Genomic DNA, 56,571 nt, shown 5'->3' on the forward strand with positions numbered 1-56,571 from the left:
GCGAGGCAGGGGCGTTGAAGAAGCCCGATCCGGGCGAGGTGATCGAGCTCGCGGAAATCGTCATCGAGAACACCGGTCGGAACCCGATGACCGTATACGAGATTGGGTTCCGGTGGTTCGGCAAGAAGAAGAGAGACCAGTGGTGGCAGCGGCGAGTTCGCCATTCGAGTGTCCCGACCCCAATCCGTCCACCGAATCAAGAGGGACCGTTCTACGCCGATGGTGACCAGTTTCGGCTGGAGCCCAACGATGTTGTATCTGTCCTGGTGAACTACTGGGACCTCGTTCGCTCGCACCGGCCGAGCCCAATGGGGGTCATCGAACTCCGAGCAGCCGTGCGGGTAGCTGGGCGGCGTCGAGTCAAGCTGTCCACACGGAAGACGCGGTGGCGCATCACTGACGATGCCGTCACATCAGTCGGCACGAGCAAGACGCTGCCCTTGCGCTCCGTCATAACGAAGTCCGTCGGGCTATCGCTGCTGTACTCCAAGAGTAAAACGCTGGGGGACGTCTACTTCCTCTCGCGGTCGCTCGAGGCGGCGCTTGAGGGCACATGGTCTGACGATTGGAAGACGAACCACGAACGCCTTCGCCACTTCCAGAAGGACTCCAACGTACACTTCATGGTCTACGAGCAGGATCAGATGACCGCATCGATGCTCATGTTCGCGCTCCACGGCGCTATCGACGACTACAAGGACGTCATCGACTGGGCCGACATCGCCCAGCCAGGCGTGCACAAGATGTTCTTCGCGGAGGCGCGAGCGGAGGAAATGACGAAGGCTATCGCGGTCGAAGCACGGGACCTCAAGGCGACCTCAGAGGGGTCGGCTGAGCCCGTTGACGAGGGCTGAGATCCCGCGGTTCTTCCCCATCCAGAAATTCCCCGGTGGAAAGAGGCACAACTGCAGGTTGCGCGAACGCAACCCAGCTCTCATCCGAAGCAAGGCCGACGGAAAGTTTGCTCGTCGAGCACGCGTGGACATCCTCTACTAGCCGCACCGCGACGGGACACGGTCACGTTGACTAGGGATTCCACTAGATCCTGATTCGGTCGTCCTGCACCTCCGAGAGGAGCAAACTGTGGTCGGCGATATGGTGACACGTACAGTTCACAAAGGAGACCCATTTGACAACCCGCGAGGAAATAGACGCGTTCAAACAGCATCGCCTATGGGCTCTGACTGCGCAAACTATCCGTGGCTTAGGCGACGCGAAGGGTCGATCGAGCACGGACCGCGAAACGATCGCTCGAACGCTCGCGATTACTAAATACGTCAATGGCTGCCGCTCGATCGAGGCATATCTGTTCCCAGCCGACCGCGAAGCCCAGGCCAACAACATCGCGGGGCAAGTTGACGTCATCGCGAGCCAGCTTGCGGGCTGGGATCAAGACGCTGCGATGCTTCCACCCACGGTGGCCAGTCTCGATAGCGCGAGCGATCAAATCCTCGCATACATCACCCAATACACTTGGCCAACTGTGCTCGGGCGTAGCGCTAACGTCCGGGTGCTCGCTGAGATCGCAGAAAGTTACCGGGAAGCGGCCGAACAGTCATTGCAGGCGGTCGAGGACGGCGCCGCGACAGTTCAAGGGCGATTTACAGAAATTGAGGCCGAGGCCTCAGCGCTTATTGCTGAGGCGGAAACTCGCGGGAAGGAAGCAGCAGCGTCGTTGGCCTCGATCGCAGAGACCCAAGCAGCTCAAGCAGAGAACGCTCAGGGGCAACTCCAGCAGGTTTTGAAGAAGGTGCAAGGTGCAGCGGAGGGCGCTCAGACCGATATCAGAGCCGTCGCTGAGAACGACCGTGAACACATGAAAGCCGAAGCAGAAAATCTTCTTGCCGGTCTTCGCGAGAACCATGAAACGGGCAATGAACTGGTGAGGAAAGTCGCAGACCAATCCGTTGGTGGCGGGTATCTGGAATTCGCGAAATCCGAGAAGATGGCATCGACCCGATGGAATGTCATAGGGATCGTTGCCGTTGTCGCCGCATTCATCTACCTCGCGCTCGTCTTTTGGTCCCAACAAGCAACTACCGTTGAGTCATCAATACTGAAACTCGGTATTTCGTTATCTGTCGTTGGTTTTTCGGCATACGCGTTCCGAGAAGGTGGCAAACGTCAACGCCAATCACTCGAAGCTCGCTACCGAGCCCTTGATGTTCTCGCGATGCCTCCGTTCAGCAAGGACCTTACCGAAGAACAACAACAGCGGCTTCGGTTCATCATGGGGGAGCGGCTATTCGCTTCTTCGGCCGAAAGAGCCTTGTCCGGAAAATCTCATGTTCGGGATACTGCGACTCCGGGAATTGCTGGATTCGATGAGGCGACAATCGCATCGGCAATTGAACTAGTCCGAGCAGCAGCCAAACCGAGCACCTGACGATCAGATCTCAGACGCGTCGCCGATCCCGCACTGTCCGCAGTCGGTTTACGCTGCCTCTGGCATGCCCTCCGGTTTGGTTACCGACCGCGCGACCATGTGCGCTGTCGGTGCCGAACGATAAAGTTTGCTCATGATTTGGTTTGACCAGTTCTGGGCGGCAAACGGCGACACAGTCATCGCCGGGATCCTGATCGCGATCGGCAGTTCCGTCGCAGCATGGTTGCTCGTGCGCGCCTGGCGGGCCGTGGCGACCATTCTGGGCGCGATTTTCCGCCTTCTTTACTGGTTACTTATCGGCTGGTGGATGTCCAAGCTCCGCCGATGGGTGACGGGATCACCGTGGTAGCGAGCCCGAAGGTAAAAGCCGACGACGATGGTTCAGAGGAGTTCCATCGCCTTCGTCGCAGCGTGCTTCTACCCGACACCTCTGCATATCCGCTTGGACGGGCATACATAGCGGACCATTGTGCGAACTGCTTGAACCCGCTGCCCGACGGGAATGAAGGCCTCTACTGCTCAGACTGGTGCAAAGAGACTGCCGGCACAGTCCGCTATCTGCGCGGCGCAAACCGTGACGGCCGTATCGACCAGCCTGACGTCAAAGAGGCCATCGGCATTCGCCTGGCCTTCATCATGGCTGGAAGCTACAGCGCTCTCGGGCGAAACCTGAGTCCAACCACGCGCGCCAAAGTCAAAGATCGAGACGGTGGAATGTGCCAGTCCTGTGGAAAACCGGGGTCCGAGATCGACCATATCTCGGGCAGCTCAGATGAACCGACGAACCTGCAGCTGCTTTGCAACGAATGCCACCGGGCGAAGACGATGAAGAACATGATTCCCGCGCCCGACGAGGAGAAGGCATTGATAGCGGCGCTGTTCATCGAGCGCATCGTCCCTGACGTCCCCGTGCTCCTTGCCGATGACGAGGCGGAGTGGCAACGCGCTTGGAGCGCGCTCAAGAAGGAACGTCGACAGCGTCTTAGGGACGAAATCGAGTCGATGGGGATCAACCTGGCGGGGCTGAAGACTCGGGCAGAGTGGATCGTGAAACGGGACGCCGTCCTAAGCGAGCGTGCCCAAGGTCAGCCAGCACCTTCAGAGAGCCTCAGCGCGTCGGACGGGTTCAACTGGGACATCGGTAAGGACACGTTTCTCGAACACCTGTTAAACAGGTCAACGCGCTAGCAAGATTCTCCGCCGCTCGTTCTGCGAGGGCCAGCAGATCGCAGTAACGCTCGAGAATGCGCTGCGCTCGTTAGGCGGCGATCAAGGCAGCGCTCGCCTCCAATTCGACAGCGCGCTGAAGATGTCTTCATCGCCTCTAAAGCGAACTCACGATTAAACGCAACAGGCCGGATCTTTCGATCCGGCCTGTTCACTGTCTCAACCAGTGTGTCCGAAGGGGGACTTGAACCCCCACGCCCTATACGGGCACTAGCACCTCAAGCTAGCGCGTCTGCCATTTCCGCCATCCGGACAAGGTGCATGGCTGCTGACGAATCAGCCGCCGACGTAAGACCTTAGCACGAAAATCGACCCCACTTTGTGGCCCGCCGCCGCCCGCTTGGACGACCGGCATCGCGCGGGTAGCGTTGAGCGCATGAGCCTCGCATCCGACAGCGCCGAAGAAGAAAAAACCGGCGGGCTCGAGGCGACGGCGGCGATAGCGCGCGACCTGATTCGCTTCGACACGAGCAATTACGGCGAGGGCAAGGCCAACGGCGAGACGGATGCCGCCGAGTACGTCGCGACGCACCTTCAGCGCCTCGGCCTCACCACCCAGCTCTTCGACTCCGATCCCGGCCGCACGAGCGTCGTCACGCGCGTCGAGGGCGCCGACAGCTCCAAGCCCGCGCTCGTCGTGCACGGGCATTTGGACGTAGTACCGGCCGACCCGCGCAACTGGAGCGTCGACCCCTTCGCCGGTGAGATCAAAGACGGCATGCTCTGGGGTCGTGGCGCCGTTGACATGAAGAACATGGACGCCATGATTCTTACCGCGCTTGGCGACATTCTCGGTGCGGGCAAGCAGCCCGCGCGCGACCTTGTCGTCGCCTTCTTCGCCGACGAGGAAGACGGCGGCCGGCGCGGCTCGCACCACCTCGTGAAGAACCACCCCGAGCTGTTCACCGGCGCCACCGAGGCCATCAGCGAGGTGGGCGGCTACTCGATAGATCTCGACGGCAAACGCGCCTACCTCGTGCAGACGGGGGAGAAGGCCCTCGTCTGGATCAAGCTCATCGCCCGCGGCAACGCCGCGCACGGCTCGAGACTCATCCGCGACAACGCGATCACCCGGCTCGCCGAGGCCGTCGCCGCGATCGGCCGCCGCGAGTGGCCCGTGCAGCTCACCGACACCACGACGCAGTTGCTCGCCGAACTCGCACGCCTGCTCGACGTTGACCCGCAGCGCGTGGGGCCAGACGAGCTGGTGCTGAAGACGGGCACGGCATCCGGATTCATTCTGGCTACGCTGCACACCACGACGAACCCCACCATGCTCACGGCCGGGTACAAGCACAACGTGATTCCGGATACCGCCGAGGCTCTCATTGACATTCGCACGCTGCCCGGCGAAGAGGATGCGGTGCTCGCCGAGGTGCGCTCCATCGTGGGCGACGACATCGAAATCGAGATCATGCACCGCGATATCGGCCTCGAATCCGCGTTCTCCGGCCCGCTGATCGAGACGATCATTTCGACGCTCGGCACGCACGACCCCGGCGCGCCCGTGCTTCCGTACCTCATGTCTGGTGGCACCGACAACAAGGCTCTGAGCCTGCTCGACATCACCGGCTACGGATTCGCCCCGCTCAAGCTTGCGCCCGAGCTCGACTTTCCCGGAATGTTCCATGGCGTTGACGAGCGCGTGCCCCTGGAAGCGTTAGTCTTTGGCAGGAAAGTTCTGGGCGATCTGCTTCTGAACTACTGACCGCTGAGCTCCTGAAAATCGGGCGCGCACGGTCCGAGAGGGAACCATGGACTTCGTTAACGCGCTCATCCTCGGCCTCGTGCAGGGGCTCACCGAGTTTCTCCCCGTCTCCTCGAGCGCGCACATCCGCATCGTGGGAGAGCTGCTCGGTCTGGGCGGCGACCCGGGCGCACGCTTCACCGCCATCATCCAGCTCGGCACCGAGGCCGCCGTGGTCGTGTTCTTCTGGCGTGACATCGTGCGCATCGTCAAGGCGTGGTTTCTCGCCCTCTTCGGTCGTATTCCCCGCAACGATCCGGATGCCCGCATGGGCTGGCTGATCATCATCGGCAGCATTCCCATCGTTGTGCTGGGCCTGCTGTTCCAGACCGCCATCGAGACGACCTTCCGCTCGCTGTGGATCATCGCGGCAACGCTCATCATCTTCGGCATCATCCTGGGGCTGGCGGATGCCCTCGGCAGCAGTAAGCGCCAGCTGAAAGACCTCACGTGGGGCCACGGCATCATCTATGGCATCGCACAGGCCTTCGCGCTCATTCCCGGAGTTTCCCGCTCGGGCGGCACCATCACCGCCGGGCGCATCCTGGGCTACGACCGGGCCACCGCCGCGCGATACTCCTTTCTGCTGGCCATTCCTGCGGTGTTCGGCAGTGGACTCTACGAGCTGTACAAGTCGATCAAGTCGCCGGCACCCGAGATCTTCAACCCCATCGAGATTGTCGCGGCAACAATCGTGGCCTTCGTGGTCGGGCTCGTGGTGATAGGCCTGTTCCTGCGGTACATCTCGCACCGCAGCTTCCTGCCGTTCGTGCTGTACCGCATCGCACTCGGCATCGTCATCATCGTGCTGATCCTGACGGGTGTTCTCAACGCCTAAGCTGAAGAGGTGAGAGCGTGGATTCGACCCGAGATACCAGCGTTACCGGGCCACTCGAATCCGCCCCGCATCTTCGACACGGCATCGCAGCAACTCGTCGAGGCAGCGCCCGACGACGTCGCGCGCCTGTACGTGTGTGGAATCACGCCGTATGACGCGACCCACCTCGGCCACGCGAACACGTATCTGACATACGACCTGCTGCAGCGCGTGTGGCTGGATGCCGGCTATCGCGTGCACTACGCGCAGAACATCACCGACATCGACGACCCGCTGCTCGAGCGTGCCATCGCGACGGGCGTTGACTGGCGTGAGCTGGCCGACGAGCAGATCGAGCTGTTCCGCCAGGACATGGCCTGCCTGTCGATTCTGCCTCCCGACGACTACGTCGCCGTCACCGAAATGATCACCGAGATCGCCGAGGCCGTGTGCATTCTGCTCGATCGCGGCATCGCCTATCGGGTGCCCACCCCGGATGCGGCAGGCGACGACATCTACTTCGACAACCGGGCAGCCGAGCGCGCCGCGCCCTGGCGCCTCGGAGAGGAGAGCAATCTCGATTCCGCGACGATGCTGCAGTTCTTCGCCGAGCGCGGGGGAGACCCCGACCGCGAGGGCAAGCGCGACGCGCTCGACCCGCTGCTGTGGCGCGCATCGCGCGACGGCGAGCCGTTCTGGCCATCACGCGTAGGCGAGGGACGGCCGGGCTGGCACATCGAATGCTCGGTCATCGCCCTCAAACACCTGGGACTGGATTTCACGGTGCAGGGGGGCGGCTCCGATCTGGTGTTTCCGCACCATGAACTCAGCGCGGGGCACGCTGCCGCGCTGAGCGGGCATCCGCTGGCACGCGTATACAGCCACGCGGGAATGATCGCCTACCAGGGCGAAAAGATGAGCAAATCGCTCGGCAATCTCGTGAAGGTCTCCGAGCTGCGCGCGGCGGGGGTCGACCCGCGCGTCATCAGACTTGCCCTGCTCGGTCACCACTACCGTTCGGACTGGGAGTGGACGGATGCCGACCTCGCCGCGGCGACCGCGCGCCTCGCCGCCTGGCAGGACCCCGCTGCCCTCACCCCCGCGGATGCCTCACACGCCCTCTCTGCCGCCGGAGTGCTCGCCGAGCTGCGTGACGCCCTGGCCGACGATCTCGATGCCCCGACCGCGCTGGCGGTCGTCGACAATGCTCTCTCACACGGCGTGGATGATCCCGCCCTCGCGGTTGCGGCGGTGGACGCCCTGCTCGGCGTGCGCCTGCGAAACTGACCTCCGTTTGGGTGCGGAAAAAAGCAAGCAGGATCAGAGAAGTACGCTTCTGTGGCTCCGCTTACAGTGGGTGCCATAGAGCACATCGCAAGCCACAGGGAGCAGACCATGAGCACCACGTTCAGCACAGAGGAGAAGGCCGCAATGCGGGCCGCCGCCGCCGAGGCAAAGGCCGCGAAGGCTGGCGCAGACCTGGAGGCGGCCTGCCTCGCCGCAATCGCCGCGATGACCGGCACAGACAAGGAGTTGGCCGAGACCCTGCACCAGCTGGTGGCGAAGCACACGAGTCTGGGGTCGAAGACCTGGTACGGCATGCCGGCCTACACCAACGCCGACGGCAAGGTGGTGGTGTTCTTCCAGAGCGCCGCCAAGTTCAAGGTGCGCTACGCCACCATCGGCTTTCAGCCCGACGCGAAGCTCGACGACGGCAACCTCTGGCCGAATGCCTATGCCGTGACCAAGCTGGGCGCCAACGAGCAGAAGCAGCTGGTGGCGCTGCTGAAGAAGGCGGTCGGCTAGTCCCGGCCGCGCCAGGGCTCGTCGGGGCGGCCGTCCCCACGGCCGTCGTTTCGGCCGTCGCCGCGGCGACGCAGGTAGCGCTCGAATTCCTGGGCGATGGCCTCGCCGCTGGCCTCGGGGGAGTCGACGGTGTCCCTGGCCTGCTCGAGTTGGGCGATGTAGCTCGCCATGTCCTCGTCCTCGGCGGCGAGCGCGTCGATGCCGGCCTCCCAGGCCGCGGCCTCTTCCACGAGCTCTCCGCGAGGAATCGTGACGTCGATCATCTCCTCGAGCTTGTCGATGAGCGCGAGCATCGCCTTCGGTGAGGGGGCATTGTGCACATAGTGCGGCACGGATGCCCAGATCGAGACGGTGGGAATGCCGACGGTTTCGGCGGCATCCGCAACGACACTGAGAATGCCGACGGGGCCCTCATAGCTGCTGCGTTCCAGCATGAGCTCACCGCGCACCTTCGCGTTGTCGCTCGAGGCGAAGACGGAAATCGGTCGGGTATGAGGCACATCGGCGAGCATGGAGCCCAGAAAGACGATGCCCTCCACGTCTGCCGCGAGCGCGACATCCATCAGCTCGGCCGTGAAGTTCTTCCAGCTGCGTGAGGGCTCGGTGCCCAGCAGCAGGTAGATGTTGCCCACGTTGTTCCCGCTCACGCGCAGTTCGGCGTCTGAGGCGAGCTGCGGCGCGGCAACCCCTGGCAGCGTCGGGCCGTAGATGACCGCCGACGGCCAGTCGAGCGTGCGGTGGCCCTCCTCGTCAATGGAGACGGTGGGGCGATTGAACTGGTAGTCGAAATACACCTCGGGGTCGACCTCGGCGATGGGCACAACGTCGAGCACGTCCTTCAGGGTGCGCACCGCCCCGCTGGCAGCCTCACCGGCATCATTCCAGCCCTCGAATGCCACGACCATGAGCTTGCCGGAAAGGAAGCGGCCCTCGTGTGCGCTCGTCTTCTCTGCCACTGTCTGGATACCCCGTTCGTTCGGGCGGCGTTCACCCGCCCATCGCTCCAGAATAGGCCAGCGGATGCCGTGGGCGCTGGGCATACGGCCGTCACGGCTGCGCCCAGAGAGAACGCCTAGACTTGTGCCCCGTGACCACAACGCCTGCCGCCGCCTCCGGCATCCGCCAAGACCAGCTTCCCGCCGCCGTGCTCTTCGACATGGATGGCACCCTCGTCGACACCGAACCGTACTGGATGCAGGCGGAGACCGATCTGGTCGCCGAATTCGGCGGTGTCTGGACCCAGGAAGACTGTCTGAGCGTCGTGGGCGCCGGGCTGTGGACCTCGGCAGAGGCCCTGCGGGCACGCGGCGTCGCGCTGGAGGCGGACGAGATCGTCGACAGACTCACCAATCGCGTGCAGGAGCAGATTGAGACGTTCGGCGCCCCGTGGCGTCCCGGTGCCGTCGAGCTGTTGCGCGAAGTACGTGAACGGGGCATCAAGACCGCCCTGGTGACGATGTCGGTGCGCCGCATGGCCTCCCAGATCGCCGACGCGCTGCCGTTCACGGGCTTCGACCTGCTCGTGACGGGAGACAGCGTCGAGAACCCGAAGCCGCATCCGGAGGCATACCTCACCGCCGCCCGCCTGCTGGGCGTGGAACCGGAGTGCACCGTCGCCATCGAAGACTCCATTCCCGGACTGGCCGCGGCCGTCGCCGCTGGCACCACCGCCATTGCCGTACCGCATATCCTTCAGATTCCTGCCAGTGACGACCATGTGCTCTGGCAGAGCCTCGCAGGGCGCACCGTCGACGACCTGATCGCCGTCTATGCCCAGAGAAACCCGGCCGAGCGCAACCCAGCCGAAAGCACCGCACGATGAGCGATCTGACACGCCCCGTGACGCACCCCGCAATCCCGGCGAACAGCGGGCCGTTCCGCATCGGCGACCGCGTACAGCTCACCGGGCCGAAGGGCAAACTCAACACGATCACGCTCGAGGCGGGCAAGGTCTTCCACACCCACCGCGGTGTGCTCGAACATGACGCGATCATCGGCCTGCCCGACGGCTCCGTCGTGACCAACAATGTGGGTGTCGAGCACCTGGTGCTGCGCCCGCTGCTGCGCGATTTCGTCATGTCGATGCCGCGCGGTGCCGCCATCGTGTATCCGAAGGATGCCGCGCAGATTCTCGCACTGGCCGACGTCTTTCCCGGGGCGACCGTCGTGGAGGCGGGCGTCGGAAGCGGCGCGCTGTCGCTCTGGCTGCTGCGGGCGATAGGTCCGAGCGGAAGGCTGGCCTCTTTCGAGCGGCGGGACGAGTTCGCCGACGTCGCGCGCGCGAACGTGGTCACATTTCTCGGTCACGAGCCGGAGAACTGGAGCGTCACCGTCGGTGACCTCTCCGAGGCGCTTCCCGAGACGGTCGCCGACGGCACGGTCGACCGCGTCGTGCTCGACATGCTCGCCCCCTGGGAGTGCCTCGACGCCTGCATCGGCGCCCTCAAGGCTGGCGGCGTTCTGCTCTGTTATGTGGCCACCGTCACGCAGCTCTCCCGGGTGGCTGAGGCCATCCGGGGCACCGGGCGCTTCACCGAGCCGGCGTCGAACGAGACGATGGTGCGCGGCTGGCACGTCGAAGGACTCGCCGTGCGGCCCGACCATCGCATGATCGGGCACACCGGCTTTCTCATCACCGCGCGCCTGCTCGCGCCGAACACCGTGCTGCCCGAACTCAAACGTCGGCCCTCCAAGAGCGACTACAGCGACGCGGATGTCGAGGCCTGGACCCCGGGCGCCCTCGGCGAGCGCTCCGCAAGTCCCAAGAGCCTGCGCAAACGCGTGCGTGCTGCCCAGGCCGGCGCCGAGCTCTCCCGCGACGCCGAGCTTGCCCGAAACGGCGATGCGCCTGACATCAACTAACATGGATTGCCGGAAGGCTCACCTGCTTTTTATGCATCACACTTCATCGCTTTCGAAAGAGGACCCGTGCGCAGAACTCCAGCACTGTTCGTCGCAGCCGGACTGCTGCTCGTCACCCTCTCGGCGTGCAGCTCGGCCCCGAGTGCCAACTGCGACGACGCAGCGGCGACGGGCGCGGCATCCGATCTGATCTCGGTCAGCGGCAAGGTGGGCGCCACACCGGATGTCTCGTTCCCGACCCCGTTGAAGACCACGAAGACCGACCGCAGCATCCTCACGAAGGGCACGGGCGATCTGCTGCAGACGGGGCAGGCCGTTCGGGCGGACGTCACCATCTACAACGGAGCGACAGGCGAGCTGATGCCGCGCTCCCAGTACGGTGCGCCGGAGGGGACGCTGCCGATCACCATCGGGCAGACCGTAGCGGGCATCTCGAAGGGGCTCGTGTGCGCCCGGGAGGGCTCGCGCATAGCCGTCGCCGTCTCGCCGAAGGACGGCATCAACGACGGCGCCACCTCACTGGTCATCGTGCTCGATGTGCGCAAGGCCTTCCTGCCTCGCGCCGACGGTGCACCGCAGCCGCACCAGGCCGGCATGCCGCAGGTCGTCTTCGCGCCGAACGGCGCGCCCGGCATCACGGTGCCCAAGACAACACCCCCCACGAAGCTGAAGATCGCCGACCTCAAGAAGGGTGACGGCACCGTCGTCAAACGCGGCGACGCGGTGGTGGTGCAGTACACGGGGGTGCTGTGGAAGAACGGAACCGTATTCGATTCCTCGTGGACGAAGAACGGATCCACCACGATGGTCGCCAATGACGCGTCGTCGGGTGCAAGCTCTGGTGGCGTCATCACGGGCTTCGCGGATGCCCTCATCGGGCAGAAGGTCGGCTCCCAGGTCATCGCGGTCATTCCACCCGACAAGGGCTATGGCAAGGAGGGCTCCGGCGCGATTCCGCCGAACGCCACTCTGGTCTTCGTCGCGGACATCCTGGGCATCCAGTAACCGTTCGCACAGACGGCCCGGCAGCCTAGGATTGTGGTCGTGCCTCCAGTCTCCAAGCCCGCCCGAATTCCGGTCGAAGAGCGCCTGTTCAGCCTCGTGCTTGCGTTGCTCGCCACCGAGAGCGGATTGACGAAGAACGAGGTGCTGTCGACCGTTCAGGGATACCGGCAGCGGTATTCGAGCGCCGGTGACAACGCCAGCCTCGAGCGGCAGTTCGAACGCGACAAAGATGACATCCGTGAGCTCGGCGTGCCTTTGGAGACCGTGGAATCGCCGGGCGATCCCGGCAACAACCAGAACCTGCGGTATCGCATCCCCAAGGGCTCGTATGATCTTCCCTCCGACATCGTGTTCTCGGCCGAGGAGATCACCCTGCTCGGCTTGGCCGCCGCCGTCTGGCGGGAAGGTTCGCTCTCGGGTGAGTCCCGTCGCGCCATCATGAAGCTGCGCTCCCTCGGGGTCGAGTCGAACGAACCGGTTCTCGGCTACGCGCCGCGGCTGCGAGTGCGCGAGAGCGCGTTCGAGCCGCTCAGTCTTGCCCTCGAACGCAAGGCGATAGTGACGTTCTCCTATCTCAAGCCGGGGGAGAGCGCATCACGGCGGCGCACGGTCGCCCCTCTCGCACTCGTGCAGCACCTCGGTCGCTGGCACCTGCAGGGCATCGACCAGGACGCGCAGGGCTCGCGAACATTCCTGCTGTCACGCATCGTCGACACCGTCACGCTCACGAACCGCACATTCGAACCGGATGGCGCGGACTTCGCCGCGCGCGCCCTCGATGAGCTCGAGCGTATCTGGCAGCAGAATGTCGCGGAGATCGAGGTGGTTCCCGGCAGCGACGCCGCGGTGCGCCTGCGCCGCCGGTACACCGGTGAGCCCACGAGCGAGACGGCGATCTCGGCGCACTACACCGACATCAACGTTCTCGCCGACGAGCTGGCCGGCTACGGACCCGAGGTGCTCGTAATCTCACCGGATGCCCTGCGTACGGCCGTGCAAACCCGCCTGGCGGCCACAGAGAAGGCTCACCGTGACTGAACCTCGTACACCGTTGCACGCCCAGGACAAACTGCTGCTGCTGCTCGCATTGGTGCCGTATCTCATGGACCACGATCGGGTCAGCGTCTCCGATGCCGCCGAGCAGTTCGGGGTCACCGAGACGCAGATTCGCGAGGCCGTTCGTCTCATCGCCGTCTCCGGCGTGCCGGGGGAGACCCGGCAGTACCTGCCAGGCGATCTCTTCGACATCGCCTGGGACGACTTCGAGCAGAATGACCAGATAGCCCTGACACACCTGGTCGCCATTGACGATTCGCCGCGGTTCTCGGCACGCGAGGCCGCCGCGCTCATCGCCGGCCTGCAATACCTTTCGGCGCTGCCCGAGAACGCCGACCGTGACGTCATCGGCGTGCTCATGGCCAAGCTGGCGCGCGGAGCCTCGGGCGAGCCGAGCCAGGTGGCCGTCGCGGGCAGCGCATCCGACGAGTCGCTGCGTGTGATTCGCGATGCCGTCGCATCCGGTACGCAGGTGGAGTTCGACTATCTCAACTCCCGCGGCGAGCAGGAGCGCCGCCGCGTTGACCCCCTGCGCATCGAGTCGGACGACCAGGACTGGTATCTGCGCGGCTGGTGCCACCTGCGCGAGGCGGTACGCACCTTTCGCCTGGACCGCATGAGCGAGCTCCGCGCGACTGATGAAACCATCACGTATCACCCCACCGACGTAAGCCTGCCGGAGACGCTCTTCGAAGGCTCAGACGACGACCTCAGTGTCGACGTGGAGATCACCGCATCGGCGCTGCCGCTCGTCGCCGACTACATTCGCGAGGGAACGCCGCGTCTTCAGGAGGACGGATACGTGCGCACGAGCGTGCGCGTCGCCCACTACCACGGGCTCAAGCGCCTCGCCGCACGGCTTTCGGGCGTGCTCACGGTGACGGGGCCCGAGGAGGCCAGGAACGTGGTGGCCGAGTGGGCGGCGGCGGGTGCGGCACGCTATGACGCCGCTGGCAACGAGGAGGCAGACACGCACCCGTCGAACACGCCCGAGTCGGGCGCGTAGGCTGCTCCCATGCCCTGGTGGTCCTGGCTCGTGATCTGGGTAGTGCTCATCGCAGCGCTGCTGGCGCTTCTGGTGTGGCAGGGCATCCGGCTGTTCAGAAAGGCTCTCGGTGTCGTCACCGATCTCGGCGAGCTCGCCGACAAGACCTCGCTGCTCGAACAGCGTGCGGAGCAACTGGCCGAGCGCCGCTTCGAGCCCGCCGTTTTCGCGGATGCCTCCCAGCTCTCCCAGGATCGCCAGCGCAACAAGGCGAGACGGGCAGAAGAACGAGCGATTCATCGCGACGCGCGGGTACAACGAGGTAGACTTCTGACGAAGGCTGACTACAACCAGTTTTCGCCACCCACCAAAAGGACCTGACTTATGTTCGGAAACGCATTCGGCTGGCCACACCTGCTCATCATTCTGGCCATCGTGCTGCTGCTCTTCGGTGCGCCCAAACTTCCCGCGCTCGCGCGAAGCGTGGGTCAGTCGATGCGCATCTTCCGCGGCGAGATGAAGACCATGAAGGGCGACGAGCCGGCCAAGCCGGACGACACGACCACGACGACGCACAACGAAGACGTTGCCGTCACGCACTCCGTGGGCAACGACAAGCCCGAGTCGCAGCAAAAGCTCTAGCACGGTGGCCATCTCCGCCGAGAAACGGGGCCGCACTCGCGAACGGCGGATGACGCTCGGTCAACACCTCGTTGAGCTGCGCAAACGGCTGTTTAAGGCCGCCATTGGCTTCGTGCTGGGCGGCGTGGCCGGGTGGTTTCTGGCCGACTTCGTTCTGGACGCACTGCGGTCGCCCGTGCAGGCAATCGTCGAGAGCCAACATCGCACGGCCGCCCTGAACTTCGCCACCATCACGGGCTCGTTTGACCTGAAGTTGCAGATCGCCATTACCGTGGGCGCGATCATCTCCAGCCCTGTTTGGCTCTACCAGATCTTCGCCTTCCTCGTGCCCGGGCTGACCGGCAAGGAGAAGCGGTATACATTCGGCTTCTTCTTCAGCGCCGTGCCGTTGTTCTTCGCCGGCTGCGCTGCCGGCTGGTTCGTGTTGCCTCACATCGTCGGACTGCTGACCGGCTTTGCGGGCAGGCAGGACAGCGCGTACATCGACGCACAGTCCTACTACGACTTCGTACTCAAGCTCGTCATCGTCGTCGGAGTCGCATTTGTGCTGCCGGTGTTCCTGGTGCTGCTCAACTTCATGGGGGTACTGAGCGCGAAGTCCATCCTGAAGTCGTGGCGCGTCGCGATGCTCGTCATCGTGCTGTTCACCGCTGTCACCACTCCCGCCGCCGATGTCATCTCTATGCTGCTTCTGGCCGTGCCGATGGTCGGCCTGTACTTCGCTGCGGCAGGCGTCGCCTGGCTGCACGACAGGCGCGCGGCGAAGAACGCTCTGCGCATGGAGGCGGATCTCGCGGGCTGAGCCACGCATCCGTCGTTCGGCGCCTAAGCTGAAGACGTGACCGATCAGCTCTCGCCGGCCGAGCGATACTCCGCCTCCCGGTCGCAGAGGGCGCAGCCGCGACTCGACTCCTTTCGACAGGGTCTGCGCTTCGATCTCGATCCGTTTCAGCGCGAAGCGTGCGCCCGCCTCGAAGACGGGCGCAGCGTTCTTGTTGCGGCACCGACGGGTGCCGGCAAGACCATCGTGGCCGAGTTCGCCGTCTATCTGGCCATGCAGCAGTCCCGTGCCAAGGTGTTCTACACCACACCCATGAAGGCGCTCAGCAACCAGAAGTTCCAGGAGCTCGTAAACGAATACGGGCCGGATGCCGTCGGCCTGCTCACCGGGGACACCAACGTCAACGCGCGGGCGCGCATCGTGGTGATGACCACCGAGGTGCTGCGCAACATGCTCTACGCCGACTCCGACCTGCTCACCGACCTGGCCTGGGTGGTCATGGACGAGGTGCACTACCTGGCCGACCGCTTTCGCGGCGCAGTGTGGGAGGAGGTCATCATTCACCTGCCCGACGCGGTGCGTATGGTCTCCCTCAGCGCCACGGTCTCGAACGCGGAGGAATTCGGTGACTGGCTTCAGGCGGTGCGCGGCGACACCGATGTCATCGTCTCAGAGGAACGCCCGGTGCCGCTCGAACAGCACATTCTCATGCGCGGCAAGCTCGTGGATCTCTTCGATTCCTCCGGTCTCGCGGCGACGAACCGGGTGAACCCGGAACTCGTGCAGATGGCCCGCTACGGCGGGCGCACCCTGAGCGCTCGCCAGATGAAGGATGTCGGGCGCTACCACTCGCGAGGAGGCCGACCGCAGGCCGTGCGCGTTGATCGCGCCGACATCGTTGACCTGCTCGAGGATCACCACCTGCTGCCCGCGATCTTCTTCATCTTCAGCAGGGTCGGCTGCGACCAGGCGGTGCGGCAGACGCTGCGCTCGGGCGTGCGGCTCACCGAGGCGCACGAGCGCGACGAGATTCGAGCGATTGTGGAGGAGCGCTGCCGAACCCTGCTCGACGAGGATCTCGCCGTGCTGGGCTACTGGGAGTGGCTTGACGGTCTCGAACGCGGAGTTGCCGCCCACCACGCGGGCATGTTGCCTGCCTTCAAGGAGGTCGTCGAGGAGCTGTTCCGACGCAAACTCGTCAAGGTGGTCTTCGCGACGGAAACGCTCGCGCTGGGCATCAACATGCCGGCTCGAACGGTGGTTCTGGAGAAGCTGGAGAAGTTCAACGGTGAGGCACGCGTGCCCATCACGCCGGGGGAGTACACCCAGCTCACCGGGCGTGCCGGCCGGCGCGGCATCGACGTCGAGGGGCATTCCGTCATCCACTGGCAGGAGGGCCTCGACCCGCAGGCCGTGGCCTCGCTCGCCTCCCGGCGCACGTACCCGCTCAATTCCAGCTTTCGACCGACGTACAACATGGCCGCGAACCTCATCGACCAGTTCGGTCGCGAGCGCACCCGCGAGATTCTCGAATCGTCTTTCGCCCAGTTCCAGGCCGACCGGGCCGTTGTCGATCTGGCGCAAAAGGTGCGCAAACAGGAGGAGTCCCTCGCGGGCTACTCCGAGGCGATGACCTGCCACCTGGGGGACTTCGCCGAGTATGCGGCCCTGCGTCGGCGCCTCAGCGATCTGGAGCGCCAGGGCGCTCACGGGGCGCCACAGAGCCGGGGCGCACGGGAGAAGAGGCAGCACGAGCTCACGGCGCTGCGCAAGCGGATGCGCGCGCATCCGTGCCACGGCTGTTCAGACCGGGAGAAGCACGCGCGCTGGGCCGAACGCTGGTGGCGCCTGAAAAGAGAGACGGATGCCCTCAGCGCGCAGATTCGCTCGCGCACCGGCGCCGTCGCCAAGGTCTTTGACCGTGTCACCGACATCCTGCTCAGTTGCGGCTACCTGCAGACGGATGCCGCGGGCACGGCAACCCTGACCGCCCACGGCCGCACGCTCAAACGTATCTACGGCGAACGCGATCTGCTCATTGCCGAGTGCCTGCGACGCAACGTCTGGACAGGACTCGATGCACCGAGCCTGGCCGCGATGGCCACGTCGCTCGTCTATGAGCCGCGCCGCGAAGAGGGTGAGATCGCCGAGCGCTATCTGCCGAAGGGAGCCTTCCGCCCCGCCCTCCAGAAGACCCAGGAGCTCTGGAGTCGCCTCGACGACCTCGAACGAGAGAATCGGCTGGCCGGCAGCCAGCCCGTCTCGACCGGACTCTGCCTGGCCATGCACGGCTGGGCGCGCGGAGTGGCGCTCGGCACCGTGCTGCAGGAGGCAGACATGGCGGCGGGGGACTTCGTGCGCTGGACCAAGCAGACCATCGATCTGCTGGATCAGCTCTCCGTGGTTGCGGATGGTCCGGTCGGGCGCACCGCGAGGCTGGCGCTGGATGCTATTCGTCGCGGCATCGTCGCCTATTCCTCGGTGGACTGAGCGGTGCACGAAGCACCGACCACGCACCGTGCCTCCGCGCGTCGCACACAGCGTGCACATACGCCCGATCGCCTAAGCTCTGAAATCGTGACAGTGCCCACCCGCGCCCCCTTGCCGCTTTGGCTTGCGCTGGTGCTGGCGGCCGCCGCCGGTCCGGTCTACAGCGCGGCCTTTCCCGGTATCGGCTGGTGGCCTCTGGCTTTCGTCGGCATCGGCATGTATCTCGTCTCGGTAATGGGCAGGCGGGCGGGGAGCGCATTCCTCGTAGGCTTCATCGGCGGACTCTCGTTTTATCTCACCCACGTGGCCTGGACGTCGCTGTACCTCGGTGATCTGCCATGGATCGCACTCTCCACGCTCGAGTCGCTATTCTTCGCGGCCGGCGCGGTGCTCATCTGTCTGGCTTATCGCTGGATTCCTTGCGCCTGGCCCTCCCGACTCGGGCGCCTCGGCATGCTGCCGCTCGTCGTCGCGGGCCTGTGGACCGCGCGCGAGGGTATAGCGAATGTGTGGCCGTACGGCGGATTCGCCTGGGGCCGTGCGGCGCTATCCCAGTCGCAGAGCCCCTTCGCTCCGCTCGTGGCCTGGTTCGGTGTTGCGGGCCTCACCTTCGTCATGGTGCTGGTGACCGCCGTCATCGTCGAGTGCATCAGAACGCCACGTGCACAGGAAATCTCGCGCTTTGCCCGATTCGCCACGGCGCTCGGCTCCGTTGCCTTGGTACTGGCGATTCCCGCGTGGCCGGCCACCACATCCGGAACCGTGACCATCGCCGCCGTGCAGGGCAACGGCAAGGCGGGCTACTTCGACAAACGCAACCCCGGCGACATCCTGAACAGCCAGATCAGTGCCACACTGCCGATCCTCGATCAGCACGTCGACATGGTTGTCTGGCCGGAGGGCGGAACGGACATCGACCCGACCCGCGATGCTGAGGCCGCGGCCGCCCTCGACTACATCAGCGCGCACATGAATGCGCCGCTGGTCACCGGCGCCATCACGCAGGAGGGTGACAAGATATACAACTCTTCGCTGGTCTGGGAGGCCGGCAGGGGAGTGGTGGCCTCGTACGACAAACGACACCCGGTTCCGTTCGGGGAATATATTCCGGATCGGGCATTCTGGCGGCCTTTCGCCCCGAGCCTCATCGACCTCGTGCAGCGCGACTACACGCCGGGCACCAAGCCGAATGTCGTGGATGTCGGCGGTATCCGCGCCGGACTGTCGATCTGCTTCGATATCGTCGACGACCAACTGATCACCGACATGACGAACAACGGTGCACAGGTGATTCTGGCGCAGACCAACAACGCCGACTTCGGTCACACCGATGAGAACGCGCAGCAGTTGGCGATAGCACGGTTGCGCGCCATCGAATCCGGGCGGTCGCTCGTGAACATCTCGACGGTCGGCACCAGTTCGGCGATAGCGCCGGATGGTTCCACGCTCGACACGATCCCGGCGTACCGGCCGGGAGCCATGGTGACTGCCGTTCCCCTGGGTACAGCAACGACCCCCGCCTCACTACTGAGTCGGGGGATCGAATTGCTGGTGTGCGGTCTCGGTCTCGGCGGCCTCATCATCGGTGCGAGCGCAATAGCCGCCCGCCTCCGCGAGGAAAAATCGAGTCGACGCCACCGGAGTCGGAGCTAAGCGCCGATCTTGTGGTTCTCGCCGCGGCGCGAACGCAGATAGCTGAGCCGCTCGGCCAGAAGCTCCTCGAGCTCGTCGCGAGTGCGACGTTCGAGCAACATGTCCCAGTGCGTGCGCGGAATCTTCGCATCCGAGCGGTCAATCACGACGGGCTCATCGCCGACGAGCAGAATCGCCTCGTGGCTGCAGTGCTTGCACTCCCACGTTTCGGGAGCCTCGGCTTCGGCCGAGAACACGGTGTCGGTCTCCTTGCCGCACGCCGGGCACAGGTACGTGTAGTGGGTTCGCGGTGAGTAAACGACGCCTTCTTCGCTCTGTAGGCTTTGGGCGCCAAGTCTCATTCCGCGCAAACTGCGATCTGCCATTTTGTGGTCTCCTTCTCGCGATGCGACCTCTATTTATAGCGGGTCAAGCTGGAGATTGGCTCACCACGGCGCGTCTACCATCAGCAGACTCTCAGGAACGCGAGCGGATCACCTCGACTGCCAGATCACAGCGATCCGTAACGAGCCCGTCGACGCCCCAATCGAGCAGGCGGCCCATGTCCAGGGGATCATTCACCGTCCACACGTGCACCTCGACACCGGCGGCATGCATGGCACGCACGGTGCGGGGGGAGACGATGCGGAACGCACCGCGACGCTCCGGAACCTGCACGGCATCCAACCCGCGAAGGGCGCGTCGCACGAGGGGGGAGAGGCCCATCTTCGCGGCAAGAACGGCCGGCAGAAATCGAACGACGGATGCCGAGGTGGCGACCCCGGTCAGGGCATCCGCGGTGCGCCGGCGTCGAGCCTCCGAGAAGGAGGTGATGAGCACCCGGTCGGTGGCGGCAGCTGCGGCTATCGCGACCGCGGTCGGGCGTTCGGCACGCTCGGTTTTCACATCGATGTTGAACAGGGCGTCCGGAAGGGCTTCCAGCGCCTCCTCGAGCGAACAGAACGGCTGATCGAAACCCAGATCTATCGCGCGTAATTCGGCCATGCTGAGGTCTTCGACGCGCGCATCGTGGCCGACCAGGCGGCTGAGGTCCGGATCGTGGCTGATGACGGCAATGCCATCACGCGAAGCGTGCACATCCGTCTCCAGGTGCGTCGCGCCGGCAGCAATCGCCCGGCGAAAGGCGAGCAGCGTGTTCTCGGGCGCGTCGATCGCCAGACCCCGATGCGCGAAGACACGCGGCCCACCGGGAGCAAAGAACCTCCCGGGGCGTGGGGCAGGGGGAGTGCGGCTAATCCTTCGCCTCCGGGGCGATTCCTCCCGCACGCGGACCGAACGCGGCGCCGAAGCCTTTGAGCGCCTCGGTCAGTTCGCTCGGAATGACCCACAGCTTGTTGGCGCTGCCCTCGGCGATCTTCGGCAGGGTGAGCAGGTACTGGTAGGCCAGCAGCTTCGGGTCGGGGTCGCCCTCGTGAATGGCATTGAAGACCGTGGTGATGGCCTTGGCCTCACCCTCGGCTCGCAGCACGGCAGCCTTCGCATCGCCCTCGGCCTTGAGGATCGCCCCTTGGCGCATGCCCTCGGCGTTGAGAATTTCCGACTGCTTATTACCCTCGGCCGTCAGGATCACGGCCCGGCGGTCACGCTCGGCGCGCATCTGCTTCTCCATGGAATCCTGGATGGAGAGGGGCGGGTCGATGGCTTTGAGCTCGACGCGTCCAACGCGGATGCCCCACTTGCCGGTGGCCTCATCGAGCACGATGCGCAGCTTGCTGTTGATCTCGTCACGACTGGTGAGTGCCTCTTCGAGGTTCAGCCCGCCCACGACGTTACGCAGCGTTGTGGTGGTCAGCTGCTCGACGGCGCCGAGGTAGTTGGCGATCTCGTACGTCGCGGCGCGTGCATCCGTCACCTGAAAATAGACGACGGTGTCGATGGAGACGACCAGGTTGTCCTCGGTGATCACCGGCTGCGGGGGAAACGACACGACCTGTTCACGCAGATCGATGAGCGGGCGCACCCGGTCAATGATGGGCACGAGCACGTTCAGGCCAGGAAGCAGGGTCTTGTGATACTTGCCGAGCCGCTCCACGACGCCGGCGGTCGCCTGCGGAATGATACGAATCGCCCGCGACAGCGTGACAAGAACGAAGATCACGACAATCGCAACAATGACCCACACGACTATCGCCGTGACAAGCGAAGCGGAATCGTTCATGGAAGCTTCCTTTCTGCGGGAACGACCATGGCGGTCGCTCCGTCGATCGAGACGACGAGAATCTCCTCACCGGGAGCAAGATCACGGTGGTCGACGCCCGGCGCGGTGCGCGCCGTCCACGTCTCACCGTTGTCGAGACGGGCCTGGCCGTCGGTCTTCGTGATGGTCTGCACGACGTGACCGCGCGTGCCGAGAAGCGCATCCACATTGCTGCGCGCCGGATCCCCGCCGCGTCGCAACAGTCGCAGAAGCGGCGGACGGATGGTGAACAGCAGCAACACGGCGACGATGGCAGCGATGAGCAGCTGCAGCCACCACGGTGCCCCGAGCAGGCCGGAGAGCAGACCGACAAGACTGCCGACGGCGATCATGAGAAAGGTGAACTCGAGCGTGAGCATCTCGACAATGATGAAGATCAGGATCAACGCAAGCCAGACGATCCACGCAAACGAGGTGATGGTGTCCACCGGTGGGCTCCCTTCGCCTTCTCATGACGCTATCAGTTCGCCGCGTGCCGCGACGGGGGAAGTTGGTAGTCTCGAGACGCCTTTACATTCCGCACAGCCCTGAGGAGCCGAAGACCGTGACCAGCCCACTCACCCCCGGAAGTCTCGACGGAAAGCGCGTACTGGTCACCGGTTCCTCGCGCGGCGTTGGCGCAGACACGATTCGATACTTCGCCGAGGCTGGCGCCCAGGTCGCCATCAACTTTCGCAACAAGGAGGCGCGCGCGCTCAAACTGGCCGACGCGATCCGCGCTGACGGTGGTACGGCGATCACCGTGGGAGCAGATCTGACGGACGGGGCATCCGTCTCACAGCTGTTCCAGGGCGTTCAGGATGCCTTCGGCGGGCTCGACATCCTGGTGCTGAATGCCTCGGGCGGCATGGAAGGCGGCATGGCCGCGGACTACGCGATGCAACTCAACAGGGACGCCCAGGTGATGGCGCTCACCGCAGCGATTCCGTTGATGGGGGAGGGTTCCCGCGTGGTCTTCGTGACGAGCCACCAGGCGCACTTCATTCGCACGGCGCCCACCATGCCCGAATACGAGCCCGTCGCCCTCAGCAAACGAGCCGGCGAGGATGCGTTGCGCGAACTGATTCCCGAACTCGCCTCACATGGCATCGGGTTCGTCGTCGTCTCCGGCGACATGATCGAGGGCACCATCACGGCGACGCTGCTCGAGCGAATGAACCCAGGAGCGATAGGTGCACGCCGCGAGGCCGCCGGCAGGCTGTACAACGTGGCCGAGTTCGCGGCGGAGGTTGCCCTGGCCGCCGTCGAGGCGATTCCCGAGGACCACACGCGCCTCGTCGGCGACACGCACGATTTCGGCGCCTGAACGGCGAATTTATTTCAGTTGGTCGAGTTCTCGGCGGCGCGCCCGAACGTGAAGGCGCGCACGATCTGAACGACGCTCAGAATGACCAGGGCGATTCCGCCGTAGAAGACCATCACGGCGATCGATGCGACGGGAAGAACCAGCAGCACCAGGCCGGCAATCACGCTGAGAATGCCCAGGGTGACCGTCAGAGCCCTGGACTGTGATCGCCCGCCCTCGACGAGCGCGACGATTCCCTCGATGATCCAGCCGATGCCGACCACCGCGGTCAGCAGCACAAGGGTGAGCGCGATGTTCTTCAGTGCGACGACCCCGCCGACGATCAGGAGCAGCCCGAGAATGATGTCCAGCGCACGCAGACCCGCGCTGAGCCCATGGGCGAAGATGCCGACACCTGCACGAATGACGCCGGAGATCACGAAGTAGAGGCCGAAGAGTATGCCGATCCCCACCAGGGTCGAGCCGGGCCAGACCAGAACCATCACTCCGAGAATCAAACCGATGACGCCGGTGATTCCCAGCGCGGAACGAACCGCGTTGACCGCCGACGTCGTGAGGTTTCTCGCATCGAGGGAAAGATCGAAGGCCGAGTGCGGGCCAGACTGCTGTTCGGACATGATGTGAAGCCTTTCTGTCGAGACAATGCTCTTGAGAGGTACTGCAGGCCGGTGAGCCGGCAGGGAACACAACGGATGACGTGAGCGTCAGGTTAGCGCTCCGCGAGGCGGGGGCTCCGAACGACACCCGCCGCGCCGATATTGTCGCCAGCGGCTCAGTGCTTTTCTCGGCGAATGTCGTCTTCAGCTGCGCTGCGGATGCTCGGGAACAGCACGGCCGCCGCCCGGGCATAGCCCAGGGGAGAGGGGTGCACGTGGTCCACGGAGAACATACTGCGATAACGGTGCGAGAACACCGCGCCGAGGGTCGTGCCCAGCGGCACCGGTCGGCCACCGGCTTGCAGCACGACAATGGTCTGAGCCCGCGCGAGCCGCCTGCTTGCGCCGCGAGCCAGCATTCGCAGCGGCTGGAACAGTGCGCGCACGGTCCCGAGATCCGGGCAGGTGGCGACGACCACACGCGCACCCATACGCCGCAGATCGACGACGGCACGGAAGATCTGACGCGCGGAACGATCTACTCGCACCAGGTGCAGTACATCGTTGCTGCCGATCACGATGAGGGCCACCTCGGGGTCAGCATCGATCTGGGAGAGCGCGACGATCTGCGCACGAAGATCGCTGCTCACGGCGCCCACGGCGGCCGTGTTATGCACGGCGACGGGTCGGGCGAGCTCACTGGCCAGTCGCCGAGAGAGAATCGCGCCGACGGTCTCAGAACCGTTCTCCGCGCCCAGTCCGACCGCCAGCGAGTCACCGAGCACGGCGAAATGCAAAGCCTCGCCGGGGTGTTCATCGCCGTAGCGCACGGCGTGTTCGGGTATCGTCAGGCCGCTGCCCGCCCGGGCGGACGAGCGTGCGCGAAGAGCTCCGAGCCCAATGTACGACAGCAACGCGATAACCGCGCTCACACCAAAGCCGGCGGCGCCGATGACCATCCCGGCGAACGGACGCCGGGCTTGTGTATGCATGGCGCCGCGCCTCCTCGTTACCGTTCCAGTATGCTCCCGGCCATCGAAGAGTGAGGGAACTCTCACCCCACTTCCCGCAGTGGTTCCGCTTTGCTGATAATGTACATTATGTCAAGTCATCTGTTGGCAACCAGCGAGAACCACGTAACCCGCCCCTCCCTCGGCCGACATCCCGGGTTCTCGTTATGCGGCCAACGCCAGAAGTCCGTAAACCGTTCGGCGAGGGCTCAGAGCGAGCCGCTCCACATCAGCGCGACGATCCGGATGCGGACGTCTCCGGGCGGTGCGGCAGTTTCCAGTCGGGTCGCACGTAGTGGCAGGTGTACCCGGCCGGATACTTCTCGAGGTAGTCCTGGTGCTCTTCCTCCGCCTCCCAGAACGGCCCGGCCGCGGCGACCTCGGTCACGACGGCGCCCGGCCAGAGACCGGATGCGTCGACATCGGCGATAGTCTCCTCTGCCACTCGTTTCTGCTCATCGCTCGTATAGAAGATCGCCGAACGATAGCTCCTGCCAATGTCGTTGCCCTGACGATCCTTCGTCGACGGGTCGTGTATCTGGAAGAAGAACTCCAACACCTCTCGAAATGAGATCTGCTCAGGGTCAAAGACGATTTCCACCGATTCGGCGTGGTCTCCGTGGTTGCGATACGTCGCGTTCGGCGTATCGCCGCCGGAGTATCCCGCGCGCGTCGAGATCACGCCCGGCCGCCTGCGCAACAGCTGCTGCGCCCCCCAGAAACATCCGGAAGCGAGGATCGCGGTCTCTGTTTTTCCTGTCATCGTGCTCTCCTCTTCGTGTCGCTTGCTTCGACGGCCACGGTGACTCTCAGTCTGCCGCATCGGCTCGTCTCCGCATCCAGAGAATAGAACACCATGACCGTCCGGGATGTTCCGCATGGGCAGGCCGATGTGGATCGACGCCTCAGCCACACCATGTCCAGTTCAGGGCTTACTGTGCAATGGTGGGTTTCTCGCGCAGTGAACTGGATTCGTTTCGCGGCAAAATGTTGCCCGATCTGCTCGGCACCGACATCCGGCTTCTGTTCGTCGGCATCAACCCGGGCCTGCGCACGATAGCGGTGCAGGCGCACTTCGGTGGCGGAAGCAACCGTTTCTATCCGGCGCTCTACCGCGCCGGCATCGTCGACAGGCGCATCAATGCCTCGTCAGGATTCGCCGCGGATGATGTCGCCCATCTCCGGGAGCGCGGCATCGGCATCACCAATCTTGTTCGGGGCGCGTCCGCGCGTGCCGACGAACTCACAGGCCCCGCGTTGCGGGGTAGTCCCGATTCACTGCGCACGTTCGCAACTCAGAATTGGATGTCGGCGGCTTCGCGCACAAGGCCGCCGAAGACGGCGACCGCGCGCTCGACATCCGTGGCAATGTCACGGGCTGGCCGCTCGGTGTCATAGGTGACGTGGGCTCCCGAGGCGAGCACCGTTGTGAAGCCCGCATCGATGGCGGCCAGGCTCGTGGCCGAGACGCAGAACTCGCTCTGCATGCCGGCGACGACGACGGTGTCGACGCCCTGCTCGCGCAGCCAGCCCGCGAGATCCGGATTCGATGCGAAGGTGTTCGGCTGGTCCTTGCGAACCACGCGTTCACCGGTTTGCACCGCGCAGACCAGCTCCCACCCGGGCGTTCCCGGCTCGTCCGGGTCGCCCGCTCCCCCGTCGTTCTGCACGTGCACGATGGGTGAGCCGGCGGCACGTGCTCGCTTGAGCAGCGACGAGAGCTCGCGGCTCACCGATGGCACGTCCGGCACCGCGGTATCCCCTTCGAGCATGTTCTTCTGCACGTCCACGCAGATCAGTGCCGTCACCATTCTCAACGTTCCCTCGCGCCGGCGGGGTTCTCGTCGCCACTGAGATAGGTGCCATGGCCCTCGACGACGAGGCCGTCGTCAAAGATGAGAACCTCGTTGACGAGATTGCCCTTCTGGTTGCGGTAGTTGATCACGATCGCATCCAGCCCCGCGTAGACGTTCTCGACGGTGAAGTGCAGATCGGGAATCAGCGCGAGGCCTTCGACCCAGTAGTGTCGAAGCTCGGTCTTGCCGCGCAGCGTGCCGCGGCTTGCCTCGATCAACTGCGCCGCAACGGGCGAGGTGAAGACCACGTCGTCGTGGAAGTGGCTCAACACCGCTTCAACATCGTGCGCATTCCAGGCCTTCACCCAGGCTGCGCTGAATTCGGCAGGGTTGGGCACGGTCATGCTCAGATCCTTTCACTCCACGTCGGGCGCGGCCAGCCGCTGCGTCACAAACAGTGCACACGACGTGTTGTAGTACGCGTCAGTCAGTCCAACATCCACCATGCCGATTCGCAGACAGACCTTCTGCGAGGCGTGGTTTGCGGGCGAGGTGACGGCAACGCGGCAAGGCGGGATCGTCCTGCCCCTCCCCTAGCCCTTTTCGCCGAAGCCCGATTCGATGAGGTCGGCGAGGGCGGCGACCGCCTCCGCTCCCCCGGGCTCGTCCGACGCAATCTCGGCGGTCGTGCCCACCGTGAGCCCCAGCGCCATGATGCCCAGCAGGCTCTTCGCGTCCTTGCCGTTCACCGTCACGCGCGCATCAAAGGTGCTCGCAAGCCGCACGAATTCGGCGGCGGGGCGTGCGTGCAGCCCGTCCCTGTTTATCAGGGTCACTGAACGCGAGAAATGCGAGCCGGATGCCTCCGGCGCGGCAATCGCGCCGGCCCCGGCGCCCGCCGCCTCGCCCCCAGAACCAGCCACTGAACCGGCCGCAGGCCCGGCGGCCGACTCTGCCGCAGCCAGCACGCCCTCCAGCGATCCCCCGGTCTCCGCCGACACGGCGGCGGCCACCCCGCCCTCCACGAGCGGTGCATCCGCAAGACGCACACGCGCGGACTGCCCACCGTCGAGAAAGTCGATGGCGGATTCGGCCGTCATGACCGCCGAACCGAGATCGCAGAGCACCACGACGCCGTCGCCCGAGTCGGCCGCAGTGATAGCCGCCTGGATCTTCTCCAGGCTCGTGCCGATGCCGTCGTCGTCGCTTCCTCCGGCCGCTTCGAGCGCGACCTCCGGCGCCATCTGACGAGCAAGCTCGACCAGTCCGTGGGCAATCTTCGCGCTGTGTGAGACGAAGACGATGCCGACCCGAGAAGTGACGGTCGCCACCTCAGGCCGCCTGTGCCGTGTCCGACGCCGCCGTGAGAATCAGCGCCGTCGATTGTGCGCCGGGGTCACGATGGCCGATGGCGCGCTCCCCCAGATAGCTCGCGCGCCCCTTGTGCGCAACCAGGGGCTCTGTCGCGGCCGCTCCCGCAACGGCGGCCTCGGCCGCCGCCGCGAACGTCTCGGCCGGCGTCTTTCCGGCAGCCGCAGCAGCCGCGGCTGCGTCCACGGCCGGCGTCCAGGCATCCACCATGGTCTTGTCACCCGATTCGGCCTTGCCGCGCAGCACGATGCCGTCGCGTGCGCCGGTCAACAGCGCAACGACGCCAGCGGCATCGAGGGAGCTTGCGTCGCCGACGGCCTCGGATGCCTTCAGTAGCGCGGTGCCATACAGCGGCCCCGACGCGCCCCCGACCTTGGAAATCAGCGACATCGCCGAGGCGCGCAAGAGCGCGCCCGGCGTCGCATCCGATGGCAGGGTTTCAATCTGGGCGAGCACGGCGGTGAAACCACGGTCGAGATTCTCCCCGTGGTCCCCATCACCGATCTCCCGATCAAGAGCGCCGAGCTCAGAACGATGCTCAGCGATGACCTCCGCGGAGCGCTGAAGCCAGCGCCGTGTCCAGGTGGCGTCGAGTGTCATGTAATTGCCTTCCTACAGTCCCCAGCGAAGAGCGGCGGTGTGAACGGGCGCGTCCCAGAGCGTGAGCAACTCGTCGTCGAAGCGCGAGACCGTGATGGATGCCCCCTGCATCTCCAGCGAAGTCACGAAGTTGCCGACGAGACTGCGCACCACCTCGATACCCTGCTCGGCCAACACCTCGGCGGCACGGCGGTAGACGATGTACAACTCCGAGAGCGGGGTGCCTCCCATGCCGTTGACGAACAGCAGCACGCGATCACCCGATGCGAACGGAATATCGCTGATGATCGGCTCCAGCAGCTTGTCGACGATGCCATCCACCGGCTCCAGCGCGATGCGGGCACGACCGGGTTCGCCATGGATGCCGACGCCCAGCTCTATCTCGTCTTCACCGATCTCGAAGCCTGGCACTCCGGCATAGGGCACGGTTCCGGCCCGCAGCGCGACACCCATGGAACGGGTCTCGGCCGCGACGCGCGTCGCGAGAGCGGCCACCGCATCGAGATCGTCACCGCGTTCGGCCGCGGCTCCGGCAATTTTCTCCACAACGAGGGTGCCCGCCACGCCGCGACGCCCGGCGGTATAGAGCGAATCCTGCACGGCGACATCGTCTTCGACGAGCACCGAACGCACCACGATGCCGTCCGCGCCCGCGAATTCCGCCGCCGTCTCGAAGTTCAGCACGTCACCGGTGTAGTTCTTCACGATGTGCAGCACGCCCTTGCCCGAGTTCACGGCGCGCGTTGCCGCGAGAATCGGGTCGGGCGTCGGTGAGGTGAAGACGTCGCCGGGCACGGCAGCATCCAGCATCCCTGTGCCCACGAAGCCGGCGTGCAGTGGCTCATGGCCGCTGCCACCTCCGCTGACCAGCGCCACCTTTCCGGCTGAAGGCGCGTTGCTGCGCACCACGTATTCCGGATCGCCCTCGACCCTGACGATGTCGGCGTGGGCGACGCCGAATCCGGCGAGCGATTCGCTCACGACGTGCCGTGGATCATTGATGAGCTTCTTCATCGAAACCCCTCCTCGTGTCGGTTATCGGGTTGCGGCGACCCACTCGGCGAGCTTCGTTGCCGCTGCGCCCGAATCGATTGCTTCGGCCGCTACCGCAATCTTCCCGCGGAATCGATCCAGTATCGAGTCCTGCACCTGGTTTGGATTCGATGCGAGGTCGAAGGCCACGAGTCCTGCCGCCGCATTCAGCAGCACGATGTCGCGAACGGCCCCGTGTTCACCGGCGAGCACATCATGTACGACCGAGGCGTTGTATGCGGCGTCTCGGCCCAGCAGATCGTCGATCTTCGCCCGCTTCAGGCCAAGATCGCGGGGATCGATGTCGTGCTCGGTGACCAGGCCGCGCGAAATCTCCCACACGTGGCTGTGGCCCGTTGTGGAGAGCTCGTCGAGGCCGTCGTCGCCGCGAAACACGAGTGCAGCGGCACCGCGGGTCTGAAACACCCCCACGAAAAGCGGAACTCGATCGAGCTGGGCCACACCGACGGCGGATGCCTCCGGTCGGGCCGGATTGCAGAGCGGCCCCAGGAAGTTGAAGACCGTCGGGATGCCCAACTCCCTGCGAACGTTGCCGGCATGGCCGAATCCGGGGTGAAAATACGAGGCGAAGGCGAAGGTGATGCCCACCTTCTCGAACACTTCCGCGACCCGCTCCCCCGGCAACGAGAGGTCGATGCCCAGCGCAGCCAGAACATCCGATGAACCCGACGATGAACTCGCCGCCCGATTGCCGTGTTTGACGACGGGCACACCGGATGCCGCGGCAACGATCGACGCTGTGGTGGATATATTCACGGTTCCGAAGCGGTCGCCACCGGTACCGACAATGTCCAGTGCCATCGAATCGACCGGAAGCGCAACGGCGTGCTCGAGGACCGCGTCACGGAAGCCGACGATCTCGTCGACCGTCTCGCCCTTTGCACGCAACGCCACGAGAAAAGCCGCGAGCTGCGCATCCGTCGACCTGCCGGTCATCACCTGGTCCATCGCCCAGGCCGCATCCGCAACACTGAGGTCTTCGCGCTCGAGAAGCGCCGTGATGATCGAGGGCCACGTCTGCTGATCCGCCATGCCCGTAATCCTATCGACGGCTTCACAGTCACCACCGCCCGCGATGCGGGAAACACCCGTGTCAGCGGCGGAAATGACGGCCATCGTGACTCATTCGTTCGAGACTGGCCCCGTCAGTGACCAAACCCGACCGCGATATCGGCCATAATGGAGACGTGACAAGCACCTCAATATCCCCATCGGCGAGCGCGCCATCGATCAACAGGCCCAATGTGGTCGCGGTTGGCACTATCGTGTGGCTCGGCAGCGAAGTCATGTTCTTCGCCGGTCTCTTCGCCATCTACTTCACGCTTCGGTCGACGGCTCCCCAGTTGTGGGCTGCCGAGACCGCTCATCACAATGTGCCATACGCGCTTGTGAACACGCTGATTCTGGTGTCGAGTTCGTTCACCTGCCAGTTCGGTGTGTTCGCGGCAGAGCGGCTGCAGGCGCGTTCGACGGGGTGGAAGCCCAGCCAGTGGGGCATGGTCGAGTGGTTCACCCTCACCTATGCGCTCGGGGCCATCTTCGTCTCCGGCCAGATCATGGAGTACGCGACGCTTGTCAGCGAGGGAATCTCGTTGAGCTCCAACGCCTACGGCTCAGCGTTCTACATCACCACCGGATTCCACGGCCTCCACGTCACCGGCGGGCTCATCGCGTTCCTTCTTGTCATCGGCCGCGCCTTCGCCGTCAAGCACTTCGGACACAAGGAGGCGACCAGTGCCATCGTCGTCTCGTATTACTGGCACTTCGTCGACGTCGTCTGGATCGGGCTCTTCCTGGTCATCTACGTTCTCAAATAGGAATCAGGAGCAGGCCACACCACCATGCGCGCGAATACGCAGTCCCCGGCACGAGCACGTCGAAAGACCGGCCGGCGCCACCCTCTTGCTACCCTCGCCCTGATCGCTATAGGTCTCGGCGTCACCGGTGGCGCTTACACCGCATTCAACTCGACATCGGCATCCGCTGACACGGCGGTCAGCCAGCAGACGGTCGATCACGGCAAGAAGCTGTTCATGGCGAACTGCGCCACCTGCCACGGCCTCTCTGCAGAAGGCACAGACAACGGGCCGAGCCTGATCGGCGTCGGCGCTGCCGCTGTGGACTTCCAGGTGGGCACCGGCCGCATGCCGATGGCCATGCAGGGCCCGCAGGCCGAGGAGAAGCCGCCGCAGTTCACCGACAAGGACGTCAAGGCGCTTGCCGCGTATGTCGCCTCACTCGCCCCCGGCCCCGGCATTCCCGAGGGCTCGGTGCTCGATGGCAAGGGTAACGCGGCCAACGGCGGCGAGCTCTTCCGGGTCAACTGCGCCATGTGCCACAACGTTGCCGGTGCCGGCGGCGCGCTGACCGAGGGCAAGTTCGCCCCGTCACTGAAGGGCGTTTCGGCCGCACACATCTACGAGGCCATGGTTACCGGCCCGCAGAACATGCCCGTCTTCAACAACCTGAACATCACGCCCGACGGCAAGCGCGACATCATCACCTACCTCAAGTTCATCCAGGACAATCCCTCCCCGGGTGGATTCGAGCTCGGATCGCTCGGCCCCGTCGCCGAGGGACTCTTCCTCTGGATCTTCGGCCTCGGCACTGTCGTGGCCCTGACCGTGTGGATTACGGCGAAATCGAATTGACCGGCACACGAGTCGTGACACAGCGCGAAAAGGAGAACAATGGCACAGGACGATAACAGCGGTAAGGAACTGACCGCTGCCGACTCGTCGGCCGTCGAACACGCCAGAACGGGCGACGCCGGAACGGCACTCGTCGTCAGCGATGCCGTGGAAAACCCCGGCTTCCCTCCCCACCGCGCGCGGGTGACCGACAAAGATCCCAAGAAGAGACTGCGTGCCGAGCGCACCGTTTACACGCTGTTCTATCTCTCGATCGTTGGCAGCATTTGGGCCATCGCCGCATACATGCTCTTCCCTATCGAGTCCGACAACATCGCCGATGTCCGGCTCAACACGCTGTTCATGGGGCTCGGCATCACGCTTGCTCTGCTGGCCCTGGGCTTTGGCGCCGTGCACTGGGGCAAGGCCCTCATGGCCGACAAAGAAGGCATCGACGTTCGCCACCCGGTGCGCGGCTCCGAGGAGACAACGGCCCGCGCGGTCGAGATCTTCCAGCAGGCTGACGAGGAGTCTGGCTTCGGTCGGCGCACCCTCATTCGCAACAGCCTTATCGGCGCCCTGGTTGCCTTCCCGCTCCCGGCCGTCGTGCTCTTCCGCGGTTTCGGGCCGCAGATTGAAGACCCGTCCAGGCTTCTCGAGCACACCATGTGGAAGAAGGGCACGCGCCTGACGGTCGATCCCTCCGGAACGCCGATCAAGGCGGCGGATGTCACGCTCGGCTCGGTCTTCCACGTCATCCCCGAAGGGCTGAACGACAAGGAAGACAGGCTCGAGGAGAAGGCCAAGGCTGCGGTGCTGCTCATGCGGCTGGAGCCGAAAGACCTGCACGTCTCCCCCTCGCGCAAGACCTGGAATTACGACGGCATCGTCGCGTACTCCAAGATCTGCACGCACGTCGGCTGCCCCGTGGCACTGTACGAACAGCAGACCCACCACCTGCTGTGCCCCTGCCACCAGTCGCAGTTCGACATCACGCACGAGGCAAAGGTGATCTTCGGCCCCGCCAAACGCCCGCTGCCCCAACTACCCATCACGGTGGATGCCGACGGCTACCTCATTGCACGCAGTGATTTCACCGAGCCAGTCGGTCCGAGCTTCTGGGAGCGCCATTGAGCACCTCAACTACCGTAGACTCAACCACCACCGTGGAGAAGGCGCCCGCGAAGGGCGGTTTCACGGCCGCAGCCGCCAACTATCTTGAAGACCGCACGAGCATCTCGGGCGCCGTCAAGGAGTTTGGTCGCAAGATCTTCCCCGATCACTGGTCGTTCCTGCTCGGCGAGGTGGCCCTCTACAGCTTCGTCGTCATTCTTCTCACGGGTACCTTCCTGACGTTCTTCTTCCAGGCGTCCATGGCTGAAGTCGTGTACAACGGCTCCTACATCCCGCTCAAGGGCATCGACATGTCTGCGGCGATGAACTCGACGCTGAATATCTCGTTCGATATTCGTGGTGGCCTGCTCATGCGTCAGATCCACCACTGGGCTGCATTGCTGTTCGTGGCCGCGATCGGGCTGCACATGCTGAGGATCTTCTTCACGGGAGCCTTCCGCAAGCCGCGCGAGCTCAACTGGGTGATCGGCTTCGTGCTCTTCATTCTGGCCATGGCCGAGGGCTTCACGGGTTACTCACTGCCCGACGATCTGCTCTCCGGCAACGGCTTGCGCATCATTGACGGCATGGTCAAGGGCATTCCGCTCGTCGGAACCTGGATCTCCTTCCTGTTGTTCGGCGGAGAGTTCCCCGGCACGGCGATAGTCGGGCGCCTCTATACGCTGCATATCCTGCTGCTGCCGGCGCTCGTGGTTGCCTTCATTGCCCTGCACCTCATGTTCGTGGTCATCCACAAGCACACGCAGTACGCGGCCCCCGGCAACACGCAGCAAAACGTGGTCGGCTACCCGGTGCTGCCCGTCTATGCGGCGAAGGCCGGTGGATTCTTCTTCATCGTGTTCGGTGTGATCGCCTTGATCGCCTCGCTCTTCACGATCAACCCGATCTGGAACTACGGGCCGTACGACCCCTCGCCGGTCTCGGCTGGCACCCAGCCCGACTGGTATATCGGCTTCGCCGACGGTGCGCTGCGCCTGATTCCACCGGACTGGGAATTCGTCTGGCTCGAACGCACCTGGTCGTTCAACATCATCGTGCCGCTCGTAGTGCTCGGTGGCTTCATCGTCACCGTGATGATCTACCCTTTCATCGAGGCATGGATCACCGGCGACAAGCGGGAGCACCACATTCTCGATCGCCCGCGCAACGCTCCGACGCGCACGGCGATCGGCGCGGCCGGTGTCACCTTCTACGCGGGGCTCTGGGCCGCAGCCAGCTCAGACATCATCGCGACGCACTTCAAGCTGACCATGGAGGGAGTCATACACTCCCTGCAGGCCATAGTCATCCTTGGACCGTTCATCGCGTTCTTCATCGCCAAGCGCATCTGTATCGCGCTCCAGAAGAAGGACAGGTCGATAGCGCTGCATGGTTACGAGTCCGGCCGCATCGTGCGGTTGCCCGGTGGCGAGTTCATCGAGGTGCACGAGCAGGTCTCCGACTATGAGCGCTGGCGCCTGGTGAGCTACGAGGGCTACCAGCCACTCATGCTGCGCCCCAACAAGCGCGGTCAGATCACGGGTGCCAACCGTCTGCGCGCGTCACTCTCGCGCTGGTTCTTCGAGGATCGCATCCACCCGGTTTCGCAGCGTGAAATCGAGGATGGCCACGGCCACCACTAGCGGCCGGTCAGCAACACACAACACGTCGGGCACCGATGACACTCGCTTCACTGGCGCAGTGGCTGAGGTGCCCGACGTGTCTCGCCCCGCTCGACGCGCTCGATTCCCTCGTTCTCGGCTGTGAGAACGCACACCGCTTCGACGTGAACAAGCGGGGTTACATCTCCCTGTTGTCGTCATCGTCGCCGAAGATGATCGGCGACAACCCGGCTATGCTCGACGCGCGCGAAGCGTTTCTCGGGGCCGGCTGGTACGACCCGATCCTCGCCACGCTCGTCTCTCTGGCGACGGGGCGCGACAACGACCGTATCGTCGATCTCGGCTGCGGAACGGGGCACTATCTCGCCGGTCTGCTGAGCTCCACTGCGGGAACGACCGCGCTCGCCTCCGACCTCTCCCCCGCTGCCGTGGCGCGCACCGTGCGGCACACCAACGCCGACGGACTGGTAGCGGATGTCTGGCAGCCGCTGCCCATTCGCGACGCGGCAGCCACGATTGTGCTCAACGTCTTCGCACCGCGCAACCCGAGCGAGTTCAAACGGATTCTCGCGCCCCAGGGCGTTGTGCTCTGCGTGGTGCCTACCGCCCGACACCTGCATCAACTGCAGAGCTCCGGGCGGGCGCTCACCGTGCCCGCAGGCAAGGCCGCCCAGGTGGCATCCGATATGGAGGAGTCATTCGTCGTTGACGAGGTTCGGTCGGTCGAGTTCGATATGGATCTCTCGGGCGCCGAGGTCGACGCTGTGCTTGCCATGGGACCGAGCGCGCACCACCAAGCGGGAGCAGTGATTCAACCTCTCAGCGGGCCGATCACGGCCTCTGTGGACGTGCTGCGGCTACGCCGTCGATAGAACACGTCTTGGATGAGACACCACAACGGCGCGCTACGCGTGCGAGCGGAGCCCGGCCTTAACGCGCGTGGTAGCCGCGGTAGTACTCGTAGGTCCAGCCCACGAGGCAGATCAGCGTGAACGCCACCCCGATGAAGGCGATCCAGAATCCGACGGCAATGCCGAGTACGACGAGTGCCGCGCCGATGCTCAGCAGCAACGGCCACCAGCTCCACGGGCTGAAGAAGCCCATTTCGGGGTCGCCGTCATCGATGTTGCCGTCGATGCGGTCCTCGGGCAGTTCGCCGCCCTGGGCCGCGTGCGTGCGGCTCAGGTAGAAGCCCAGGAAGGCCCCGAGTATGCCGGTGAGCCCCAGCGCAACCGTGCCGACCCACTCAACGTACCCCGTCTCGATGAGGCTCCAGACGGTATAGAGCGCGTCTGAGACGAAGAAGAAGACCATGATGATCCAGAAAACGTTGGCGTTGACTCTCATCTCACTTCACCTTCCGGCTCTCAACGTCGACAACCGGGCCATCGGGCGCATCCCTGCCCGCACCAATGCCGAGCGGAATGCCCGCCTCAGGGTGGTTCAGGTCGAACGCCGGGGACTCGCTGCGGATACGCGGAATAGACGTGAAGTTGTGTCGCGGCGGCGGGCAACTGGTCGCCCATTCGAGCGAACGGCCGTAGCCCCACGGGTCGTTGACTGTCACCTTCGGCGCATTGCGTGAGGTGAGATACACGTTGAGCAGGAACGGGATCATCGACAGGCCGAGAATCATCGCGCCGATGGTCGAGACCTGGTTCATCCACGTGAAGCCGTCCTGCGGCGAGTAGGTCGCATAGCGACGCGGCATGCCTATGACGCCCAGCCAGTGCTGGATGAGGAACGTGGTGTGGAAACCAATGAACAACAGCCAGAAGTGCCACTTGCCGAGGGTGTCGTTGAGCATCTTGCCGGTCCACTTCGGCCACCAGAAGTAGAAGCCACTGAACATGGCGAAGACAACGGTTCCGAACACCACATAGTGGAAGTGCGCGACGACGAAGTAGGTGTCAGACACGTGGAAGTCGAGCGGCGGCGAGGCGAGGATCACACCGGTGAGACCACCGAAGGTGAAGGTGACCAGGAATCCGATCGCCCAGAGCATCGGCGACTCAAATGTGATGGAGCCCCGCCACATGGTGCCGAGCCAGTTGAAGATCTTCACACCCGTTGGAACGGCGATGAGCATGGTCATCAGCGAGAAGAACGGCAGCAGCACCGAGCCGGTGACATACATGTGGTGCGCCCAGACCGTGACCGACAGTGCGGCGATCGAAATGGTGGCATAGACCAGGGTCTTGTAGCCGAAAACGGGTTTTCGACTGAAGACAGGGAACACCTCTGAAACGATGCCGAAGAACGGCAGCGCGATGATGTAGACCTCCGGATGCCCGAAGAACCAGAACATGTGCTGCCAGAGCAGAACTCCCCCGGTTGCGGCGTCGAAGATATGCGCGTCGAACACCCGGTCGGCGGCGAGGCCGAACAGAGCGGCAGCGAGCACCGGGAACGCCATCAACACGAGAATGGAGGTGATGAGCGCATTCCACGTGAAGATCGGCATTCTGAACATGGTCATGCCGGGCGCACGCATCGTGATGATGGTGGTGATGAAGTTGACGGCACCGAGAATCGTGCCGAACCCGGAGAGCCCGAGCCCCAGCACCCAGAGGTTTCCTCCGACCCCCGGCGAGAATGTCGTCGACGAGAGCGGCGCGTAGGCGAACCAGCCGAAGGATGCCGCTCCCTGGGGAGTGAGGAACCCGGCTACGGCGATGAGGCTGCCGAAGCTGTAGAACCAGTACGCGAGTGCGTTCAGCCGCGGGAACGCGACATCCGGTGCACCGATCTGCAGCGGCATGATGAAATTCACGAAGCCAGCGAACAGCGGTGTGGCGAACATCAGCAGCATGATCGTGCCGTGCATCGTGAACAGCTGGTTGTACTGCTCCTTGGTCGCCACGATGTGCAGGCCCGGCTCAAACAGCTGGGCGCGGATGATCAGCGCCATCACGCCGCCGAGGCAGAAGTACAGGAAGGAGGTGATCAGGTACATGTACCCGATGGTCTTGTGATCGGTGGAGGTGATCCAGCCGACCATGATGTTGCCCTTGTGCTGCACCGAACGCGAACCCGTCGGCTGCGGCGGGGTCGTGGTCTTCGGAGCTGCGGGGGCCGGTGCTGTCGTGGTGCTCATGGTTCTGCCCCTACTCGTTGCTTGCCGTCGGCGCGCTCGTGCCGGGAAGGTTCTGGTTGCGGTTGTAGTCCGTTCCGAGCTTTCCCTCGTAACCCTTGGCCTTCTGGCCCTGGATGTACGCGTCATAGTCTGCCTGCGAGACCACCTTGACGTTGAAGAGCATCGCTGAGTGATACTCGCCACACAACTCGGCGCACTTGCCGGCGTAGGTGCCGATGCGCAGAGGTTCAAGGTACATCTTGTTCACCTTGCCGGGGAACATGTCTTTCTTGTACAGGAAGGCGGGAACCCAGAAAGAGTGAATCACATCACGCGACTGCAGGTCGATGGTGATCTTCTTGTCGACCGGCAGGTAGAGCGTCGGAAGCTCGGCCTCGATGACGGTGCCCTTCTTGGCATTCTTGTCGTCGGGCTGTGCCTGGATGCCGGGTGCGTATGCGCCGTCACTCGTGTACTGGAAGTCCCACGACCACTGCTTGGCGAAGACCGAGATCTCAACATCGGGATGCGCGTATGGCTTCTCGATGGCGCTCTGGTCACGAGCGGTGAAGGAGAAGAAGCCGAGAACGAGGATCAGCGGCACGATCGTGTAGAAGATCTCGATCGGCATGTTGTACCGCAGCTGTACAGGAAGCCCGGTCTGGCCCTTGCGGCGCCGGTAGACAATGACGGTCCAGATGATGAGGCCCCAGACGATGCAGCCCACGATCAGCAGGATGATCCATGAGGTCACCCACAGACCTGCGACACGCGCGGTGTGGTTCGTGACGGGCTTCTCGCCCTCCACGAAACCGGGGAGGAAACCGTTCAACTGGGCTTGCGTACACCCAGCCAGAACGAATGCCAGTACAGCTGCGACCGGAATAGCAGCCCATCGGAGACGACGATTATGGCGCACCGGTGACCTTTCGAGAGACTCTTGAACAGCCAGTTCCGGCCATCCGAACACTCATCAGCTTACTGCGTTCGAGAAGGTGTCAGCGCCTCTTTGAGGCGTGCCGAGGCATTAAATCGCCCTTTTTACGCGGGTTTTCCGTGTTGTAAAACGCGTAAAGGCGACCATCACTTCTCGATGGTCGCCTTTACGGCTGGCGCGTTGCGCCGGTGAAAACCTTGGCTCAGTTGAAGCTGTCGCCGCAGGAGCAGCTGCCCGACGCGTTCGGGTTGTCGATGGTGAAGCCCTGCTTCTGGATCGTGTCTTCGAAGTCGATCGTGGCGCCGTCGAGGTACGGCACGCTCATCTTGTCAACGATAACCTCGACGCCGTCGAAGTCGACCGCCGCATCACCGTCGAGCATGCGCTCGTCGAAATAGAGCTGGTAGATGAGACCGGAGCATCCGCCCGGCTGAACCGCGACACGCAGACGCAGGTCGTCGCGACCCTCCTGCTCCAGCAGGCTCTTGACCTTGCCCGCCGCGGTGTCGGTGAGGCCGACGCCGTGTGGCTTCGTTGCGGTGAGTGTGTCTGTCATGACTCTCCTATGGAAGTGACGCGATCAACTCGCGAGTGGAAATCTCCGTCGATTGTATCTCGTACAGCTTTGAAAACACCGCGTTCATTCCAGAGACACAGCCGTGGTGCCCGATGACCTCTTGTTCAGGCGGGCCAGCAGCAGGGCCTCGCTCAGGATGGCCCGCTTGAAAACTCCCAGGTGCAGGGACTCGTTCGGGCTGTGCGCGCGCGTGTCCGGGTCTTCGACGCCCGTCACGAGTATCTGCGCTTCGGGGAAGACGCGCACCAGATCCGCGATGAACGGGATGGAGCCGCCGATGCCGGTCTCGACGGCCGGCCGGCCCCAGGCATCCGCCATCGCCCGTTTCACCTCGGTGACGGCCCAGCCGCTGGTGTCGACCAGGAACGGGTCCCCGGTGTCGACATCGTCGATCTCGATGTGCGCGCCGAACGGTGCATTCGCGTGCAGGTGACGCTCGATGGCGGCGAACGCGGCGGTGGCCGCCTGGCCGGGTGCGATGCGCGCACTGATCTTGACTGAGACGGCCGGCGAGAGCGTATTGGATGCGTTCGCCACGCTGGGCGCGTCGATTCCTGTCACGGTGATGGCGGGCTTCGACCAGATGCGGCCGAGGACCGGACCAGAGCCGATGGAGCTGACGCCGTCGAGCAGGGCGGCCTCCTCGCGCAATTTGGCCTCGTCGTACGCGGGGGTCTCTCCGTCATAGTCGGTGAGACCGTCGACGGCAACGGATCCGTCCGGCCCGTGCAGGGTGGCCAGCAGCCGCACCATGGCGAGCATGGCGTCGGGCACTGCACCGCCGAACATTCCCGAATGCGAGGCGTGCTCAAGTGTGCGCACGCTCAGGCGCAGCGTGACATTGCCCCGCAACCCCACCGTGAGAGCGGGCGTGTCGATATCCCAGTTGTCTGAGTCGGCGACCACTATCACGTCGGCGCGCAGCGCATCGCGATTGGCCTCGAGGAAGGCGGCGAAGGAGCGGGAGCCGAACTCCTCCTCCCCCTCGATGAAGACCGCGAGGCCGAGATCGAGTTCGTCGCCGAGCGCCGTCGCAAGCGCCCGGATCGACGCGACGTGCGCCATGACTCCGGCCTTGTCGTCTGCGGCGCCGCGACCGTAGAGACGGTCGCCGCGCACGGTCGGCTCGAAGGGTGCCGATTCCCAGTCCTCGTCGTTGCCGGGCGGCTGCACGTCGTGGTGTGCGTAGAGCATCACGGTGGGGCGACCGGCACGGGGCGCCCGCGTAGCGAGAACGGCGGGCTGGCCAAGCTCGGGCCCTCCCGCGATCGGGGCGCGCGTGACGGTGACCGATTCGAAGACGTCCGTGTCGCGCAGCAGGGAGGCAACGGCATCCGCGCTGGCTGCGACATTTGCCTCATCGAACGCCGCCCAGGAAACGGACGGAATACGCACCAGGGCGCTCAGATCCGCGATGGAGGCGGGCAGAGACTCCAGCACAAGGCGACGCACGGTGCTCTCAACTGTGTTCTCACGAGTGTTCTCGGGTGCGGTCGCATCGGCGATGCGCGCAGACGGGTCGGGGGTCTCTTCGTCAGTACTCATGCAGGTAATCTTAAGCGGACGACAATTGAGGACCTACCGTGGCAAAGCGACAAACGACTCCAGATTCCAGCGCACCGGGCTCGAACGCCTCCGACGAACCGGTGATCGAGACCGCACAGCAGACGGCGGATCGGCTGGCCGGCAAAGGCCATGCCACCCCGACGCGCAAGGAACAGGAAGCCGCACGTAAACGGCCCCTCGTGCCCAACGACCGCAAAGAAGCGGCCAAGCAGGCCCGCGCGCAGTCAGCGTCGGTACGCGAGAAGGCCCGCGTGGGCATGGCGGCCGGCGACGACCGTTACCTGACGGCGCGCGACAAGGGGCCCCAGCGCCGTTACGTGCGTGACTACGTGGATGCCCGCTACAACGTGGGCGAGCTGATGATCCCCATCATGCTGCTCGTGATAGTGCTCACCTTTATTCCGAACCAGGCTTTCCAGGTGTACGGAATCCTGCTGCTCTGGGCGTTCTTCATCATCGCCGTCATCGACGCGGTATTCCTGGGCTTCCTGGTGCGCAGAAAGCTCGGTGAGAAGTTCGGCGCGAGCAAGGTCGAGCGCGGTGTGCGCTGGTACGCGGCGATGCGCGCCATGCAGATGCGCATCATCCGGCTGCCGAAGCCGCAGGTCAAGCGCAGGCAGTTCCCCAGCTGAGTATGACGATCATCGCCGCCGCGGACGGCTCCGCCCTGGGCAACCCCGGCCCGGCGGGCTGGGCCTGGTATGTCAACGACGAGTGCTGGGCGGCCGGCGGCTGGCCGCGGGGAACCAACAACCAGGGCGAGCTGATGGCCGTGATAGACCTCTTCGAGGCCACGGCCCACGTGCCCGGCGAAGACCTGCGGGTCTTGTGCGACAGCCAGTATGTGATCAATGCCGTCACCAAGTGGATGCCGGGCTGGAAGCGCAAGGGCTGGCGCAAGGCCGACGGCTCCCCCGTGCTCAACCTCGATCTGCTCAAGCGGCTCGACGCGGCCATCGTCGGGCGTCGCTTCACCTTCGAGTGGGTCAAGGGGCACGCCGGGCACGAGCTGAACGAGGCAGCGGACGAACGGGCGCGCGGTGCCGCGACGGCCTATCAGAACCGCACGAGTGTGCCGACCGGGCCCGGGTGGCCGGGAGGTGCTGTGCGCAAGCCGAGCGCAGCCGCAGTGGTTCCGGCACCGGTGACGCCGGCATCCGCTCTCGAGCTCGATATCTTCGCCGACAGCGATCGCCCTGCTGGCGCTCCCGAAATCTCGGGGCCGGATACTGTCTTAGCCCTTGAGCGTCGCCTGCACGGCTCGACAACTCAGGCGGATGCCGCCTCCGTCGCCGCGTTGCTGCACCCCGAATTCGAAGAATTCGACTCCGCGGGCCGTGTACGCGACCGCGACGCCGTCATCCGCACGCTCACCGAGACGCCCGAGCAGGATGCGACGCTCGAGCCTCGCACCGTCGACGCCCTCGGAGACGACACGGTCTTCCTGAGCTATCGCCGCGCATCGTCGCAGGGTGCCAGCCTTCACAGCTCACTCTGGCAGCGCGTCGACGGCGCCTGGCTGTTGCGCTTCCATCAGGGCTCACGCGAGTCCTGATGGTCCGGAGCTCTTCAGGAAGCGTCAGACCGCGTCGCGCCGCAGCTTCTCGAGACCGCGATTGATCTCGCGTGCCCACAGCGGCCCCCGATAGAGGAACGCCGTGTAGCCCTGCACGAGTGTTGCTCCGGCATCCAGCCGCTCGGCGACATCCGCAGCCGTCTCAACGCCTCCAACGGAGATCACGCAGAGATCTTCGGGCACGACCGAACGAATGAGACGCAGCACGTCAAGCGAGCGGCGTGCCAGCGGCGCACCGGAGAGCCCCCCGGCCCCTGCCGCCGTCACCACGCTCGGATCGGAGACGAGCCCCTCGCGAGAGAGTGTGGTGTTCGTGGCGATGATGCCGTCGAGGCCGAGCCGCACGACGAGCTCCGCGATGCGCGCCAGCTGGTCGTCGGTGAGGTCTGGGGCGATCTTCACGAGTAGCGGAACCGTGCCCGCAACCTCCTTGACCGCCGTCAGGAGTGGCGCAAGCATGTCCAGCTCCTGCAGGCCGCGCAACCCCGGCGTGTTCGGTGAGCTCACGTTGACCACGAGGTAGTCGGCGACCTGCGCGACGGCTGCGGCGCTCTTCAGGTAGTCGGCCGTGGCATCCTCGACCGCCACGACACGGCTCTTGCCGATGTTCATGCCGAGAACCGGGCGTTGCCGACGGGCGGTGATACCACTCAGCCGACGGGCGGCCGACTCGGCACCCGCGTTGTTGAAGCCCATGCGGTTGATGACCGCGCGATCCGGGATGAGCCGGAACAACCGCGGTCGGTCATTGCCCGGCTGGGGTAGAGCCGTCACCGTGCCCACCTCGACATGACCGAAGCCCAGCTGGCTGAGGCCCAGCACGGCCTTGCCGTCCTTATCGAACCCGGCAGCAACGCCGAAGGGCGAGTCGAAGGTGAGCCCCAGCGTGTGTACCGAGAGGTCGATGCGCGGGCGCGTGAACCGTCGCACGAGACGGCCGATGCCCAGCACCGGCAGTGCACGAATGACGAGAAACGCCAGATGATGGGCGCGCTCGGTATCGAGTCGCGACAGGACCAGGGAGAAAAGGAGTCGATACATGCCTGTGCAAGCGTAGCGGTGCGGCGACGCGCCTACGCCTCGTCACCGAGCGACGCGGAGTGGTGTTCCACCCGCAACTGCCCGATGGCGGACTCGAAATCGTCGAGCGAATTGAACGCCTGGTAGACGCTCGCGAAGCGCAAATAGGCCACCTCATCGAGTTCGCGCAACGGCGGCAGAATGGCCAGGCCGATGTCGTTCGCCTCGATCTGGGATGTGCCGGTGGCCCGAATGGTCTCCTCCACCTTCTGCGCAAGCACCGCGAGGTCGGTGTCGGTCACCGGGCGACCCTGGCACGCCTTGCGCACGCCGCTGACGATCTTCTCGCGGCTGAACGGTTCTGCCACGCCGCTGCGTTTGATCACACTCAGGCTGGCCGTCTCCGTTGTGCTGAAGCGCCTGCCGCATTCGGGGCACTGGCGACGTCGACGAATGGACAGGCCGTCATCGCTCGTGCGCGAGTCGATGACACGGGAATCGGGGTGGCGACAGAACGGACAGAACATGGTGCGTTCAGACTAACCGACGGGCGGCTTCTCGTCGGCAAAGCGGGCGGTCACGGCTTCGCCGTGCGCGGGCAGGTCTTCGGCACCGGACAGCGCCACGACGTGATCGGCAACGGATGCCAGCGCCTGCCGATCGTAACGGATCACCTGCTGCGGGCGCAGGAACGAATACGCACCAAGTCCCGACGAGAACCGTGCCTGTCCCCCCGTGGGCAGCACATGGTTGGAGCCGGCCAGGTAGTCTCCCAGGCTCACGGGCGAATGCGGGCCGAGGAAGATGGCGCCGGCGTTCTCGATCAATTCGAGCACAGCATCCGGATCCGCACTCTGGATCTCGAGGTGCTCAGGGCCGTAGGCGTTGCTGAACGCGGCAGCGCATGCCAGATCGTCAACGATGGCGATGGCGGATTGCGGGCCGCCGAGCGCGGTTGCCACACGCGCGGCGTGTGCGGTGGCGTGCATGTGATCTGCGAGTTGCGCGCGCACCCGGTCGGCGAGCTCAACCGAGTCCGTCACCAAAACGGCACCGGCCGCCTCATCGTGTTCGGCCTGGCTGATGAGGTCTGCCGCCAGCAGGTGAGCATCGGCTGAGGCATCCGCAATGATCAGTATCTCGGTGGGGCCGGCCTCCGAGTCGATGCCGACGATGCCGCGCACGAGTCGCTTGGCCGCCGCGACGAAGATGTTGCCCGGTCCCGTGATCACCTGTACCGGGTCGAGGCCGATGTCGTCGACGCCCCAGGCAAGCGCGCCGATAGCACCCGCGCCACCCATGGCGTAGACCTCGTCGATGCCGAGAAGCCCGGCAGCGCCGAGGATCGTCGGGTGCACGGCGCCACCAAATGCCTTTTGGGGCGGACTGGCGAGGGCGATCGAGGCGACGCCGGCGATCTGGGCGGGCACGGCGTTCATCACAACGCTGGATGCGAGGGGCGCCTTGCCGCCAGGCACATACAGGCCGGCGCGCTCAACGGGCTGCCATCGCTGCTCGATGCGTGCGCCAGGACCGATCTGGGTGGTGGTGGCCACCGGCAGCTGCGCACGCGTCGCCGCCTGCACCCTCGCGATGGATTCCTCAAGAGCCGCCCGCACCGCATGGGGAAGTTCGGCCGCGGCGCGAGCGATATCGGCGGAGCGCACTCGGATGGAGTCAGGACGCACACCATCGAATCGTTCGGCCTGGTCACGCAGCGCGCTGCTGCCGGCATTCCGCACCGCATCGACTAATTCCGCAGCCGCTGCTGTGGCAGCCGATACGTCAACAGCCGCGCGTGGAAGAAGGCGCAGATATTCGGCTCGGCTAGGCTGGATTCCCCGGAGATCAATCGTCTGCATCATGGCCCATCAAGCATATCCGCTCGTTTATCAAGCGTTTTTTGCTGGCACACCACGACCCGGTCAATGGCCAGCCGCGGGAATAGCCGCAGGATCCTGGGAGATTGACACAGTTATGAGCACAGCACCTCCCCCCGCTGATGCGCCGCAGGGCACACCGGATTCTCCCGCGACTCCGAGCGACCTGGCCGCATTCAAGAACGCATTTCGGCGGCACGCCGCAGGGGTGGCGGTGATCACGGCGTTACGGGCCGACGGCACACCCGTCGGCTTCACCGCGACCTCGCTCGCCTCGCTCTCGGCCGTTCCCCCACTGGCGACCTTCAACATGGCGATGTCGGCCAGCTCCTGGCCTGCCATAGCCGAGACCGATCGCGTGGTCATCCACACCCTCGGGGTGCGCAATCGACCGGCGGCCGAGATCATGGCGGGAGACAACGCCATACGCTTCGTGGGCGACCACTGGTACCGCGGCCCACATGGGCTTCCTGTGCTCAGGGATGTCACGGCATGGATGAGCGGACGCATCGTCGAGCGCGTGCAGGTGCACAACAACGCGGTCGTCGTGGTGCAGATCGAGGAGGGCGGCCTCGGAGAACGTGACGATGCGCTGCTCTACCACGAGCGCACCTACCTCAAGCCGGGCGAGCGGGCATAGCGCGGCGGCTCAGGCCAGGCATCCGGGCCCGAGGAGGCCCTTGAGTTCGCCGTAGAGATCGGCCGTCACCGAGACGGGGTATGGCAGTTCGAACATGCGCGCCACCCCGCCCTTGAGCAGCCGCAACCGCACCTCATTCTCGCCGACGTGCCGAATCAGCACATCGCCGAGCGCCTTCACCGTGTCGGTGGTTGCCCGCTGGTCTGCCAGAGTGATCACGAGAGGTCCCGAGCCGAGGCTCTGCCCCACGTCCGGCGTGAACAGGCTGTATGCGTGCAGGTTCATGCCGTCGTCGCGCATGCTCACGCGGCCGCGCACGACGACGATGCTGTCGGCGATCATGGCCGGCGCGAACTCCTGGTACGCCTTGCCCATGAACATCACCGTCATCTCGCCGCCGAAGTCCTCGACCTGGATCATGCCGTACTGGTTGCCGGAGTTCTTCGCGACGCGATGCTGCACCGTCGTCACCAGGCCCGCAATCGTCACGGTCTCGCCATCCTGAATCGACTCGGATGCCATCAGATCGGCGATGGTGACGCTCGCGTGTTTCGCGAGCTGCAACTCGAGCCCGGCCAGAGGATGATCCGAGACGTACAGGCCGAGCATCTCGCGCTCGAAGGCCAGCTTGTCCTTCTTCGACCACTCGGGGCGCACGGGAACCTGCTGGATGGATTCCGGCTCGTCCCACAGGCTGTCGAAATCGAAGCCGACCTGGCCGTTGGCTTCCGCGCGCTTCTGGCTGGCCGCGGCATCGACGGCATCCTCGTGAATTTCGATGAGTGCACGCCTGGTGTCGCCGAGCGAGTCGAAGGCGCCGGCCTTGATCAGGGATTCGGTGGTTCGCTTGTTCGCAACAGACAACGGAACCTTAGCCAGGTAGTCATGGAACGATTCGAAGCGCCCCTTCTCCTCGCGAGCCGCGCGAATGCCGTCGACGACGTTCATACCCACGTTGCGCACGGCTCCCATACCGAAGCGGATGTCCTCTCCCACGGCGGCGAAGAAACCGATGGATTCGTTCACATCGGGCGGCAGCACCTTCATGCCCATGCGCCGGCACTCGTTGAGGTACACGGCCATCTTGTCTTTGGAATCGCCGACGCTCGTGAGCAGGGCGGCCATGTACTCGGCCGGGTAGTGAGCCTTGAGATAGGCGGTCCAATACGAGATCACGCCGTACGCTGCCGAGTGCGCCTTGTTGAAGGCATAGTCGGAGAATGGCAGCAGGATGCTCCACAGCATGTCGATGGCGGCCTTGGAATAGCCGTTGGCCTTCATGCCGTCTGAGTAGCCGGCGAACTGTTTGTCCAGCTCCGATTTCTTCTTCTTGCCCATCGCGCGCCGCAGAATGTCGGCCTGGCCGAGCGAGAATCCCGCCACCTTCTGTGCGATGGCCATCACCTGCTCCTGGTAGATGATGAGGCCGTAGCTGGTGGAGAGAATCTCGGCCAGCGGCTCCTCGAGCTCCGGATGGATCGGGGTGATCTCCTGCAGGCCGTTCTTGCGCAGCGCGTAGTTCGTGTGCGAGTTCGCCCCCATGGGCCCGGGCCGATACAGCGCGATGAGCGCCGAGATGTCCTCGAAGTTGTCCGGTTTCATCAGGCGCAGCAGGGAGCGCATCGGCCCGCCGTCGAGCTGGAAGACGCCAAGTGTGTCACCGCGCGACAGCAGGTCGTATGCGGGCCTGTCGTCAAGCTCGAGATCTTCGAGCACCGGTCGGATGCCGCGGTTCGATTCGATGTTGTCGAGCGCGTCGTTGATGATCGTGAGGTTACGCAGCCCCAGGAAGTCCATCTTGATCAGCCCGAGCGCCTCGGATGCCGGGTAGTCGAACTGGGTGACGATCTGGCCGTCCTGCTCCCGCTTCATGATCGGGATGATGTCGATCAGCGGATCGCTCGACATGATCACGCCCGCCGCGTGCACGCCCCACTGGCGCTTGAGGTTCTCGATGCCGAGCGCGGTGTCGAACACCGTTCTAGCTTCGGGGTCGCTCTCCACCACGGCGCGGATGTCGACGGCCTCCTTGTAGCGCGGGTGCTCCTTGTCGAAGATTCCGGTGAGCGGGATGTCCTTGCCCATCACGGGTGGCGGCATCGCCTTGGTGAGCTTCTCCCCCATGCCGAAGGGAAAGCCGAGCACGCGCGAGGAGTCCTTCAGCGCCTGCTTGGCCTTGATGGTGCCGTACGTCACGATCTGCGCGACGCGCTCCTCGCCATATTTCTCGGTGACGTAGTGAATCACTTCGCCGCGGCGCCGGTCGTCGAAATCGACGTCAAAGTCGGGCATCGAGACCCGGTCGGGGTTGAGAAAGCGCTCGAAGATCAGCCCATGCTGCAGCGGATCGAGGTCGGTGATGCCCATCGCGTATGCCGCCATCGAGCCTGCGCCTGATCCGCGCCCCGGTCCGACCCTGATGCCGTTGCGCTTCGACCAGTTGATGAAGTCGGCGACCACAAGAAAGTAACCGGGAAAGCCCATCTGGGCGATGATCCCCATCTCGTAGTCCGCCCGGGCACGCACCTCATCAGAGAACCCGTTCGGGTAGCGCTGTTTCAGCCCGGTCTCGACCTCCTTGATGAACCAGCTCTCCTCGGTCTCGCCCTCGGGCACGGGAAAGCGCGGCATGTAGTTGGCGCTGGTGTTGAACTTCGTATCGCACCGCTCGGCTATCAGCAGGGTGTTGTCGCACGCCTCGGGGTGGTCACGAAAGATCTCGCGCATCTGCTTCGCCGACTTGAGGTAGAACTCATTCGAGTCGAACTTGAAACGATTGGGGTCATCGAGCGTCGAGCCGGACTGCACGCAGAGCAGGGCGGCGTGACTGGTGGCATCGTGGGCGTGCGTGTAGTGCAGGTCGTTCGTGGCCAGCAGCTTGAGGTCGAGTTCCTTGGCGAGCCTGAGCAAATCGGTCATCGTACGACGTTCCACGTCGATGCCGTGGTCCATGATCTCGCAGAAGAAGTTCTCGGCGCCGAAGATGTCCCGCAGCTCGGCTGCGGCCTTCTTGGCCTCGTCGTACTGGCCGAGCCGAAGCCGCGTCTGAATCTCGCCGCCCGCGCATCCGGTGGTGCCTATGACGCCCTTCGAGTATGTCGAGAGCAGTTCCCTGTCCATGCGTGGCTTGAAGTAATAGCCTTCGATCGAGGCCCGCGACGACATGCGGAACAGGTTGTGCATGCCCTCCGTCGACTCCGAGAGCAGCGTCATGTGCGTGTACGCGCCGCTGCCGCCGACGTCGTCGCGATTCTGCGCGCCGCTGCCCCACCTGACGCGGGTCTTATCGGTGCGGTGCGTTCCCGGCGTGATGTAGGCCTCGACGCCGATGATCGGTTTGATGCCCGCGGCCGTTGCCGTGTTCCAGAAGTCGAAGGCGCCGAACATGTTGCCGTGGTCAGTGACGGCCACGGCCGGCATGCCCTGCTCGACCGCGGCGTCGATCAGCGGTTTCACCCGAGCCGCACCATCGAGCATTGAATACTCGCTGTGAACGTGCAGGTGAACGAACGAATCGTCGCTGGCAGACACTGATCTTCTCGTCTCTCATGCTTGCGTCTCAAATGCTCGGGCTGTGCTCAAGCCTAATTCTCGCCGAGGACATCCAGTGCGTGTTGGAGGTCGCTCGGATAGTCGGTGGTGAAGGCCACCCAATCCCCCGTCGCCGGATGCCGGAAGCCGAGCTGCACCGCGTGCAGCCATTGCCGCTCGAGGCCGAGCCTGGCCGACAGGGTGGGGTCGGCTCCGTACATGGAATCACCGACACACGGATGCCGCTGGGCCGCCATATGCACCCGAATCTGGTGCGTGCGCCCCGTCTCGAGGTGGATCTCAAGAAGGCTTGCCGCTCGAAAGGCCTCCATGGTCTCGTAGTGGGTCACCGACGGCTTGCCATCGGCGATGACCGCGAACTTCCAATCCGATTTCGGATGTCGCCCGAGCGGCGCGTCTATCGTGCCGGCCAGCGGGTCCGGGTGTCCCTGCACAACGGCGTGATAGATCTTCTCCACCTCGCGATCGTGAAACGCGCGTTTGAGCGCCGTGTAGGCGTGCTCGGACTTCGCCACAACCATAAGTCCGCTCGTTCCCGCGTCGAGCCGGTGCACGACGCCGGCGCGTTCGGCCGCGCCCGAGGTGGAAATGCGGTAGCCGGCGGCCTGCAGCGCGCCGACCACGGTCGGCCCGTCCCAGCCCACCGAGGGATGCGCCGCGACGCCCGCCGGCTTATTCACGACAACGATGTCGTCGTCGTCATGCACTATTGCCAGGTCGGGCACGGGAATCGGCACTATCGTCAGCGCCTGCCGGGGGTGCCAGCTCACCTCCAGCCAGCCGCCGGAGCTCAGGCGGTCCGACTTGGCTGCCACGGCCCCGTCGAGGCTCACCCCGCCCGCCTCGATGACCTCGGCCGCGAAACTGCGCGAGAAGCCGAGCAGCTTGGCGATGCCCACGTCGACCCGCACGCCCTCGAGCCCGTCGGGCACGGAAAGGCTGCGTGTCTCCACCGGACTATTCCTTCGGTTCGTCGTGCGGTACGGCTTGGTCGTGCGGTTCAGCTTGATTCCGTGGTTCAGCTTCGTCGTGCGGTGCGATCTCATCGTGTTCGGCGGCCGCGTTATCCTCGTGGCCGGTCGTGCGCTTGCCGTCGATGCCCACGCCGCGCAGTGTCAGGATCAGAAACAACGCCATGCTCGACACGATGCCGACATCCGCAATATTGAAGATGGCGGGCAACAAGGGAATCTTGATGAAGTCGACCACGTGTCCGACCCCAAAGCCCGGTGCTCGCAGCATGCGGTCGGTCAGATTGCCCAGCAGTCCGCCGAGCAGAAGCCCGAACAACACCGCCCAGGCAAGCGAGCGGATGCGACGCGCATACCAGATGACGAAGCCGAGAACGCAGGCACCGACGATCGAGAAGATCCAGGTGGATCCGCTGCCGATCGAGAACGCCGCCCCGGAGTTCGTCACGTAGTAGAACTTCAGCAGCTCGCCGAGAACCGGAACCACACGCTCGTACGGCAGGTGTGCCACGACCAGATATTTGGCGATCTGGTCGATCGCGTACACGCACAGCGCGACCGCGACCAGCAGGACGAGCGCTCGTGCGCTGACCTTCGCCCGGGCGCTAGGCTCCAAAACCCTGGAACGTGGGCGGCTGCGGCACGTCGGCGGAGTCCTGGCCGGGCGTCACGGCCGAAACCGGGCCGGATGTCGTCGCCGGAGCGGGCGGGACCTGCTCCGAGAAGCCACCGGCCGCGCCGGCACTCGTCGAACCCGTGCCCGTCGAAGACGAGCCAGCCGAACCCGCTGCGGAGGCGCTGGTGCCGGCGCTCGAGTCCAGATCGCGCAACTGCCCCTCGATGTAGCCACGCAGCTGCTGGCGGTAGTCGCGTTCGAAGGTACGCAGCTCGTCGATGCGGTGCTCCAGCTGCGAACGCTCCGCATCCAGTGCGTTGATCTGCTCACGCTGCTTCGACTCCGCCTCGGCGACGATGCGCGCGGCGGTGGCGTGTCCCTCGGCAACGAGCGAATCGCGCTTCTCGATGCCCTCACGCACGTGTTCTTCATGCAGGCGACGAGCAAGCTGCAGCAGGTTGTTCGTGCTCGACGGGTCATTGCCCGGATCCACAGCCGCCGGGGCCGGGATGCTCGTCGTGGGGGCCGCGGCAGCGACGGGGGCGGCAATCGGCGCGGCCTCGGTCACGGCCTCAGGCTCTTCGGCGGCGGGCTGGGCAGCCTGCTCCGCGGGTGCGGCCTGCTCGACGGGACCCGTCTGGCCGCTGCGCTGCAGTTCTGCGATGCGCGAGTCGTTGCCGACGAGGCGCTGCTTGAGCTCCTCGTTCTCCTGGTTCAGGCGACGCAGTTCAACGACGACCTCGTCAAGAAAGTCGTCGACCTCATCCTGGTCATAGCCCTCGCGGAACTTCGTCGGCTGAAACCGCTTGTTGACTACATCTTCCGGAGTTAGCGCCATGGCTTGCCACCCTTACAGTTCAAATGCGAACGGAACATAACGTTCAGCTAACGCTAGCAAATACGTTCCGCGGGTTCTAACACCCCGCCATCGCGTCGCGTTGGCTGCGAACTAGACTACAGCCCTCTCAGCCCGAGAGTGATGTACAGACACACGATGCAGACCAGCATTGTGAGGCTCCACCCGAAGTCGATGACCACGGGCCCCAGTTTCAGGGGCGGCAGGATGCGCCGGAAGAATTTGATGGGCGGGTCGGTGACCGCATACATCACCTCGGTGAGAACGAGACCGAAACCGTGAGGGCGCCAGGACCGGCTGAAGGTGCGCACGAGGTCGATGACGAAGCGGCCCCACATGAAGAAGAAGAAGAGCAGAAACAGATAATAGAAGATACTCGCGATGATCGAGACAGGTGAATCCACGATGTTAAGTCTGGGCCATGCGCCGCAAGGCGTCGACCACTGACGTGGTCGACGGGGGCAGAGTCACGAGGGCCGCTATCCCTGGGCGAAGAAGGAGGCGTCGGCCTCCGCGTCCTGGCTGGCGTCGCCCGAGACCACAACGTGTGACGGCGACAACAGGAAGACCTTCGAGGTGACGCGCTCGATCTTGCCGTAGAGCCCCTGTGAGAGACCGCTGGCGAAGTCGATGAGTCGACGGGCATCGCCCTCACTCATCTGCGAGAGGTTGATGATGACGGGAACTCCCTCGCGGAAGGACTCGGCGATCACCTGTGCGTCGCGATACTGGCGCGGGTGAACCGTGAGAATCTCATTCATTTCCTGGACCGTCGCATTCCGTGCTTGGCTGTTCTTGCGCAAAGGCGTCACCGGGGCACGACCGGCTGGAGCCGGGGCAGGGTGCGGCACGGGGGTGACGGGCTGCGCGTGCTGGTGCTGGGGCTGCTCGTCCTCGTATTCCAGCTCTTCGTCTGCCAGACCGAGGTAGACCATCGTCTTCTTCAGCGGGTTGGTCATCGTGTCCTCCGTGTTGAAACCCTGCGTCGACGGCTGCGGCATGCAACCATCGATTACTTCTTAGTCGAGATTAACCGGCCACCGGACGATTCCCGGTGATTGCGCTCCCAATTCGTAGGTGTGTCGCTCCCTCGGCAATGGCATCCGCATAGTCGTGCGACATGCCGGCCGAGATCGCCGTGGCACCGGGAACGATCGAAATCAGACGGTCGGATGCGTTGCGCAGCCGGGCAAACGCGCGTCGCGGCTCCTCGCCGAGCGGCGCGATCGCCATCACGCCGAGCAGCTTCAGTGACGGTGCGCCCGCGACTTTCTCCACAAGTGCCGACAAGCCTGCCGGGGCGACACCGCCGCGGGATGGGTCGTCCGTGAGATTCACCTGGAGGAAACAGTCGATCGGTTCGGCGGTGGCAGTGGGATCGGCCAGCGCCGTCACCAGCGCCGCGCGATCGACGGAATGGATGACGTCAGCGTACGCGCGCACCGCGCGCGCCTTCTTGCTCTGCAGCTGGCCGATGAAGTGCCAGCGCAGGCCGAGCCCCGACAACTCGGCGGCCTTGGCCTGCGCCTCCTGGTGACGGCTCTCCCCCATCTCACGCACGCCCAACTGCGCGAGCTCACGGATGAGCGAGACCGGGTGGAACTTGGTGACGACGATGAGAGTGAGTTCTGCAGGGTCACGGGAAGCCGCCCGCGCGGCATCCGTGATTCCTCCCCGAACGGCGGCGAGCCGCTCGGAGAGGTCGGGGACAGCTGCCACGCCGAGATGCTTACTTGAGGAAGTCGGGGATGTCGAGATCGTCGTCATCGTCGAAGGCGGGGTCGCGCGGGGAGCGCGCGCCGACCGGCACCGGCTCCTGGCTGCCCCACGGGCCGCTGGCGTTGGGCAGGTCTTCCTCAGCGAGTGCCGCCGTGTCTTCCAGCGCACTGCCCAGCTCGTCGTCGTCATCGCTCGGCGCGGTGACAAACGCCGCACGACGCTCGGGCGAGGTGGAAGGAATCGAACTCGGCTCGCCGCCGTCGAATCCCGCGGCGATCACCGTGACGCGCACCTCGTCGCCGAGGGTGTCGTCGATGACCGCACCGAAGATGATGTTGGCCTCCGGGTGCACGGCCTCCTGCACGAGGCGGGCCGCATCGTTGATCTCGAAGATGCCCAGGTTGGAACCACCCTGGATGGACAGCAGCACGCCGTGGGCGCCCTCGATGGATGCCTCGAGCAGCGGAGAGGCGACGGCCAGTTCGGATGCCTTGATGGCCCGGTCGGCCCCACGCGAGGAGCCGATGCCCATGAGCGCGGAGCCCGCACCCTGCATGACCGACTTGACGTCGGCGAAGTCGAGGTTGATGAGACCGGGCGTCGTGATGAGGTCGGTGATGCCCTGCACACCGGCGAGCAGAACCTGGTCGGCGGTCGAGAACGCCTCGAGCATGCTGATGCCGCGGTCGCTGATCTCCAGCAGACGATCGTTCGGCACCACGATGAGGGTGTCGACCTCCTCCTTGAGCCGGGTAACGCCCTGCTCGGCCTGCTCGCTGCGACGCTTGCCCTCGAAGCCGAACGGCTTGGTGACGACACCGATCGTCAGCGCGCCGATGGACTTGGCGATGCGGGCCACGACAGGGGCGCCACCGGTACCGGTGCCGCCGCCCTCGCCGGCCGTCACGAACACCATGTCGGCGCCGGCCAGCGCCTCCTCGATCTCCTCGGCGTGGTCCTCGGCGGCACGACGGCCGACCTCCGGATCCGCACCGGCACCGAGACCACGGGTGATCTCGCGCCCCACGTCGAGCTTGACGTCGGCGTCGCTCATGAGCAGCGCCTGGGCATCCGTATTGATGGCGATGAATTCGACTCCGCGCAGGCCGAGTTCGATCATGCGGTTGACGGCGTTCACGCCGCCACCGCCGATACCGACGACCTTGATTACGGCGAGGTAGTTCTGGTTTGATGACACGTCGGGCCTCCGCTGGAAACTCTCAACCTCAAGTCGAGGATTAAAGTTATGCTCAGTATGCATTTCTTGAGTTCGACGTTAGGTGGCCTTGGGGCAGCATGCCGTAAGGGCTCCCGCGTGTTGGAAAAAGAAATCGCTCAGCGGGTCACGGCATTGTGCGGAGACGAGAGATCGTAGGTCTTCGCGTGGGGCGCCTTCACGAGCAGATCCGCCAGCACCGCCGCTTTCAGTGACGACTGATCGGCGCTGCCCCACACCACCGTTGCCCCGTTGGAGAGCAGGGTGAACGACACATTGTCCGCGGTCGTCGCGGTCGCGGTGTTCACCTTCGCGAGCACCGCGGCGGGCAGCGATTGCAGCACACCGGCCACCGCCGTGAAGCCTGCGCTGCCCTCGGCGGGACCGATCAGCGGATACCCGGCAGGGCGATCGGGAAAAGTGGAGATGACGACGCCGGCAGGGTCGACGACGGTGTATTTCGAGCCCGTCTTGAGCACTCCGACGGGCGCGCGTTCAACGATGTGCACCACCAGTGTCGACGGGGGGTGCACCTCGGTGCTGAAGCTGCGGATGAGAGGAAAGGCCGCGAGCTTGGAGGTGATGGCGCCCTGATCGATGAGCGGCAACGGCCGGCCCAGTTGCGAATCCAGAGCCTGCTTCACGGCGGATGCGTTGACCTTGCTCGTGCCCTGCACGTCGATGGTGCGCAGGGCCATCAGCGGGGAGAAGGAGACCAGCAGCACGCCGAGCACGAGTGCGACAAGAACACCGGCGGCACTGAGCCACACAATGCGCCGGTGCCGGGCTCGCCGGGTGAAACGACGCACCTCGCCGCGCTCGAAACGCTTGCGCTCGCGACGGGCACCCCGCAGTCGGGCGCGGGCCGATCGAGCGTCGGCGGGCCTCTCGGTCCGATCCTGTGTTGTTAGGTCCTGTGTTGCCCGATCCTGTGAGTCCGGCAGGGTGACGCCGGGCAGGGGAATCGGGGCGGTGACGGCATCCGGTTCGCCGCGCTGCGGCCCAGCAGAGCGCTCTGCGCTGGGCCCGGCGGTCTCCTCGCGAGGCGCCCGTGGTTCGGTCGGCGGGTCCTGCCGCACCGGCCGTGAGGGCGCGAGAGTGGGTCGCTTCGCTCGCGCAGACGGATCGAATCCCTGGGGCCGCTTCATCGCCATGCCTGGTTTATCCGCGCACTCGGCGCAGCGAATCGAGCAGCTGCGGCACAATGCGGTACACATCGCCACAGCCGAGGGTGATCACGAAATCGCCGTCGCGTGCGATGGCGGCGGTGTGGTCGGCGGCCTGCTGCCAGTCGCTGATGAACTCGACATGCGATTCATCGGCAAAGCGCTCGGAGACGAGCGCGCCTGTCACTCCGGGTTCAGGGTCTTCGCGCGCACCATAGACGTCGAGCACGACGGTCTCGTCGGCATAGCGCTCAAGGGCGTCGGCGAATTCCTGCGCGAAGAGCCGGGTGCGGCTGTAGAGGTGGGGTTGGTGCACCGCGATGATGCGGCCCGAACCCACGACGGTGCGGGCGGCGGCAAGTGCTGCAGCCACCTCGGTGGGGTGGTGTGCATAGTCGTCGTACACGCTCACGCCGCCGACCGTGCCGTGCAGCTCGAATCGCCGTTGCGTT

The 56,571-nt window shown here is 64.7% G+C and carries 60 protein-coding genes and 1 tRNA gene (2 of these 61 running past the window's edge); 28 read left to right on the forward strand and 33 right to left on the reverse strand.

Annotation, left to right across the window (positions count from 1 at the left end; translation table 11 throughout):
* The 4 genes from ASC63_RS13555 to ASC63_RS16140 all read left to right on the forward strand — a co-directional run.
* On the forward strand, nt 1-854 hold the 3' portion of the coding sequence (locus ASC63_RS13555) for a hypothetical protein (protein ID WP_157487680.1). The gene continues 4 nt to the left of window position 1, outside the view; only the last 854 of its 858 coding nucleotides appear in the window; its start codon lies off the left edge, out of view; the stop codon is at nt 852-854.
* Between the two features lie 275 nt (nt 855-1,129).
* Nucleotides 1,130-2,386, forward strand: coding sequence for a hypothetical protein (locus ASC63_RS13560; protein ID WP_055814365.1), 1,257 nt, complete (start codon nt 1,130-1,132; stop codon nt 2,384-2,386).
* Between the two features lie 133 nt (nt 2,387-2,519).
* Nucleotides 2,520-2,735: a hypothetical protein gene (locus tag ASC63_RS16415; RefSeq protein WP_055814367.1), complete on the forward strand. Its 216-nt coding sequence runs from the start codon at nt 2,520-2,522 to the stop codon at nt 2,733-2,735.
* Entirely contained in the window at nt 2,711-3,574 is an 864-nt protein-coding gene (locus tag ASC63_RS16140; RefSeq protein WP_162242902.1) for an HNH endonuclease, read from the forward strand. Before ASC63_RS16415 ends, ASC63_RS16140 begins: the two co-directional genes overlap by 25 nt.
* A gap of 208 nt (nt 3,575-3,782) precedes the next feature.
* On the opposite strand, the gene ASC63_RS13575 is transcribed toward ASC63_RS16140, so the two are convergent.
* A tRNA-Leu gene (locus ASC63_RS13575) sits at nt 3,783-3,867 on the reverse strand.
* Between the two features lie 122 nt (nt 3,868-3,989).
* Between ASC63_RS13575 and ASC63_RS13580 the strand changes: the two genes are divergently transcribed.
* The 4 genes from ASC63_RS13580 (at nt 3,990) to ASC63_RS13595 (ending at nt 7,983) form a co-directional block, all read left to right on the forward strand.
* Entirely contained in the window at nt 3,990-5,321 is a 1,332-nt protein-coding gene (locus ASC63_RS13580) for a M20/M25/M40 family metallo-hydrolase (protein ID WP_055814373.1), read from the forward strand.
* A 46-nt stretch (nt 5,322-5,367) separates the two neighbouring features.
* Entirely contained in the window at nt 5,368-6,198 is an 831-nt protein-coding gene (locus ASC63_RS13585) for an undecaprenyl-diphosphate phosphatase (RefSeq protein ID WP_055814377.1), read from the forward strand.
* Nucleotides 6,199-6,207: 9 nt separating this feature from the next.
* On the forward strand, nt 6,208-7,464 hold the full coding sequence (mshC, locus tag ASC63_RS13590; protein WP_055814380.1) for a cysteine--1-D-myo-inosityl 2-amino-2-deoxy-alpha-D-glucopyranoside ligase: 1,257 nt from the start codon (nt 6,208-6,210) through the stop codon (nt 7,462-7,464).
* A gap of 108 nt (nt 7,465-7,572) precedes the next feature.
* Nucleotides 7,573-7,983 (forward strand): hypothetical protein, encoded by a 411-nt coding sequence (locus tag ASC63_RS13595; RefSeq protein ID WP_055815571.1) that lies wholly within the window; start codon nt 7,573-7,575, stop codon nt 7,981-7,983.
* Here the strand turns inward: ASC63_RS13595 and ASC63_RS13600 are convergent.
* A complete protein-coding gene (locus ASC63_RS13600; RefSeq protein WP_055815574.1) occupies nt 7,980-8,888 on the reverse strand; it encodes a PAC2 family protein in 909 nt (302 codons plus the stop codon). The genes ASC63_RS13595 and ASC63_RS13600 overlap by 4 nt on opposite strands.
* A 182-nt stretch (nt 8,889-9,070) precedes the next feature.
* Between ASC63_RS13600 and ASC63_RS13605 the strand changes: the two genes are divergently transcribed.
* The 10 genes from ASC63_RS13605 to lnt all read left to right on the forward strand — a co-directional run bounded on the left by ASC63_RS13605 (nt 9,071) and on the right by lnt (nt 19,457).
* Nucleotides 9,071-9,805 (forward strand): HAD family hydrolase, encoded by a 735-nt coding sequence (locus tag ASC63_RS13605; protein WP_268765159.1) that lies wholly within the window; start codon nt 9,071-9,073, stop codon nt 9,803-9,805.
* Complete coding sequence (locus ASC63_RS13610) at nt 9,802-10,845, forward strand: tRNA (adenine-N1)-methyltransferase (RefSeq protein WP_055814384.1); 1,044 nt, start codon at nt 9,802-9,804, stop codon at nt 10,843-10,845. The genes ASC63_RS13605 and ASC63_RS13610 overlap by 4 nt, the downstream gene beginning before the upstream one ends.
* Nucleotides 10,846-10,911: 66 nt before the next feature.
* A complete protein-coding gene (locus ASC63_RS13615; RefSeq protein WP_055814387.1) occupies nt 10,912-11,850 on the forward strand; it encodes an FKBP-type peptidyl-prolyl cis-trans isomerase in 939 nt (312 codons plus the stop codon).
* 39 nt (nt 11,851-11,889) lie between these two features.
* On the forward strand, nt 11,890-12,888 hold the full coding sequence (locus ASC63_RS13620) for a helix-turn-helix transcriptional regulator (protein ID WP_055815581.1): 999 nt from the start codon (nt 11,890-11,892) through the stop codon (nt 12,886-12,888).
* Nucleotides 12,881-13,912: a helix-turn-helix transcriptional regulator gene (locus ASC63_RS13625; RefSeq protein WP_055814390.1), complete on the forward strand. Its 1,032-nt coding sequence runs from the start codon at nt 12,881-12,883 to the stop codon at nt 13,910-13,912. The genes ASC63_RS13620 and ASC63_RS13625 overlap by 8 nt, the downstream gene beginning before the upstream one ends.
* Before the next feature lie 9 nt (nt 13,913-13,921).
* On the forward strand, nt 13,922-14,272 hold the full coding sequence (locus ASC63_RS13630) for a hypothetical protein (protein ID WP_055814392.1): 351 nt from the start codon (nt 13,922-13,924) through the stop codon (nt 14,270-14,272).
* Nucleotides 14,273-14,275: 3 nt separating this feature from the next.
* Entirely contained in the window at nt 14,276-14,533 is a 258-nt protein-coding gene (gene tatA / locus ASC63_RS13635; protein ID WP_055814395.1) for a twin-arginine translocase TatA/TatE family subunit, read from the forward strand.
* Between the two features lie 49 nt (nt 14,534-14,582).
* Nucleotides 14,583-15,335, forward strand: a complete 753-nt coding sequence (gene tatC, locus ASC63_RS13640) for a twin-arginine translocase subunit TatC (RefSeq protein WP_055814397.1) — start codon at nt 14,583-14,585, stop codon at nt 15,333-15,335.
* Nucleotides 15,336-15,371: 36 nt separating this feature from the next.
* On the forward strand, nt 15,372-17,804 hold the full coding sequence (locus ASC63_RS13645; protein WP_055814400.1) for a DEAD/DEAH box helicase: 2,433 nt from the start codon (nt 15,372-15,374) through the stop codon (nt 17,802-17,804).
* Nucleotides 17,805-17,891: 87 nt separating this feature from the next.
* Complete coding sequence (lnt, locus tag ASC63_RS13650) at nt 17,892-19,457, forward strand: apolipoprotein N-acyltransferase (RefSeq protein ID WP_327063358.1); 1,566 nt, start codon at nt 17,892-17,894, stop codon at nt 19,455-19,457.
* Here the strand turns inward: lnt and ASC63_RS13655 are convergent.
* The 4 genes from ASC63_RS13655 to ASC63_RS13670 all read right to left on the reverse strand — a co-directional run bounded on the left by ASC63_RS13655 (nt 19,454) and on the right by ASC63_RS13670 (nt 22,082).
* On the reverse strand, nt 19,454-19,822 hold the full coding sequence (locus ASC63_RS13655; protein WP_055814401.1) for an RNA polymerase-binding protein RbpA: 369 nt from the start codon (nt 19,820-19,822) through the stop codon (nt 19,454-19,456). The genes lnt and ASC63_RS13655 overlap by 4 nt on opposite strands.
* Nucleotides 19,823-19,913: 91 nt before the next feature.
* Nucleotides 19,914-20,723, reverse strand: coding sequence for a glycerophosphodiester phosphodiesterase family protein (locus ASC63_RS13660; protein WP_235492252.1), 810 nt, complete (start codon nt 20,721-20,723; stop codon nt 19,914-19,916).
* Nucleotides 20,689-21,615, reverse strand: a complete 927-nt coding sequence (locus ASC63_RS13665) for an SPFH domain-containing protein (protein WP_055814405.1) — start codon at nt 21,613-21,615, stop codon at nt 20,689-20,691. The genes ASC63_RS13660 and ASC63_RS13665 overlap by 35 nt, the downstream gene beginning before the upstream one ends.
* Nucleotides 21,612-22,082: an NfeD family protein gene (locus tag ASC63_RS13670; protein ID WP_055814408.1), complete on the reverse strand. Its 471-nt coding sequence runs from the start codon at nt 22,080-22,082 to the stop codon at nt 21,612-21,614. The genes ASC63_RS13665 and ASC63_RS13670 overlap by 4 nt, the downstream gene beginning before the upstream one ends.
* 116 nt (nt 22,083-22,198) lie before the next feature.
* On the opposite strand from ASC63_RS13670, the gene ASC63_RS13675 reads away from it, so the two are divergent.
* A complete protein-coding gene (locus ASC63_RS13675) occupies nt 22,199-22,960 on the forward strand; it encodes an SDR family oxidoreductase (RefSeq protein WP_055814411.1) in 762 nt (253 codons plus the stop codon).
* A gap of 14 nt (nt 22,961-22,974) precedes the next feature.
* Here the strand turns inward: ASC63_RS13675 and ASC63_RS13680 are convergent, their stop codons facing one another.
* The 3 genes from ASC63_RS13680 to msrA form a co-directional block, all read right to left on the reverse strand.
* Complete coding sequence (locus tag ASC63_RS13680) at nt 22,975-23,577, reverse strand: HdeD family acid-resistance protein (RefSeq protein ID WP_055814415.1); 603 nt, start codon at nt 23,575-23,577, stop codon at nt 22,975-22,977.
* Between the two features lie 155 nt (nt 23,578-23,732).
* Nucleotides 23,733-24,548, reverse strand: a complete 816-nt coding sequence (locus ASC63_RS13685) for an SGNH/GDSL hydrolase family protein (protein WP_082487619.1) — start codon at nt 24,546-24,548, stop codon at nt 23,733-23,735.
* 247 nt (nt 24,549-24,795) lie between these two features.
* Nucleotides 24,796-25,329 (reverse strand): peptide-methionine (S)-S-oxide reductase MsrA, encoded by a 534-nt coding sequence (msrA, locus tag ASC63_RS13690; RefSeq protein ID WP_055814421.1) that lies wholly within the window; start codon nt 25,327-25,329, stop codon nt 24,796-24,798.
* 224 nt (nt 25,330-25,553) lie between these two features.
* On the opposite strand from msrA, the gene ASC63_RS13695 reads away from it, so the two are divergent.
* The gene (locus ASC63_RS13695; protein WP_235492331.1) at nt 25,554-25,964 is read left to right on the forward strand and encodes a uracil-DNA glycosylase family protein; all 411 of its coding nucleotides are present in this window, start codon (nt 25,554-25,556) and stop codon (nt 25,962-25,964) included.
* Here the strand turns inward: ASC63_RS13695 and ASC63_RS13700 are convergent.
* From ASC63_RS13700 to trpD, 6 genes are all read right to left on the reverse strand, one after another.
* Nucleotides 25,862-26,377: an isochorismatase family protein gene (locus tag ASC63_RS13700; RefSeq protein WP_055814427.1), complete on the reverse strand. Its 516-nt coding sequence runs from the start codon at nt 26,375-26,377 to the stop codon at nt 25,862-25,864. The two genes, ASC63_RS13695 and ASC63_RS13700, sit on opposite strands and share 103 nt — an antisense overlap.
* A gap of 2 nt (nt 26,378-26,379) precedes the next feature.
* On the reverse strand, nt 26,380-26,766 hold the full coding sequence (locus tag ASC63_RS13705; RefSeq protein WP_055814430.1) for a nuclear transport factor 2 family protein: 387 nt from the start codon (nt 26,764-26,766) through the stop codon (nt 26,380-26,382).
* 189 nt (nt 26,767-26,955) lie between these two features.
* On the reverse strand, nt 26,956-27,693 hold the full coding sequence (gene dhaM, locus ASC63_RS13710) for a dihydroxyacetone kinase phosphoryl donor subunit DhaM (RefSeq protein ID WP_055814432.1): 738 nt from the start codon (nt 27,691-27,693) through the stop codon (nt 26,956-26,958).
* Between the two features lies 1 nt (nt 27,694).
* The gene (gene dhaL, locus ASC63_RS13715) at nt 27,695-28,333 is read right to left on the reverse strand and encodes a dihydroxyacetone kinase subunit DhaL (RefSeq protein ID WP_055814435.1); all 639 of its coding nucleotides are present in this window, start codon (nt 28,331-28,333) and stop codon (nt 27,695-27,697) included.
* Between the two features lie 12 nt (nt 28,334-28,345).
* A complete protein-coding gene (dhaK, locus tag ASC63_RS13720) occupies nt 28,346-29,347 on the reverse strand; it encodes a dihydroxyacetone kinase subunit DhaK (RefSeq protein WP_055814438.1) in 1,002 nt (333 codons plus the stop codon).
* Nucleotides 29,348-29,368: 21 nt separating this feature from the next.
* Entirely contained in the window at nt 29,369-30,418 is a 1,050-nt protein-coding gene (trpD, locus tag ASC63_RS13725) for an anthranilate phosphoribosyltransferase (RefSeq protein ID WP_055815590.1), read from the reverse strand.
* Between the two features lie 155 nt (nt 30,419-30,573).
* On the opposite strand from trpD, the gene ctaE reads away from it, so the two are divergent.
* From ctaE to ASC63_RS13750, 5 genes are read left to right on the forward strand one after another with little or no spacing between them, the layout of a single operon-like run.
* Nucleotides 30,574-31,203 carry an aa3-type cytochrome oxidase subunit III gene (gene ctaE / locus ASC63_RS13730; protein ID WP_268765176.1) on the forward strand — a complete coding sequence of 210 codons (630 nt, stop codon included), beginning with the start codon at nt 30,574-30,576 and terminating at the stop codon, nt 31,201-31,203.
* A gap of 24 nt (nt 31,204-31,227) precedes the next feature.
* Complete coding sequence (qcrC, locus tag ASC63_RS13735) at nt 31,228-32,037, forward strand: cytochrome bc1 complex diheme cytochrome c subunit (RefSeq protein WP_055814441.1); 810 nt, start codon at nt 31,228-31,230, stop codon at nt 32,035-32,037.
* Nucleotides 32,038-32,076: 39 nt separating this feature from the next.
* On the forward strand, nt 32,077-33,150 hold the full coding sequence (gene qcrA, locus ASC63_RS13740; RefSeq protein WP_055814444.1) for a cytochrome bc1 complex Rieske iron-sulfur subunit: 1,074 nt from the start codon (nt 32,077-32,079) through the stop codon (nt 33,148-33,150).
* Nucleotides 33,147-34,772 carry a cytochrome bc1 complex cytochrome b subunit gene (gene qcrB, locus ASC63_RS13745; RefSeq protein WP_055814447.1) on the forward strand — a complete coding sequence of 542 codons (1,626 nt, stop codon included), beginning with the start codon at nt 33,147-33,149 and terminating at the stop codon, nt 34,770-34,772. Before qcrA ends, qcrB begins: the two co-directional genes overlap by 4 nt.
* A gap of 35 nt (nt 34,773-34,807) precedes the next feature.
* The gene (locus tag ASC63_RS13750) at nt 34,808-35,623 is read left to right on the forward strand and encodes a putative RNA methyltransferase (RefSeq protein ID WP_055814449.1); all 816 of its coding nucleotides are present in this window, start codon (nt 34,808-34,810) and stop codon (nt 35,621-35,623) included.
* A gap of 58 nt (nt 35,624-35,681) precedes the next feature.
* On the opposite strand, the gene ASC63_RS13755 is transcribed toward ASC63_RS13750, so the two are convergent.
* The 5 genes from ASC63_RS13755 to ASC63_RS13775 form a co-directional block, all read right to left on the reverse strand.
* Entirely contained in the window at nt 35,682-36,098 is a 417-nt protein-coding gene (locus ASC63_RS13755; protein WP_055814452.1) for a cytochrome c oxidase subunit 4, read from the reverse strand.
* A gap of 1 nt (nt 36,099) precedes the next feature.
* Nucleotides 36,100-37,752: an aa3-type cytochrome oxidase subunit I gene (ctaD, locus tag ASC63_RS13760; protein WP_235492332.1), complete on the reverse strand. Its 1,653-nt coding sequence runs from the start codon at nt 37,750-37,752 to the stop codon at nt 36,100-36,102.
* A gap of 106 nt (nt 37,753-37,858) precedes the next feature.
* On the reverse strand, nt 37,859-38,746 hold the full coding sequence (gene ctaC / locus ASC63_RS13765) for an aa3-type cytochrome oxidase subunit II (RefSeq protein WP_055814458.1): 888 nt from the start codon (nt 38,744-38,746) through the stop codon (nt 37,859-37,861).
* Between the two features lie 220 nt (nt 38,747-38,966).
* On the reverse strand, nt 38,967-39,320 hold the full coding sequence (gene erpA, locus ASC63_RS13770; RefSeq protein WP_055814461.1) for an iron-sulfur cluster insertion protein ErpA: 354 nt from the start codon (nt 39,318-39,320) through the stop codon (nt 38,967-38,969).
* Nucleotides 39,321-39,404: 84 nt separating this feature from the next.
* On the reverse strand, nt 39,405-40,886 hold the full coding sequence (locus tag ASC63_RS13775) for a dipeptidase (protein WP_055814464.1): 1,482 nt from the start codon (nt 40,884-40,886) through the stop codon (nt 39,405-39,407).
* Between the two features lie 38 nt (nt 40,887-40,924).
* On the opposite strand from ASC63_RS13775, the gene ASC63_RS13780 reads away from it, so the two are divergent.
* Complete coding sequence (locus ASC63_RS13780; RefSeq protein WP_055814467.1) at nt 40,925-41,539, forward strand: DUF3043 domain-containing protein; 615 nt, start codon at nt 40,925-40,927, stop codon at nt 41,537-41,539.
* A gap of 2 nt (nt 41,540-41,541) precedes the next feature.
* The gene (locus tag ASC63_RS13785; RefSeq protein ID WP_055814470.1) at nt 41,542-42,462 is read left to right on the forward strand and encodes a ribonuclease HI family protein; all 921 of its coding nucleotides are present in this window, start codon (nt 41,542-41,544) and stop codon (nt 42,460-42,462) included.
* A gap of 24 nt (nt 42,463-42,486) precedes the next feature.
* Here ASC63_RS13785 and ASC63_RS13790 read toward each other — a convergent pair whose 3' ends face one another.
* From ASC63_RS13790 to hisD, 3 genes are read right to left on the reverse strand one after another with little or no spacing between them, the layout of a single operon-like run.
* The gene (locus ASC63_RS13790; protein WP_055814473.1) at nt 42,487-43,524 is read right to left on the reverse strand and encodes a quinone-dependent dihydroorotate dehydrogenase; all 1,038 of its coding nucleotides are present in this window, start codon (nt 43,522-43,524) and stop codon (nt 42,487-42,489) included.
* 32 nt (nt 43,525-43,556) lie between these two features.
* Nucleotides 43,557-44,030, reverse strand: coding sequence for a transcriptional regulator NrdR (gene nrdR, locus ASC63_RS13795; protein WP_055814476.1), 474 nt, complete (start codon nt 44,028-44,030; stop codon nt 43,557-43,559).
* Between the two features lie 12 nt (nt 44,031-44,042).
* Nucleotides 44,043-45,368 (reverse strand): histidinol dehydrogenase, encoded by a 1,326-nt coding sequence (hisD, locus tag ASC63_RS13800; RefSeq protein ID WP_055814479.1) that lies wholly within the window; start codon nt 45,366-45,368, stop codon nt 44,043-44,045.
* Between the two features lie 112 nt (nt 45,369-45,480).
* On the opposite strand from hisD, the gene ASC63_RS13805 reads away from it, so the two are divergent.
* On the forward strand, nt 45,481-46,023 hold the full coding sequence (locus tag ASC63_RS13805) for a flavin reductase family protein (protein ID WP_055814482.1): 543 nt from the start codon (nt 45,481-45,483) through the stop codon (nt 46,021-46,023).
* A gap of 9 nt (nt 46,024-46,032) precedes the next feature.
* Here ASC63_RS13805 and dnaE read toward each other — a convergent pair whose 3' ends face one another.
* The 10 genes from dnaE to murC form a co-directional block, all read right to left on the reverse strand.
* Nucleotides 46,033-49,500 (reverse strand): DNA polymerase III subunit alpha, encoded by a 3,468-nt coding sequence (dnaE, locus tag ASC63_RS13810; protein WP_055815594.1) that lies wholly within the window; start codon nt 49,498-49,500, stop codon nt 46,033-46,035.
* A 107-nt stretch (nt 49,501-49,607) separates the two neighbouring features.
* Nucleotides 49,608-50,528 carry an RluA family pseudouridine synthase gene (locus ASC63_RS13815; protein WP_055814485.1) on the reverse strand — a complete coding sequence of 307 codons (921 nt, stop codon included), beginning with the start codon at nt 50,526-50,528 and terminating at the stop codon, nt 49,608-49,610.
* 4 nt (nt 50,529-50,532) lie between these two features.
* Nucleotides 50,533-51,093, reverse strand: a complete 561-nt coding sequence (gene lspA, locus ASC63_RS13820; protein WP_235492254.1) for a signal peptidase II — start codon at nt 51,091-51,093, stop codon at nt 50,533-50,535.
* Nucleotides 51,094-51,151: 58 nt separating this feature from the next.
* Nucleotides 51,152-52,000, reverse strand: coding sequence for a DivIVA domain-containing protein (locus ASC63_RS13825; protein ID WP_055814488.1), 849 nt, complete (start codon nt 51,998-52,000; stop codon nt 51,152-51,154).
* 116 nt (nt 52,001-52,116) lie between these two features.
* Entirely contained in the window at nt 52,117-52,422 is a 306-nt protein-coding gene (locus ASC63_RS13830) for a YggT family protein (protein WP_055814491.1), read from the reverse strand.
* Between the two features lie 75 nt (nt 52,423-52,497).
* Nucleotides 52,498-52,977 (reverse strand): cell division protein SepF, encoded by a 480-nt coding sequence (locus ASC63_RS13835; protein WP_055815597.1) that lies wholly within the window; start codon nt 52,975-52,977, stop codon nt 52,498-52,500.
* 70 nt (nt 52,978-53,047) lie between these two features.
* A complete protein-coding gene (locus ASC63_RS13840; RefSeq protein WP_055814494.1) occupies nt 53,048-53,785 on the reverse strand; it encodes a YggS family pyridoxal phosphate-dependent enzyme in 738 nt (245 codons plus the stop codon).
* Nucleotides 53,748-54,935, reverse strand: coding sequence for a cell division protein FtsZ (gene ftsZ / locus ASC63_RS13845; RefSeq protein ID WP_055814497.1), 1,188 nt, complete (start codon nt 54,933-54,935; stop codon nt 53,748-53,750). The genes ASC63_RS13840 and ftsZ overlap by 38 nt, the downstream gene beginning before the upstream one ends.
* A 137-nt stretch (nt 54,936-55,072) precedes the next feature.
* On the reverse strand, nt 55,073-56,107 hold the full coding sequence (locus tag ASC63_RS13850) for an FtsQ-type POTRA domain-containing protein (protein ID WP_235492259.1): 1,035 nt from the start codon (nt 56,105-56,107) through the stop codon (nt 55,073-55,075).
* A gap of 7 nt (nt 56,108-56,114) precedes the next feature.
* Nucleotides 56,115-56,571, reverse strand: the final stretch of a protein-coding gene (murC, locus tag ASC63_RS13855) for a UDP-N-acetylmuramate--L-alanine ligase (RefSeq protein ID WP_055814500.1). 953 nt of this gene lie beyond the right edge of the window; 457 of the gene's 1,410 nt are visible here — the last part of the coding sequence; its start codon lies beyond the right edge, outside the window; its stop codon occupies nt 56,115-56,117.

It is taken from the genome of Leifsonia sp. Root112D2, assembly GCF_001424905.1.
Lineage (GTDB): Bacteria > Actinomycetota > Actinomycetes > Actinomycetales > Microbacteriaceae > Root112D2.

Bases quoted from the DNA above. Each gene is read 5' to 3' on its own strand.
- ASC63_RS16415 (WP_055814367.1), top strand. From the start codon at position 2,520: ATGATTTGGTTTGACCAGTTCTGGGCGGCAAACGGCGACACAGTCATC.
- ASC63_RS16140 (WP_162242902.1), top strand. From the start codon at position 2,711: ATGGGTGACGGGATCACCGTGGTAGCGAGCCCGAAGGTAAAAGCCGAC.
- ASC63_RS13580 (WP_055814373.1), top strand. From the start codon at position 3,990: ATGAGCCTCGCATCCGACAGCGCCGAAGAAGAAAAAACCGGCGGGCTC.
- ASC63_RS13585 (WP_055814377.1), top strand. From the start codon at position 5,368: ATGGACTTCGTTAACGCGCTCATCCTCGGCCTCGTGCAGGGGCTCACC.
- ASC63_RS13595 (WP_055815571.1), top strand. From the start codon at position 7,573: ATGAGCACCACGTTCAGCACAGAGGAGAAGGCCGCAATGCGGGCCGCC.
- ASC63_RS13600 (WP_055815574.1), bottom strand. From the start codon at position 8,888: ATGGTCGTGGCATTCGAGGGCTGGAATGATGCCGGTGAGGCTGCCAGC.
- ASC63_RS13610 (WP_055814384.1), top strand. From the start codon at position 9,802: ATGAGCGATCTGACACGCCCCGTGACGCACCCCGCAATCCCGGCGAAC.
- ASC63_RS13630 (WP_055814392.1), top strand. From the start codon at position 13,922: ATGCCCTGGTGGTCCTGGCTCGTGATCTGGGTAGTGCTCATCGCAGCG.
- tatA (WP_055814395.1), top strand. From the start codon at position 14,276: ATGTTCGGAAACGCATTCGGCTGGCCACACCTGCTCATCATTCTGGCC.
- tatC (WP_055814397.1), top strand. From the start codon at position 14,583: ATGACGCTCGGTCAACACCTCGTTGAGCTGCGCAAACGGCTGTTTAAG.
- ASC63_RS13655 (WP_055814401.1), bottom strand. From the start codon at position 19,822: ATGGCAGATCGCAGTTTGCGCGGAATGAGACTTGGCGCCCAAAGCCTA.
- ASC63_RS13665 (WP_055814405.1), bottom strand. From the start codon at position 21,615: ATGAACGATTCCGCTTCGCTTGTCACGGCGATAGTCGTGTGGGTCATT.
- ASC63_RS13680 (WP_055814415.1), bottom strand. From the start codon at position 23,577: ATGTCCGAACAGCAGTCTGGCCCGCACTCGGCCTTCGATCTTTCCCTC.
- ASC63_RS13685 (WP_082487619.1), bottom strand. From the start codon at position 24,548: ATGCATACACAAGCCCGGCGTCCGTTCGCCGGGATGGTCATCGGCGCC.
- msrA (WP_055814421.1), bottom strand. From the start codon at position 25,329: ATGACAGGAAAAACAGAGACCGCGATCCTCGCTTCCGGATGTTTCTGG.
- ASC63_RS13695 (WP_235492331.1), top strand. From the start codon at position 25,554: ATGTTGCCCGATCTGCTCGGCACCGACATCCGGCTTCTGTTCGTCGGC.
- ASC63_RS13700 (WP_055814427.1), bottom strand. From the start codon at position 26,377: ATGGTGACGGCACTGATCTGCGTGGACGTGCAGAAGAACATGCTCGAA.
- ASC63_RS13705 (WP_055814430.1), bottom strand. From the start codon at position 26,766: ATGACCGTGCCCAACCCTGCCGAATTCAGCGCAGCCTGGGTGAAGGCC.
- dhaL (WP_055814435.1), bottom strand. From the start codon at position 28,333: ATGACACTCGACGCCACCTGGACACGGCGCTGGCTTCAGCGCTCCGCG.
- dhaK (WP_055814438.1), bottom strand. From the start codon at position 29,347: ATGAAGAAGCTCATCAATGATCCACGGCACGTCGTGAGCGAATCGCTC.
- trpD (WP_055815590.1), bottom strand. From the start codon at position 30,418: ATGGCGGATCAGCAGACGTGGCCCTCGATCATCACGGCGCTTCTCGAG.
- qcrC (WP_055814441.1), top strand. From the start codon at position 31,228: ATGCGCGCGAATACGCAGTCCCCGGCACGAGCACGTCGAAAGACCGGC.
- qcrA (WP_055814444.1), top strand. From the start codon at position 32,077: ATGGCACAGGACGATAACAGCGGTAAGGAACTGACCGCTGCCGACTCG.
- ASC63_RS13750 (WP_055814449.1), top strand. From the start codon at position 34,808: ATGACACTCGCTTCACTGGCGCAGTGGCTGAGGTGCCCGACGTGTCTC.
- ASC63_RS13755 (WP_055814452.1), bottom strand. From the start codon at position 36,098: ATGAGAGTCAACGCCAACGTTTTCTGGATCATCATGGTCTTCTTCTTC.
- ctaD (WP_235492332.1), bottom strand. From the start codon at position 37,752: ATGGTCGGCTGGATCACCTCCACCGATCACAAGACCATCGGGTACATG.
- erpA (WP_055814461.1), bottom strand. From the start codon at position 39,320: ATGACAGACACACTCACCGCAACGAAGCCACACGGCGTCGGCCTCACC.
- ASC63_RS13775 (WP_055814464.1), bottom strand. From the start codon at position 40,886: ATGAGTACTGACGAAGAGACCCCCGACCCGTCTGCGCGCATCGCCGAT.
- ASC63_RS13785 (WP_055814470.1), top strand. From the start codon at position 41,542: ATGACGATCATCGCCGCCGCGGACGGCTCCGCCCTGGGCAACCCCGGC.
- ASC63_RS13790 (WP_055814473.1), bottom strand. From the start codon at position 43,524: ATGTATCGACTCCTTTTCTCCCTGGTCCTGTCGCGACTCGATACCGAG.
- nrdR (WP_055814476.1), bottom strand. From the start codon at position 44,030: ATGTTCTGTCCGTTCTGTCGCCACCCCGATTCCCGTGTCATCGACTCG.
- hisD (WP_055814479.1), bottom strand. From the start codon at position 45,368: ATGATGCAGACGATTGATCTCCGGGGAATCCAGCCTAGCCGAGCCGAA.
- ASC63_RS13805 (WP_055814482.1), top strand. From the start codon at position 45,481: ATGAGCACAGCACCTCCCCCCGCTGATGCGCCGCAGGGCACACCGGAT.
- dnaE (WP_055815594.1), bottom strand. From the start codon at position 49,500: ATGCTCGATGGTGCGGCTCGGGTGAAACCGCTGATCGACGCCGCGGTC.
- ASC63_RS13825 (WP_055814488.1), bottom strand. From the start codon at position 52,000: ATGGCGCTAACTCCGGAAGATGTAGTCAACAAGCGGTTTCAGCCGACG.
- ASC63_RS13835 (WP_055815597.1), bottom strand. From the start codon at position 52,977: ATGACCAACCCGCTGAAGAAGACGATGGTCTACCTCGGTCTGGCAGAC.
- ASC63_RS13840 (WP_055814494.1), bottom strand. From the start codon at position 53,785: ATGACGACGATCTCGACATCCCCGACTTCCTCAAGTAAGCATCTCGGC.
- ASC63_RS13850 (WP_235492259.1), bottom strand. From the start codon at position 56,107: ATGGCGATGAAGCGGCCCCAGGGATTCGATCCGTCTGCGCGAGCGAAG.